This is a genomic window from Streptomyces sp. NPDC047042 (assembly GCF_040644035.1).
In the GTDB taxonomy this organism is placed as follows: domain Bacteria; phylum Actinomycetota; class Actinomycetes; order Streptomycetales; family Streptomycetaceae; genus Streptomyces.
The window spans coordinates 1-56,394 of the sequence record NZ_JBEYVP010000041.1 but is presented as its reverse complement, the minus strand read 5'-3'; the positions used below and the strand labels follow the sequence as shown (position 1 = coordinate 56,394).

Below are 56,394 nucleotides of genomic sequence, written 5' to 3'. Positions count from 1 at the left end.
CTGGCCGCCGCACTGGTCGTACCGCCGTTCCTCTGGTTCCTCACCCACAGCCTGTGGACAGTGCTCGCGACCGGCGTCCCACTGCTCGGCGCGGCGGGCGCGAGCAGCGTGGGGCGGTTCATCAGCGAGTACGACTGGACGGTCGGGGAGTCCCCGGACGGACTGCGCATCGACCACGGCCTCCTCGACCGCACGCACGAGACGGTGCCGCCGGGGCGCGTGCAGACCGTACGGATCGTGGAGCCGCTGCTGTGGCGGCGGCGCGGCTGGGTCCGGGTGGAGCTGGACGTGGCGGGCTCGTCCAACTCGGTGCTGGTGCCGGTCGCCCCGCGCGAGATCGCGGAGGCGGTCATAGGGCGGGTGCTGCCCGGCGTGACCGTGCCCGCCGCTCTGTCGCGTCCGCCGCGCCGGGCCGGCTGGTGCCTGCCGTTCTGGTGGCGCGGCTACGGCATCGCCGTCACCGACGGCGTCTTCGTCTCCCGGCACGGGCTGCTGCGCCGCAGCCTCGCCCTGGTCCCGCACGCCAAGGTCCAGAGCGTACGGCTGCGGCAGGGGCCCTGGGCGCGCTTCAAGGGCCTCGCGGACGTCCATGTGGACACGGGGGCCAACAAGACCGTCACAGCCGGTCTACGGGACGCACAGGAGGCCGCGGAGCTGCTCCGGGGCCAGGCGGAGCGCTCCCGGACGGGACGGCGGGACGCGCTGCCCGACCGGTGGATGGCGGAACAGGCGTGACGGGCGTGACGGGTACGGCGGCGAGCAGGGTCTGACCAGCCGTCAGGAAACCCTGCTCCGCAGCCCCTGCAGGTCGATCTGCTCGGTCTCGTCATGTGCCGTCAGGTCGATCACCTGGCCGATTCCGACGCCGCGCGACTCCTCGTCCGCCGGCTTGAACTGCGCCTCGGACTCCGCCTTGTGCAGCGCGAGCGCCTCCTGACCGACGACATCGGCGAGGTCCTCGTTCTGCACGGCGTCCAGCGCGGCCGACGCCGTCTCCTTCTGCGTACCGAAGAAGTCGAACCCGCCCTCGGCGGCGGGCCTGCGAACGGGCGCGGTCGCCGGTACGACGGCCACCGCGGTCGGCACGGTGTAGTGCCCTTCCCCGCGCGCGGGCTTGGCGGGCTTCGCCTCGGCGGGGGTGGAGGCGGCTCGCGTGTGCCCACGGGCCGCCTCGGGCTTCCCCTTCGCCTCGTCCTCCGGCGCGGCCTCCGCCTTGCCGACGGCGGGGCCGTCGAGGGCCTTGGGGGCCGCCGGGACGGCCGCGGCCATCTCCGCGGCCATCTCCGGGGCCTCACCGTCGAACCTGGCGAGCGCCGCCCGGGCCCGCAGGAAGAGCGAGGAACCCTCCGGGGAGAAGATCGCCGGTGTCACCGGGGTCTCCTCCGAGTCCACGGACGACGCGGCCCGCGCACCGTCCGAAACCTTGCCCTCGCCCGAAACCTTCGCGCCGTCCGATGACTTCGCGCCGACCGCGCCCAGCGCCGCCGAGACGCCTGCCGCCGCCGCGTCCAGTGCCGCCGCGTCGGAGTCGGCCTCGTCGGCCTCGTCCGCTGCTGCTGCCTCGTCCGCCGCCGCGCCGGTCCCGGCGGGAAGCGCACGCGCCGAGCCCTTGGCGGCAGCCGCCTTCACGCCGGCATCGGCGTCGGCACCCGCGCCCGCACCCGCACCCGCACCCGCGTCCTGAACCGGTTCCGATTCTGTTTCCGTCTCCGGTTCCAGAACCTCCAGTTCCAGCAGTCGCCGGCCCTCCAGCGCGCTGGCCCGCTCGGTCTCCGCCGTGGCGTACCGCCGCAGCAGCGCCGCGTGCTCGTTGCGCAGGCCCTGGAGCTCGGTCCGCTTCGCGCGCAGCTTCTGCTCCAGCTTGACGCGCAGTTCGCGGGACTCCTCGAGGTCGGTCTCCAGTTCCGCGACGCGCTCCTCATGCCGCCAGTCGTCGCCCGCACGCGCGCGCGTGAGGTCGGCGACCTGCTTGCCCGCCTCGGCGTCCCAGCGACGCATCACGGCCGCGCCCACGACCGTGATCGCCGCGGCGAACGCGGCGAGCACCCGGAGGACGCCGGTATCCGTGAACACCCATGGCCCCAGGGAACAGACGAGCGAGACGCCCGCGATCGCTGCGGGAGGCAGCAACCTGTGCAGAGGGGGTGAATGGCGATGACGTCCACGTGGCATGGCCAGAAACTTACCGCGCGTAGGCGAATCTTGGTGCCCCGCCCGGTAAAAACACAGCCGCCCCAAACCCTTCACAGGGCTTGGGGCGTCTACGCCGACGTCCTCACGGGCGCCGCGTACGCCGACGATCCGTCAGCGATCCGTCAGTGATCTGTCAGCCGCTGACTCAGCCACTCAAGCGAGGCGGGGATCTCACGGCGCCAGGTGTTGAAGTTGTGGCCGCCGCTCTCCAGCACGATCGTCGAGATCCGGGTCGGCGCCCTCACCTTGACGAGGTCCACGAACCGCATCGTGGCCGCGTAGTTGGTCTCCCCGTGCCGGCTGGTGGTAACCAGCAGGGAGACGTCGGGTGCCGGCCTGTTCTCGGCGTACCACTCCAGGTCCGCCTCGCGCTCGAGCCTCTTGTCGCCCTGGAAGAGGTCCCCGGTCGTGGCGTCGACCGGCGCCTTGTAGTAGGGCGACAGGCCCACCGCGGCGGTGTACGCGCGCGGGTGGTGCATCGCGATCTTCAGCGCGCAGTAGCCGCCCGTGGAGTCGCCGATGATGCCCCAGCCGCCGGGCCCCGGGCCCACCCGGTAGTGCGATGCGAGGGCCGCGGGCAGGTCCCGGGCGAAGAACGTCTCCGTCTGCGGCCCGCCCGGCACGTCCACGCACTCGGTGTCCCGGGGCGGCGCCACGGTCGGCCGCATCATCACCAGGATCATCGGCTGCGCCCGGCCGTCCCTCGCCAACTTGTGCGCGGTGTCCGGGAAGTCGAGCTTGCTGACCAGGGCCTGGGCGGTGCCCGGGTAACCGGTGAGGACGACGACCACCGGGAAGGCGCGCTTCGCGTACTGCCGCTGGAAGTACTCCGGCGGCAGATAGACGTACGCGGGCGAGGTGATGCCCGTCTTCTTGCCGACGACGCCGATCTTCTGGATCTGGCCGCCGACCCTGGGCAGATGACCGCCCGGCACGTCCACCGACTGGGTGGACAGCACCTGGAAGCCGCGGTGGGCCCCCGTGCTCTGGTCGACGACCACGCCCTGGTCGGTCTCCTTGCCCAGGAGGTCGTCCCAGGACGCGTAGAAACCGAAACTCTGGTTGACGGCGAGCCCGACCGACGCGAACACCGCGACCTGGGTGGCCAGTAACAGTGCCGTACGGCCGCCGACGGCCCGCCAGTTGCGGCGGGCCAGCCGCGGCCAGAACACGATCGTGCCCAGGAACAGCAGGGTGGCCGCCAGGATCGCCAGCGCCAGCACCGTCTTGCTCGTAAGACCCATGACTGCGGTTGCCCACTCTCTCCGCCGGCGGCGGCCGCTCCTTCGGGTTCCTTCACTGCGGCTTGCCCCGGACTTTGGGTGTCCTTTGGTATGGCTTTCCGTGGGTGAGTGAACCTCGTCCCCCGAGACACCGTCCTAGAGGGCGCAATGTCACCGGAAGCCGGATCGGCTCCGGACTCCAGGTCTCTCGCAGAACCAGTGGGATGCGATGTCTGTCAGGATAGATGGGGAAATGTCGGGCCAGGTTCCGGAACGATCGCGTCGAGTGCCGCGCGTACTGCGTGGTCCGCGTCCCGAGGCCGTCCCCGCCTGGGTCGCCCGGGCCTGTGCGCTCGTGGGGCTGGTCGACATCGCGGCGGGCGTCTTCCCACGCTTCAGGCACAGCCGGATGCACGCGCTCGTGGAGGTGCTGCCCGGCGCGCTCGGCCCGTTCGCCGCCGCGCTCTCGCTCAGCACCGGTGTCCTCCTGCTGCTCCTGGCGCACGGTCTCAGGCGCCGCAAGCGCCGGGCCTGGCGCGCTGCCGTGGCCCTGCTGCCGGCCGGCGCCGTGGCCCAGTTCGCCTACCGGCACTCGTTCGTCGGGCTCCTCATCTCCGTACTCCTGCTGGTCATGCTGCTGCGTCACCGTACCGAGTTCGAGGCGCTGCCCGACCCGCGCAGCCGCTGGCGCGCGCTCACCAACTTCGTGCTGATGAGCGCCGGTTCACTCGCGCTCGGGCTGGTCATCGTGAGCGCCCACAGCGACCGCATGTACGGCGACCCGAGCCTCGCCGAGCGCATCACCCACGTCCTGTACGGCCTGTTCGGCTTCGAGGGCCCCGTCGACTACGACGGGCCGACCTCCTGGACCGTCGGCTACTCCCTCGGCGCCCTGGGCCTGCTGACCGCCATCACCACGATCTACTTCGCGTTCCGGCCCGAGCACCCGGCCGCCCGGCTGACCCCGGAGGACGAGGACCGGCTGCGCGTCCTGCTCGACAAGCACGGCCGCCGCGACTCCCTGGGCCACTTCGCGCTGCGCCGCGACAAGGCGGTGGTCTTTTCCCCCAGCGGCAAGGCCGCCGTCACCTACCGCGTCGTCTCCGGCGTCATGCTCGCCAGCGGCGACCCCATCGGGGACGTCGAGGCCTGGCCCGGCGCCATCGAACGCTTCATGGACGAGGCGAAGGCGCACTCCTGGACCCCCGCCGTCATGGGCTGCTCCGAGACCGGGGGCGAGGTCTGGACCCGCGAGACCGGCCTCGACGCCCTCGAACTCGGCGACGAGGCGGTGGTGGACGTCGCGGATTTCTCCCTGGCCGGACGCGCGATGCGCAACGTGCGCCAAATGGTCAAGCGCATCGAACGCGCAGGCTACGAAACCCGGGTACGGCGCATCCGTGACCTCGGCGACGGCGAACTCGAACGCATCCGTCTCGCCGCCGAGCACTGGCGCGGCACCGACACCGAGCGCGGCTTCTCGATGGCCCTGGGCCGCATCGGCGACCCCGGCGACGGCGACTGCCTGATCGCCACCGCCCACAAGGCCGACGACCAGCCCGGCCCGTACGGCGACCTCAAGGCCATCCTCCACTTCGTCCCCTGGGGCCCGGACGGCGTCTCCCTCGACCTGATGCGCCGCGACCGCGCGGCCGACCCCGGTATGAACGAACTCCTCATCGTGGCCGCCCTGGAGGCCGCCCCCCGCCTGGGCGTCACGCGCGTCTCCCTCAACTTCGCCATGTTCCGCTCGGCCCTGGCCCGCGGCGAGAAGATCGGCGCCGGCCCGGTACTGCGCGCCTGGCGCGGCCTGCTGGTGTTCCTCTCCCGCTGGTTCCAGATCGAGTCCCTGTACAAGTTCAACGCCAAGTTCCGCCCCCGCTGGGAACCCCGCTTCGTCGTCTACCGCACCTCCAGCGACCTCCCCCGCATCGGCCTGGCCGCCATGCAGGCGGAAGGCTTCGTCAACCTGGCCCTCCCCCGCTTCCTCCACCGCCGCACCACAACCCCGACCCCGTGCGCCCACGCGGTGGCGGACAGGGTGTTTGTCGACCGAACTGTTTGACGGAGCGAGACGGGTGGGCAGGCGGGAAACGCCCAAGCCACAACGAACCGGCACCAAAGAATCCGCCCAACCGCCGGGGGCCTACGCTGAACGCATGAACAACCACAGCGGACGCGGCCACGTCGCCGGCCTCCCGGCCTGGGACCGCTGCGCGGTCATGGGCGTCGTGAACGTGACCCCGGACTCGTTCTCCGACGGGGGCCGCTGGTTCGACACGACCACCGCCGTCAAGCACGGCCTCGACCTGGTCACCGAGGGCGCCGACCTGGTGGACGTCGGCGGCGAGTCCACCCGCCCCGGCGCCACCCGTGTCGATGAGGACGAGGAGCTCAGGCGCGTCGTCCCCGTGGTCCGCGGCCTCGCCGCCGAGGGCGTCGCCGTCTCCGTCGACACCATGCGCGCCTCGGTCGCCGAACAGGCACTGGCGGCGGGCGCGGTCCTCGTCAACGACGTCAGCGGCGGCCTCGCGGACCCCGCGATGATCCCGGTCGTCGCGGCCACGGGCGCCCCCTTCGTCGTCATGCACTGGCGGGGCTTCCTGGAGGGCGGCAACGTCAAGGGCGTGTACACCGACGTCGTCTCCGAGGTCCTCGACGAACTGCACGCGCGCGTGGACGCCGTACTGGCCGGCGGTGTCGCCCCCGACCGGATCGTCGTAGACCCGGGTCTCGGCTTCTCCAAGGGCGCCGATCACGACCTGGCCCTGCTGGCCCACCTCGACCGGCTGCACGGCCTGGGCCACCCCCTGCTGGTCGCCGCGTCCCGGAAACGGTTCCTGGGCCGCGTACTGGCCGGCCCCGAGGGCGCCCCGCCGCCCGCGCGGGAGCGGGACGCCGCCACCGCCGCCGTCTCCGCGCTCGCCGCCCACCAGGGCGCCTGGGCGGTCCGCGTCCACGAGGTCCGCGCCACCGCCGACGCCGTACGGGTCGCCCGCGCGGTCGAGGAGGCCCGTGGCCAGGAAGCGGTCCGCGGCGCCGAGGGAGCCCGGTGAGCGCGCCGCACATCGACGTCGAACAGGTCGAACTCGCCAACACCGCCTTCTACGAGGCGCTGGAGCAGGGCGACTTCGACGAGTTGTCCTCGCTCTGGCTCGCCCCGGCCGACCTGGGCGTCGACGAGGAGTACCACGACCCGGCGGAGACCGGTGTGGTCTCGTGCGTGCACCCGGGCTGGCCGGTACTGACCGGACGCGGCGAGGTGCTGCGCTCGTACGCGCTGATCATGGCTCATACCGAGTACATCCAGTTCTTCCTGACCGACGTGCATGTCTCCGTCACCGGCGACACCGCCCTGGTGACCTGCACCGAGAACATCCTCAGCGGGGGCGCGCCGCCCGAGGACGGCGCCGAGCTGGGGCCGCTGGTCGGCCAGCTGGTCGTCGCCACCAATCTGTTCCAGCGCACCCCCGACGGCTGGAAACTCTGGTCCCACCACGCCTCCCCGGTCCTCGCCGAGAACGACGAGGACGACGCCGAGCCCGACGACACCCCGTCCTGAGCCGAACGCGAGCCGAAAGCCGTCGAACACCGCCGAACGTGGTTGGAATCACGAACACGGGGTAAGTGCGGCTACCAGCCCGTGAGCAGCCCTGTTCCCACGGGGAAACACCCGATGAACCTTCCCTGGTCCTCTCGTGGACGGGCCCCGCGAGGGGAGGGCACTGTCAGTGCTCGCAGGTAGATTCGGAAATGGCTGCCCGGCCGACCGCACCCGGTCCGAAGCGGCCGCCAACGACGATTGCAGGAGTGATTCGCGTGGATCGTGTCGCGCTGCGCGGCCTGAGGGCCCGTGGACACCACGGTGTGTTCCCGCACGAGCGGGAGGAGGGCCAGACCTTCGTCGTGGACCTCTCCCTCGGCCTGGACACCCGCCCGGCCGCGGCCGACGACGACCTGGCGAAGACCGTGCACTACGGCATCGTGGCGGAGGAGGTCGTGGCCGTCGTCGAGGGCGAGCCCGTCGACCTCATCGAGACGCTCGCCGAACGCATCGCGCAGGTCTGTCTGAAGCACGAGGGGGTCCAGGAGGTCGAGGTGTGCGTCCACAAACCGGGCGCGCCGATCACGGTCCCCTTCGACGACGTGACCATCACCATCACCCGGAGCCGAGTATGACCGCCTCGTTCACCGAGAGTCACAGCGACCCGACCGTCCAGCCGGTGCCCGCCTCCGTCGTGCAGCAGGTGGACGCCGCCGACACCACCCTGCACAACCCGAAACGCGCCGTCATCTCCCTCGGCTCGAACCTCGGCAACCGCCTGGAGACCCTCCAGGGGGCCATCGACGCCCTGGAGGACACCCCGGGCGTCCGCATCAAGGCCGTCTCCCCCGTGTACGAGACGGAGCCCTGGGGCGTCCCGGCGGGCAGCCAGCCGTCGTACTTCAACGCGGTGGTCGTCCTGAAGACGACGCTGCCCCCGTCCTCGCTCCTGGAGCGCGCCCACGCGGTCGAGGAGGCCTTCCACCGCGTCCGCGAGGAGCGCTGGGGCGCACGCACGATCGACGTCGACATCGTGGCGTACGCCGACGAGGTGTCCGACGACCCTGTCCTCACCCTCCCCCACCCGCGCGCCCACGAACGGGCCTTCGTGCTCGTCCCCTGGCACGACGTGGACCCCGAGGCCCAGCTGCCCGGCCGCGGCCCGGTGGCGTCGCTCCTGGAGGGCGTCGCCCTGGAAGGTGTCGCGCCCCGCGCCGACCTGGAACTCCAGTTGCCGGAATAGCCGTTAAGGTCATGACGACCACAGCTCGGTGGTCCGGTCCAGGGAGCTGAAGGGGCACCGTGAGAGAGCTGCGCATCAAGTTGCTGGCCGGCGTGTTCGTCGTGGCCGGAGTGCTCTCCTGGGCGGGTGCCCGGCTGTGGAACTCGGTGGGGACCCTGCCCAGCGTCCCGCTGGCCGCCCCCGTCGTCCTCGCCCTGATCGCGGTGGTCCTGCTGGCCACGGCCCTCTCCCTGCGCGCCCGCCTCAAGGCCCAGCGCGACCGCCGCCCCGGCGCCAAGGGCGTCGACCCCCTGATGGCCGCCCGCGCGGTCGTCTTCGGCCAGGCCAGCGCCCTGGTCGCCGCCCTGGTCGCCGGTATGTACGGCGGCACGGGCGTCTTCCTGCTGGAGTCCCTGGACATCCCGGCCCGCCGCGACCAGGCCATCTACGCCGGCTTCTCGGTCCTGGCGGGCATCGCCGTCATAGCGGCGGCCTTCTTCCTGGAACGAGTCTGCAAACTCCCCGAGGACGACGACAACAACGCGGGCACGGCACCGGCCGCGTAAGCGCCCCAAAGGGGCGCGGGGAACTGCGCGACCAGCCACGACGCACCGCGGACAGAATTTCAGCGGGCCATGATCAAACTCATCGCCTCATTACGGGTGGCCGGATCCCGCAACTGCCCCCGCACAGCCGAAGTGATCGTCTTCGCGCCCGGCTTTCGAACCCCCCGCATAGACATGCACATGTGCTCGCACTCCACAACGACGATCACCCCCCGCGGCTCCAGAATCTCCATCAACGAGTCGGCGATCTGCGTGGTGAGTCGTTCCTGCACCTGCGGCCGGCGGGCATACACATCCACCAACCGAGCCAGCTTCGACAACCCGGTGATCTTCCCGTCGACCGACGGGATGTAGCCGACGTGCGCGACCCCGACGAACGGCACCAGATGATGCTCACAGGAGCTGAGCACCTCGATGTCCTTCACCAGCACCATCTCGTCGTGCCCGAGGTCGAACGTCGTCGTCAGCACGTCCTCCGGCTTCTGCCACAGCCCCGCGAATATCTCCCGGTAGGCCCGCGCCACCCGCGCCGGCGTCTCCCGTAGACCCTCGCGGTCGGGGTCCTCGCCGACCGCGATCAGGAGTTCCCGTACGGCGTGCTCCGCCCGCTTCTCGTCGAACTCGCCGATGGTGCCCTCGCCGTCCAGCGTCACGGGGTCGGTCATCTGGTGCCTCGTTCCTGTCCCTGTCACGCGTATGGGCCACGCGTCCACGTGCGGACATACCGAAATGCCGCGCCCCCCAGGCTAGAACCTGGGGGGCGCGGCATCCATTCCGGGCCCGCTGGGCGGGACGGGGCAGGAGAGGCGGGATCAGCTCTCGCCGCGTTCCTCCGGTACCGGCTCCGTCGAGGGGACGGACTCGGTGGCCCCGGCCTTGGCGGTGATCGCCGGCGCCGAACCGTTGGCCCCGTTCGTCAGCGACAGCTCCTTGGGGGAGAGCACCGGCGGGCGGGTGGACGGCGTACGCCGGGAGGAGCCGGTCCACGCGGGGCGGGCCGGGCGCTTCACGATGGGAGCGAAGATCTCGGCGATCTGCTCCTTGCTCAGCGTCTCCTTCTCCAGCAGCTGGAGCACCAGCGCGTCGAGGACGTCACGGTTCTCGACCAGGATCTCCCAGGCCTCGTTGTGCGCGTTCTCGATGAGCTTCTTGACCTCTTCGTCGACGAGCGCGGCGACCTCTTCCGAGTAGTCGCGCGGGTGCGACATCTCCCGGCCCAGGAAGGGCTCGGTGTTGTCGCCGCCGAACTTGATCGCGCCGAGGCGCTCGGTCATGCCGTACTGCGTGACCATCGCGCGGGCCGTCGCCGTGGCCTTCTCGATGTCGTTCGCGGCGCCCGTGGTCGGGTCGTGGAAGACCAGTTCCTCCGCCGCCCGGCCGCCCAGCATGTAGGCCAGCTGGTCGAGCATCTCGTTGCGAGTGGTGGAGTACTTGTCCTCGTCCGGGAGCACCATCGTGTAACCGAGGGCCCGGCCGCGGGACAGGATCGTGATCTTGTGGACCGGGTCGGAGTTCGGGGAGGCCGCCGCGACCAGGGCGTGGCCGCCCTCGTGGTACGCGGTGATCTTCTTTTCCTTGTCCGACATGATCCGGGTCCGCTTCTGCGGGCCCGCCACGACGCGGTCGATGGCCTCGTCGAGCGACGCGTTGTCGATCAGCTTCTTCTCGCTGCGGGCGGTGAGCAGCGCGGCCTCGTTGAGGACGTTGCTCAGGTCCGCGCCGGTGAAGCCCGGCGTACGACGGGCGACCGCCGACAGGTCGACGTCCGGAGCGACCGGCTTGCCCTTCTGGTGAACCTTGAGGATCTCCAGCCGGCCCAGCATGTCCGGGCGGTCGACCGCGATCTGGCGGTCGAAGCGGCCGGGGCGCAGCAGCGCCGGGTCGAGGATGTCGGGACGGTTCGTGGCAGCGATGAGAATCACACCGCCCTTGACGTCGAACCCGTCCATCTCGACGAGCAGCTGGTTGAGCGTCTGCTCGCGCTCGTCGTGACCGCCGCCGAGGCCGGCGCCGCGGTGGCGGCCGACCGCGTCGATCTCGTCGACGAAGACGATCGCCGGGGCGTTCGCCTTGGCTTGCTCGAAGAGGTCACGGACCCGGGAGGCACCGACACCGACGAACATCTCGACGAAGTCGGAACCCGAGATCGAGTAGAACGGAACGCCCGCCTCGCCCGCGACAGCGCGCGCGAGCAGCGTCTTGCCCGTACCGGGAGGCCCGTAGAGGAGCACACCCTTGGGGATCTTGGCGCCGACGGCCTGGAACTTGGCCGGCTCCTGGAGGAACTCCTTGATCTCGTGGAGCTCCTCGACGGCCTCGTCCGAGCCCGCGACGTCCGCGAACGTCGTCTTCGGGGTGTCCTTGGTGATGAGCTTGGCCTTGGACTTCCCGAAGTTCATGACCCGGGAGCCGCCGCCCTGCATCTGGTTCATCAGGAACAGGAACACGACGACGATGAGGACGAAGGGAAGCAGCGACAGCAGAATGCCGACGAAAGCGTTCTGCTTGGTCGGGGAGACCGTGTAGCCCTTCGGGATCTGCTTGTTCTGGAATTTGTCCTGGAGAGTGTTCGCCAGGTTGACGCCCTGATCGCCGATGTAGCTCGCCTGGATCTTCGAGCTGCCCTCGACCTTCTGGCCGTCCTTGAGCTGGACCTTGATGACCTGCTCGTCACCGGTGGTGATCTTGGCCTGCTCGACCTTGTTGTCGTTGATCGCCTGGACGACCTGGCCTGTGTCCACCGTCTTGTAGCCGCCGGACGAGCCGACGACCTGCATCAACACGACCACGGCAAGGACGGCCAGCACGATCCACATGACCGGCCCACGGAAGTATCGCTTCACGTCCATCCATACGGAGCGGTGCCGCCCCGTCCCTCCTGCCATAGTGAGTTTGACAAAGACTGTTCTAAGTACTGCTCTTCGGACGGTACCCCAGCATTGTCACCCGAAGGCGCACGGGCGAGTTTCCAACACCGTCCACGCATGCTCCAACGGCGAGAGGGCCGCCCGGGTTCCCGGGCGTCCCACAGGACTCGCCCATTGGCTCAGCGGCCTCGGGACTCAGCCGCCGTAGACGTGGGGCGCGAGCGTACCGACGAAGGGGAGGTTGCGGTACTTCTCCGCGTAGTCGAGGCCGTAGCCGATCACGAACTCGTTCGGGATGTCGAAGCCGACCCACTCCACGTCGATGGCGACCTTCGCGGCCTCCGGCTTGCGCAGCAGGGTGCAGATCTTCAGCGACTCGGGCTCGCGGGAGCCGAGGTTGGAGATCAGCCAGGACAAGGTCAGTCCGGAGTCGATGATGTCCTCGACGATGAGAACGTGCTTGCCCTTGATGTCGGTGTCGAGGTCCTTGAGGATCCGCACCACACCGGAGGACTGGGTGCCCGCGCCGTACGACGACACGGCCATCCAGTCCATGGTGAGGGGGGTGGACAGCGCCCGGGCCAGGTCGGCCATGACCATCACCGCGCCCTTGAGCACGCCGACGATCAGCAGGTCCTTGCCCGCGTACTCCGCGTCGATCTTCGCTGCCAGCTCAACGAGCTTCGCGTCGATCTCTTCCTTGGTGATGAGTACCGACTTGAGGTCGGCACCCATGTCTTTCGCGTCCACCCGCATCACTTTCGGTCGTCGCCACTTAGCTGGCTCGTTCGCCCGACCCCTCCCCGAAGGGGGTGAGATTCAGCCTTGCCGAATCACCAGTCTGCCACCCTGCCGCTGGGCGACGACCCGGCCGGGGAGATTGATGGCTTTCTGACCGCGCCAGCCGGTGATCAGCCGGTCGACTTCCTCGATGTGGCGGGCGAACAGCGAACCGGCCGGAGCGCCCGCCTCGATGGCGGCGCTGCGCAGGATGCGACGGCGTACGGCGGGCGGCAGGGCGTACAGCTTGGCGCACTCCAGGAGGCCCGCCGCGTCCCGTACGGAGGCCTCGGCCTGGCGGGCCCAGGTGTCGAGGGCGTCGGCGTCGTCACGGGAGAGCTGGGCCGTACGGGCGAGGGCCTCGACGACGCCCTTGCCGAGGGCCTTCTCCAGGGCGGGCAGGCCCTCGTGACGCAGCCGGGACCGGGTGTACGCCGGGTCGGCGTTGTGCGGGTCGTCCCAGACCGGGAGGGACTGGACCATGCACGCCTTGCGGGCGGTCTGCCGGTCGAGCTGGAGGAAGGGCCTGCGGTAGCGGCCGGGGGCCCCGGGTCCGCCGGAGACGGCGGCCATCCCGGACAGCGAGCGGATGCCGGAGCCGCGGGCGAGGCCCAGCAGCACGGTCTCGGCCTGGTCGTCGCGGGTGTGGCCGAGGAGGACCGCGCTGGCGCCGTGGCGCTCGGCGGCGTCGTCCAGGGCGCTGTACCGGGCGTCACGCGCGGCGGCCTCGGGTCCGCCGTCGCGGCCGACTGTGACGGAGATCGCCTCGACGGGGGCGAGGCCGAGCTCGGTCAGGCGCAGGACGACCTCGTCGGCGCGGAGGCCGGAGCCGGGCTGCAGACCGTGGTCGACGGTGACGCCGCCGGCGCGCAGCCCGAGTTTGGGCGCTTCGAACGCCAGGGCGGAGGCGAGCGCCATGGAGTCGGCGCCGCCGGAGCACGCCACGAGGACCAGCGGGGCGGACTCGCCGGGGGTGGTGGCGGCCGAGTCGGTTGAGGCGAGGGTGGTGGAGGCGGGGAGGAGGCTGTGGGGCGAGGGGTGGGCTGTGAGGATGTCGTGGAGTGCGCGGCGGACCGCCAGGCGTATCGCCGCGACCGCAGGATGGGGACCCATGTCCGGTTCCCTTCATGAAGTTTTCGAGGGGGGGTGAGCCGAGTCCGGTCACTCAGAGTGTGTAGATGGTGACAGAAACGAGGCGTTCCCCGAGCATTGCACGCCTACCCATGCCTCACGGTCCCTCGGACGGGTGATTGGAGTGGCGTTCACCTGCCGTCGGCCGGATTCTTCACCCCGTACGCCTCGTACCGAACAGGCTCACGATTCCGCCTTGCGGTGCACGCGCGCGACCCAGTCCGCCGGTTTGGCGATCTCGGCCTTCGTGGGGAGGGTGTTCGGGGAGGTCCACACGCGGTTGAAGCCGTCCATGCCGACCTGGTCGACGACGGCCCGCACGAACCGTTCGCCGTCCCGGTACTGCCTGAGTTTGGCGTCCAGACCGAGCAGCTTGCGCAGTGCGAGGTCGAGGCGGGAGGCGCCCTTGGCCCGGCGTTGCTGGAACTTCTCGCGGATCTCGGCCACGGAGGGCACCACCGCGGGGCCGACGCCGTCCATCACGAAGTCGGCGTGTCCCTCCAGGAGGGACATGACCGCGGTGAGCCGGCCGAGGATCTCCCGCTGGGCGGGCGTCTGCACCAGCTCCACGAGCGAACGGCCGCCGTCGTCCTCCTCGCCCTCCGGCCGGCCGCCCGCGAGGGACTGCGCGGCCTCCCTGATGCGCTCCAGGAAGGTCATGGGGTCGACGTCGGTCTCCCCCAGGAACGACTGGATCTCGCCCTCCAGGTGGTCGCGCAGCCAGGGCACGCCGGTGAACTGGGTGCGGTGCGTCTCCTCGTGCAGACACACCCAGAGCCTGAAGTCGTGGGGCTGTACGTCGAGTTCGCGCTCCACGTGGACGATGTTCGGGGCGACGAGGAGCAGTCGGCCGCCGCCGTTCGCGCCGGCCGGCAGGTCGCGGGTGGCCGGGGCGAAGGTCTCGTACTGGCCGAGGACCCGCGACGACAGGAACGACAGCAGCATGCCCAGTTCGACGCCGGTCACCTTGCCGCCGACCGCGCCGAGCACGGCCCCGCCCGGTGAACTCCCGCGCCGCTCCTGCATCTTGTCCAGCAGCGGCCTCAGCACCTCGCGGAACCCGGCCACGTTGGCCCGTACCCAGCCGGGGCGGTCCACGACGAGTACGGGGGTGTCGTGGGCGGCGTCCGTTCCCATCCGGGTGAAGCCCCGGACGTGTTCCTCCGAGGCCTTCGCGTGCCGACGCAGCTCGGCGACGATGGTCCGGGCCTCGTCACGGCTCACCTCGGGCCCCGGCCGTACCAGCCGGGTCGCGGTCGCCACCGCGAGATTCCAGTCGACCATCCCAGCAGATGCGGCACCACCGATGCTCGTCATGCGTCAACCGTACGGGAGCGACTCCGCTGGGGGCAGGTTGCGAGGGTGGCGGGGGCCGCGTATCCGGCGGAGCTACCCGCAGCCGCAGGACGCCAGGGCTGTCGCTGTGCGGTCCAGGGCTGTTTGGGCCTGGGTTGTGTTCGGGGTGTTCGCCGTCAGGAAGGCGAAGGCCAGGAGGTGGCCGTTGCGGTCGACGACCGTGCCCGCCAAGGCGTTCACGCCGGTCAGGGTGCCTGTCTTGGCGCGTACGAGGCCTGCCGCGCCGTTCGCGTAACGGGTGCTCAGTGTGCCCGTGAAGCCTGCCACCGGAAGGCCCGTGAGGGCCGCGCGGAGGTCGGGGTGGGACGGGTCGCCGGCCTTGGCCAGCAGGGCCGTGAGGAGGTTCGTGGTGAGGCGGTCGGCGCGGTTCAGGCCGCTGCCGTCCGCGAAACGGGCCCCGGACATGGGCAGCCCCAGCTTCGCCAGCTCGGTGCGGATGGCCCGGGCGCCGCCCGCGAAGTCGGGTCTGACGTGGGTGGCGAGCGCGGTCTGGCGGGCCAGGGCCTCCGCCAAGTCGTTGTCGCTGTTGGTCAGCATGCGCTCGACGAGGGCCGACAGCGGCGGCGAGGTGACCTTCGCGAGGGTGCTCGCGCGGCCCGTGGCCTTGGACGGGCCGGGGGCCGTGGTCTTGATGCGGTGCTTCTCCAGCAGGCCCGCGAACGCGCGGGCCGCGTCGGCCGCCGGGTCGGTGGAACGCACCGCGGTTCCGCTGGTCGAGTCGTTGGTGCGGGCCTCGTCGACCATGAGGGCGCTGACCGGGGCGAGGTTCTCGTTGACCCCGATCGGGTGGAGTTCGCGGCCGGCGTACAGCGTCGTGTCGTACGACAGCGTCACCTCGCGTACGCCGCGCTTCCTCAGGGCGGCGGCCGTCGAGTCGGCCAGGGTGCGCAGGCTCGCCCAGCCCTCCGGGTCCTCGCGGGCCGTCAGGGTCGGGTCGCCGCCGCCGACCAGGACGAGCTCGTTGGTGTCGGGCTCCAGGGCGGCCCGGGTGGTGAGGCGGTGGTCGGCGCCCATCGCGGAGAGCGCGGCGACGGCCGTGGCGATCTTCGTCGTCGAGGCGGGGACGAGCGCCTCCCCCGCCTCCATGCCGTACAGCCGCTTTCCGGTGGTCACGTCGACGACTGCGGCCGACCGGCGGGTGCCGAGCGCCGGATCGCCCAGAAGCGGCTTCAGAACGGCCGCGAGGGCCTTCCCGGTGGGTGCCGCCCGCAGGGTGCCGGGTGCGCTGTCGAGGCCGGCCAGCACGATGGGAGCGCTCGGCGCGGGCGCGGGCGCCCCGGCCGACGTACCGGAGATGGCGGACGTGTCCGACGTACCAGAATTACGACCGTGATCTGCGCCACCGGAACGTTCCTGGGCGGTGGCCCAGTCCCGCTCGGCCGTACGCTGGCCGGTGGAGTCCCAGGGACCGGCGGCGGTCACCACGCCCGCGGTCAACGCCAGTCCGGCGGTGGCGGCGCCCGCGGTGTACTGCCAGGTCCGCAGGGTCTTCGGCATCGACCCCGGCAGTGCCTTCAGCGTCCGCAGGGCGTTCGGCAGCGCGTTCGAGGTGCCGAGACCGGCCGGCTTCGAGGCCATCGACCGTGTGATCCGCGCGACCCGCGGTTTCACGCCGGCCGTGGCCTGCTTGGCTCGTTCGAGTCGCGGCCGCACCGTCGCCGTCGCTCGTTCGAGTGGCGGTTTCACAGCTGCCTTCGCTCGGCCGACCCCCCTTCCGAGCTGCGGTTTCACCGCTTTCGTGGCCTGAGTGAGACGAGGTCGTACGGTACGCGCGAGCCGCGCCACTTTCGGCCTCGCGGCCCGCCAAGGCCTCAGCTCTGGCACGACCACCAGCCCCTTTCGCGATCACACACCTGCGTGAGGGACACTTAACCACCAGAACTATGTGTTGATCATGGAGGAGCCACCGGTGGAGTTCGACGTCACGATCGAGATTCCGAAGGGTTCACGGAACAAGTACGAGGTGGACCACGAGACCGGTCGGATCCGCCTGGACCGTCGCCTCTTCACCTCGACCAGCTACCCGGCCGACTACGGCTTCGTCGAGAACACCCTCGGCGAGGACGGCGACCCGCTGGACGCGCTGGTCATCCTGGACGAGCCGACCTTCCCCGGCTGTCTCATCCAGTGCCGCGCGATCGGCATGTTCCGGATGACGGACGAGGCCGGCGGCGACGACAAGCTGCTGTGCGTGCCCGCGCACGACCCGCGCGTGGAGCACCTGCGCGACATCCACCACGTGTCGGAGTTCGACCGCCTGGAGATCCAGCACTTCTTCGAGGTCTACAAGGACCTGGAGCCCGGCAAGTCCGTCGAGGGCGCCAACTGGGTCGGCCGTGCCGACGCCGAGGCCGAGATCGAGCGGTCGTACAAGCGACTCAAGGAGCAGGGCGGCCACTGAGGCTCCCCGACCCAGCTGTGCCCAACGGGCCGCACGCACACGCGTGCGGCCCGTTCGTGCGCCTGTGCGCATACTGAGGCGTACCGGAGGGGCACGCGCAGGGAGCGATACGGAGTGACGGACGAGGCTCGCAAGCCGGCATCGGACGAGGCCAGGGGCGTCTACGCGATCCCCCTCGCCACAGGCGGAACTCCGGGCGGTGGGGACGGGGACTCGTCCACCACCTCCGAGTTCGCCCTGCCAGAGGGACTGACGCCGCCCAGATCGGTCACCGACGAGTCCGAGACGACCTCAGAGTTCGCCCTGCCGGACGGACTGGACGTTCCGCAGCCGCCCGGCGGCGACGTCGAGGGCTCGGCCTTCAGCACCCCGCTGACGTACCGCGCGCCCGCCTTCACGCCGCCCGCCGGCATCCCTGTGGTGAGTCTCACCAAGGACGTGCCCTGGCAGGACCGGATGCGCACGATGCTGCGGATGCCGGTGGCCGAGCGGCCCGCGCCGGAACGCCTGCACAAGGTGGCCGAGGAGGGCGGTCCCGCCGTCCCGCGCGTGCTCGACCTGACCCTGCGCATCGGCGAACTGCTGCTCGCGGGCGGCGAGGGCGCCGAGGACGTGGAGGCGGCCATGTTCGCCGTCTGCCGGTCCTACGCCCTCGACCGCTGCGAGCCGAACGTCACCTTCACCCTGCTGTCGATCTCGTACCAGCCCTCGCTCGTCGAGGACCCCGTGACGGCCTCACGGACGGTCCGGCGCCGGGGCACCGACTACACGCGCCTGGCGGCCGTCTACCGGCTTGTGGACGACCTGAGCGACGAGGACACCGCCACGTCCCTGGAAGAGGCCTACAGGCGCCTCGCTGAGATCCGGCGCAACCGGCACCCGTACCCCGGCTGGGGGCTCACCGTGTCCGCCGGGCTGCTCGCGGGTGCGGCCTCCGTGCTCGTCGGCGGTGACCTGGTGGTGTTCGTGGCGGCGGCGCTCGGCGCGATGCTCGGCGACCGGCTGGCGTGGCTGTGCGCGGGGCGCGGGCTGCCGGAGTTCTACCAGTTCACGGTGGCCGCGATGCCGCCGGCCGCGATCGGGGTCGCGCTGACGGTCGCGCATGTCGACGTGAAGGCGTCCGCCGTGATCACCGGCGGGCTGTTCGCGCTGCTGCCCGGGCGGGCGCTGGTGGCCGGGGTGCAGGACGGGCTGACCGGGTTCTACATCACCGCGTCCGCTCGTCTGCTCGAGGTCATGTACTTCTTCGTGGGCATCGTGGTCGGGGTGCTGCTGATCCTGTACTTCGGCGTGAAACTGGGCGCCGAGCTCAACCCCGACGCGGCGCTGGGGAGTGCGCAGCGGCCGTTGTGGCAGATCAGCGCGTCCATGCTGCTGTCGCTGACCTTCGCGGTCATGCTTCAGCAGGAACGTTCCACTGTGCTCATCGTGACGCTCAACGGGGGTGTCGCGTGGAGCGTGTACGGCGCGATGCACGACACCGGCGAGTTCTCGGCGGTGGCGTCGACCGCCGTCGCGGCGGGTCTTGTCGGGCTGTTCGGGCAGCTGCTGTCGCGCTACCGGTTCGCGTCTGCCCTGCCGTACACGACCGCGGCGATCGGGCCGCTGCTGCCGGGGTCCGCGACGTACTTCGGGCTGCTGTCGATCGCGCAGAACGACATGGACGCGGGGTTGGTGTATCTGGCCAAGGCGGCGGCGCTGGCGATGGCGATTGCCATCGGGGTGAATCTGGGGTCGGAGATTTCGCGGTTGTTCCTGCGTGTACCGAGCGGCTCCGCCGGGGAGCGGCGGGCCGCCAAGCGGACGCGAGGGTTTTAGTTCCGGGTCGGGTGCGGATTCGGGTGCGGGTGCGTTGTGGCTTGTCGCGCCCACGCGGCGGAGCCGCAAATGTCACAGCCCCGCGCCCCCAGGGGGTTGCCCTCGCGTCGGTTCTCAGTTCTGGGGGTAGCCGTTGTTCTGGTTGTTGTACGGGTATTGCTGCTGGTAGCCGTAGTCCTGGTTGTACGGGTGCTGCTGTTGGGCGTACTGCTGGCCGTAGCCCTGGTCGTAGTTCTGGTTTTCGGGCTGGTGGGTCGGAGGGATTCGGCGGAGCTGGGTCGTCGCGTCGTCCATCGGGGGCTGGTACTGCTGCTGCTGGGGCGGGGTCTTCTTGGCCTTGCTGCGGGCTCGGGCGAACTCGATGATGATCGGGACGACCGAGATGAGGACGATCAGCAGCAGGATCGGTTCGATGTTCTTCTTGACGAAGTCGATGTTGCCGAGCCAGGAGCCGAGCAGGGTGACGCCCGCGCCCCACAGGACGCCGCCGATGACGTTGAAGGTCAGGAACGAGCGGTACTTCATGCCGCTGACGCCGGCGATGATCGGCGTGAACGTGCGCACGATGGGCACGAAGCGGGCCAGGACCAGGGACTTCGGGCCGTACTTCTCGAAGAACTCGTGGGCCTTGGTGACGTTCTCCTGCTTGAAGAGGCGGGAGTCCGGTCGGTTGAAGAGCGACGGGCCGACCTTCTTGCCGAACATGTAGCCCGCCTGGTCGCCGAGGATCGCGGCGAGGCAGATGAGGACGACCGCCGCCCACAGCGGGAAGTCCAGCGTGCCCGCGGTGATCAGCAGCCCCGCCGTGAACAGCAGCGAGTCGCCCGGCAGGAAGAAGCCGATGAGCAGGCCGGACTCGGCGAACACGATCAGCAGCAGGCCCCAGATGCCGAACTGGTCCAACAGGTAGTCCGGATCCAGCCAGCTCGGTCCGAGGGCAAGCGTCGTCACTGTTCCGGGCTCCTGAGGCAGAAGAGGCAGAAGAAAAAGAGAAGAGAAGAGAAGAGTGGGGCCAAAGCTATCAACGCCTCGCGGCCCCTCCGGGTTCCACCAGCTTCCGTGCGCCACCACGGGGTGCGCTGTGCGGGAACTCGGGCCACCCTGTGAGGTTATGGGCATCGAAGAGTACGGCGGCGGCCAGGGACCTCAGTCCGACGTCCTGGTCGTGACGACGAACGACGTACCCGGCCACCGGGTCGAGCAGGTCATCGGTGAGGTCTTCGGGCTGACCGTGCGCTCACGGCATCTCGGCAGCCAGATCGGGGCCGGGCTGAAGTCGATGATCGGCGGTGAGCTGAAGGGCCTGACGAAGACCCTCGTGGAGACCCGCAACCAGGCCATGGAACGGCTGATCGAGCAGGCACGCGCGCGTGGGGCCAACGGAGTGCTGGCCTTCCGCTTCGACGTGACCGAGGCGGCGGACGTGGGCACGGAGGTGTGCGCGTACGGGACCGCGGTGGTCCTGGCCCGGGAGTAGCCCCGGACCAGGCCATGTCTACGAGGTGTGCCGGGCCGCGTTCGCCGTGATCGCCTCCCTGAGGTGTTCGGCGAGGCCCGGTCGCATGGAGTCGTAGAACTCCTTGAAGCGCTCGTCGGAGACGTACATCTCGGCGAGGCCCTGGTGGATTTCGTACGTGCATTCGTAGAACCACTTGGTGATGTGCAGCCGGTGTTCCTCGGCCATGGCCGTCGCGGCCTCGCCCGCCGGGGACTCGCCGGCCGCCATCAGGGCGTCGTAACGCTCGCCCCAGGAGGCCACCTCGGCCTGCATGCGCTTCCAGTCGTCCTTCGTGTACGTGGCCGCCCGGCGCTGCGACTCCGCGTACGTGTCCGTGCCGCCCCAGCGGCGCTCGGCCTCCTCGGCGTGCGCCTCCGGATCCTTGTCGCCGAAGACCTCGAACTTCTCCTCGGGCGTGAGGTTGATGCCCATTCTGCGTGCCTCCATGGCGTGCTCCACGGCCGCCGCCATCTGCTGGAGCCGTTCGATCCGGGCGGTCAACAGCTCGTGCTGTCGGCGCAACTGCGCGCGCGGGTCCGCCTTCGGGTCGTCCAGCAGGGTGGCGACCTCTTCGAGGGGGAAGCCGAGCTCCCGGTAGAACAGGATCTGCTGCAGCCGGTCGAGGTCGGCGTCGTCGTAGCGCCGGTGGCCCGCACTGCTGCGTCCGCCGGGCACGAGGAGGCCGATCTCGTCGTAGTGGTGCAGGGTGCGCACCGTTACACCGGCGAAGCCGGCGACCTGTCCTACGGAGTAGCTCACTTCCGCTCCCTTCTCGGTACGCGCTCCACACTGCTTCCTCACCCGGCGTGAGGTGCAAGCCCCGCGGTCCGGGCCTACCGTCGAAGACATGCCACTGCACCGTGGGGACAGCGAAACACCTGACGACAAGGGCGCCGGGCGCAGGCTCGCCGTCAACCCCTTCTACGGGGCGGCCGATCCGGTCGGCGGCATGACCGAGGCCCCGCCCACCCATCGGCTGCCGGACGCTCCGCTGCCACCGGCGACGGCGTACCAGGTCGTGCACGACGAACTGATGCTCGACGGCAACTCACGGCTCAACCTGGCCACCTTCGTCACCACCTGGATGGAGCCGCAGGCCGCCGTCCTGATGGGCGAGTGCCGGGACAAGAACATGATCGACAAGGACGAGTACCCGCGCACCGCCGAGCTGGAGCGGCGCTGTGTGGCGATGCTCGCCGACCTGTGGAACGCGCCGGATCCGGACGCCGCCGTGGGCTGTTCGACCACGGGTTCGAGCGAGGCGTGCATGCTGGCCGGGATGGCGCTGAAGCGGCGGTGGGCGGCGCGCAACGCCGACCGGTATCCGGGGCGGGACGTCCGGCCGAACCTGGTCATGGGCGTCAACGTTCAGGTCTGCTGGGACAAGTTCTGCAACTTCTGGGAGGTGGAGGCGCGCCAGGTCCCCATGGAGGGCGACCGGTTCCATCTCGATCCACAGGCGGCGGCCGAGCTGTGCGACGAGAACACCATCGGGGTCGTCGGCATCCTCGGGTCGACCTTCGACGGGTCCTACGAGCCCGTGGCGGAGCTGTGCGCGGCCCTGGACGCCTTGCAGGAGCGCACCGGGCTCGACATCCCGGTGCATGTCGACGGGGCCTCAGGGGCCATGGTGGCGCCTTTCCTGGACGAGGACCTGGTCTGGGACTTCCGCCTGCCGCGCGTGGCCTCGATCAACACCTCGGGGCACAAGTACGGGCTGGTCTACCCGGGCGTAGGCTGGGCGCTGTGGCGGGACAGGGAGGCCCTGCCCGAGGAGCTGGTGTTCAGCGTCAACTACCTGGGCGGCGACATGCCGACGTTCGCGCTCAACTTCTCGCGTCCCGGGGCCCAGGTGGTCGCGCAGTACTACACGTTCCTGCGGCTGGGCCGCGAGGGCTACCGGGCGGTGCAGCAGTCTTCGCGGGACGTGGCGCGCTCCCTCGCCGGGCGGATCGAGGAGCTGGGCGACTTCCGCATGCTGACCCGGGGCGACGAGCTGCCGGTGTTCGCGTTCACGACGGGGGCGGACGTGTCCGCGTACGACGTGTTCGACGTCTCGCGGCGGCTGCGTGAGCGGGGCTGGCTGGTGCCCGCGTACACCTTCCCCGAGAACCGGCAGGACCTGTCCGTGCTGCGGGTGGTGTGCCGCAACGGGTTCTCGGCGGACCTCGCCGAGCTGTTCGTGGAGGACCTGCAGCGACTGCTGCCCGAACTGCGCCGGCAGCCGCACCCGTTGGATCGGGACAAGGACGCGGCCACCGGGTTCCATCACTGAGCCTGATCCGTGCGGAACGCGCCCCGAAAGGGGCGCGGGGAACTGCGCGACCAGCCCCCACCGGCCCGCAGGTACGTCACCACGCGTCCTGCGGAACGCTCAGCCGCTCAGCCGGCCGAACCTCCGTACCGCCAGCGGGAAGAAGACCGCCAGCAGGGCCAGGGGCCAGGCGACGGCCGCCCAGAGGTGGCCCGGTTCGCCGCCGGGGTTGCCGAACAGGTCGCGGACGGCGGTGGCCGTCTGGGACATCGGGTTCCACTGGACGGCCGTACCCAACCAGCCGGGCATGGAGTCGGGGATGGCGAAGGCGTTGGACAGGAAGCCGACCGGCCAGACCAGGATCTGGACCGCCTGCACCAGCTCCGGTCTGCCGGCCACCATGGCCAGTTGGATGCCGATCCAGAGCATGGCGAACCGGAACAGCAGGAGCAGGCCCACGGCCCCCAGGAGGGCCCCCACGCCCCCGTGGGCGCGCCAGCCGATGGCGTACCCCACCGCGAGCATCACGGTGAGCCCCAGCGCCGACTGGAGCATGTCGGCGGCCGAACGGCCCACCAGGACCGCGCCGTTGGCCATGGGCATGGACCGGAACCGGTCGATGACGCCCTTGTTGAGATCCTGGGTGACGGCGATCATCGTGCCCTCCAGGCCGAAGGCCATGGTGAGCACGAGCATGCCCGGAACCAGGAAGTCGACGTACTCGCCCTCGATGTCCCGGCCGCCGCCGACCAGATAACCGAACATCAGCAGCAGCATCACCGGGAAGACCAGCCCGACCAGCACCTGCACCGGCTGGCGTGCCCAGTGGGCGAGTTCGCGGCGGGTCATGGTCCAGCAGTCGGTCCACCAGTCCGCCAACGCGCGCGTGCCCGCTGTCCCGGGTGCCGGAACCCCACTCCTCATCCCGTACGTCGTCACGCGGCCTCCTTCGTCCGTTCGTCGTCGCCTGTGAGGTCCAGGAACACCTCGTCCAGCGTCGGGCGCCGCAGCACGATGTCCTCGGCCTCGATCCCGGCCGCCTCCAGGGCCCGTACGACCCCGGAGAGCGCCGCCATGCGGTCGGTGACCGGGGCGCTCAGCAGCCGCCGGTCCGGGTCCACCGAGACGCCCTCGGCGGGTACGGGCAACAGGGCGACGGCCGCGCCCAGTTGCCCGGCGTCGCGCAGGACGACGTCGATGCGGTCGCCACCGGTGGCGGCCTTCAGCTCGTCCGGGGTGCCGTCGGCGACGACCCGGCCCCGGTCGACGACCGAGACGCGGTCGGCGAGCTGGTCGGCCTCCTCCAGGTACTGCGTGGTCAGCAGGACCGTCGTACCGCCGCCGACGAGGGAGCGGACGGCGGTCCACACCTCGGTGCGGCCGCGCGGGTCGAGGCCGGTCGTGGGCTCGTCCAGGAACAGCACCTCCGGGTCGGTGATGAGGGAGGCGGCGAGGTCGAGACGGCGGCGCATTCCGCCGCTGTAGTGCCGGACCGCCTTGCGGCCGGTGTCCGCGAGCCCGAAGCGGTCGAGGAGCTCGTCGGCCCGCACGCGCGCGTGGCGGGCGCCCAGGTGGTAGAGACGGCCGAACATCTCCAGGTTCTGCCGGCCGCTCAGCTCCTCGTCGAGCGCCGCGTGCTGGCCGAGCAGCCCGATGCGGAAGCGGACCTCCCGGGCCCCGGTCACGACGTCGTGGCCGGCCACCTCGACCCGGCCCCGGTCGGGCCTGAGCAGCGTGGCCAGGACGCGGACCAGGGTCGTCTTGCCCGCGCCGTTCGGCCCGAGCACGCCGTGCACGGTGCCGCGGGCGACCTGGAGGTCGAGCCCGGACAGTGCCTCCTTGTCGCCGTACCTCTTGTGTGCGCCTTCGACGGTGATCGCCGCGTCGGCCACAGAACAACCCCCCTGACTAGTCAAAGTTGATTACTCGGTCGAGGGTAACTCGCCGAGAGTCATTGGTCAAACTTGATTAGTGACTACCCGCTATCGCCAGTCGCCGGGATGACGCTCCCCCGTCGCGTACGGGTTCTCCTCGCCCTCGGCCAGGATGCCGACGAACGGCTCGCCCTCGCCCGCGAACGTGTACGCCCCGCCCTCGATCCGGGCGATCAGACCGAGGGTCCACGCGGCCTCGGCGTCGGCCGTGTGGGTCCACAGGTTCATGATCTCGCCGATGTGCCCGAGTTGTTCGGGGCCGTCCTCGGGCACGTAGTGCTCGGTGACCGAGGCCCGCCACGCCTCGATCCCCCGGATCCGCTCCTTCAGGAGCGCCACGGCCTCGGCGCGCGGCAGTTCGACGATGAAGCCGATCGCCGCCGACTTGAGGTCCATCTTCTGGTCGTACGAGGTCAGCGCCTCGCGCACCAGCCGGAAGCACTCCTCGGTGCCGGCCTCGGTGATCTCGTACTCCGTGCGGGGCGGGCCGCCGGCCGTGGAGGGGGCGATCTCGTGCGCGATCAGCAGGCCCTGCTTGGCCATCTGCTTCAGGGCGTGGTAGATCGAGCCGGGCTTGGCGTTGGACCACTCGTGGGCGCCCCAATACTCCAGGTCGTTGCGCACCTGGTAGCCGTGGGCCCGCCCGTGCTGGCGGACCGCGCCGAGCACGAGGAGACGGATCGCTGACATGCGGTCCAGGTTAGGACCCGGGGCTCAGGCGGCCCGCTCCCGGGCCACCAGCTCGAAGGCGGTGGCGCCGTCGAGGGACTCGCGGATGATGTCGGCGTGGCCGGCGTGCCGGGCGGTCTCGCGGATCAGGTGCAACGCCACCCAGCGCATCGAGACCCGCCCCTCCGGCGGGAACCAGGGCTCCGCCGGCAGTGCGAACGTGTCGTCGAGGCTCGGTACGGAACGCAGGAACGCGTCGGTCTCGGCGGCGACCTTCTCCCAGTACGCGAGCTGCGAGGCGACGGTCTCGCCCTCGACGAGCACGAAACACTCGTGCCAGTTCGACTCGGTTCGCTTGACGGCCGGCGCCTCGCCCCTGGCCCGGGCGATCCAGCCCTGCTCGGTCTCGGCGACATGCTTGAGCAGTCCGGAGAGGGACAGCTCACTGGCGCTGGGCCTGCTCGCCGCCTGCTCGTCGGTCAGCCCGAGCAGGGCCCGCCGGATACCGCCGCGCTGCTCCTCGATGAACGCGAGCAGTGCTCCGCGCTCGTCGCCGGGGGCTTCGGAGGGGACGTGAGTGACCATGGTCGACTGCCTCTCATCGGGTCGTGCGGCTCGGTCCTGCGGGTGTTTCCGCCTGACACCGATGAAGTTACGGGGGCTTGCGGTCAGGTTCTGTCCGCAAGCCCCCGGGGTCGTCCAAGTGGTCCAGGAAATCCCTAGAACGGGAAGAGGCTCCGCCCCCGCTGCACCGAGATCCACTTGCGGGTCGTGAACGCCTCCACCGTCGCCTCGCCGTTCAGGCGGCCGATGCCCGAGGACTTCTCGCCGCCGAAGGCGACCAGGGGCTCGTCGTGGACCGTGCCGTCGTTGACGTGGAACATGCCCGTGTCGATCCGCTTGGCGAAGGCGATGCCGCGCTCCACGTCGGCCGTGTGGACGGCGCCGCTGAGGCCGTACGGGGTGTCGTTGACGAGGCGGACCGCCTCCTCCTCGCCGTCGAAGGGGACGACGAGGGCGACCGGGCCGAAGATCTCCTGGCGCAGGAGGGGCGAGTCGGCGGGCAGGTCGGTCAGGACCGAGGGCTCGACGAGGTTGTCCGTCGTCGAACCGTGGAGGAGTGCCGTCGCGCCCTCCGCCAGTGCCCGCCGTACGACGCCCGAGATCGCGTCCGCCTGCGACGAGTTGATCACCGGGCCGATGACCGTCCCCGGGTCGCTCGGGTCGCCCACCTTCAGGGACCTCACCTTGGCCACGAACTTCTCGGTGAACTCGTCGGCGACCGAACGGTCCACCAGGACCCGGTTCGCGGCCATGCAGACCTGGCCCTGATGGACGTACCGGCTGAACACCGCCGCGTCCACCGCGTAGTCGATGTCCGCGTCGTCCAGGACCACCAGGGCGCTGTTGCCGCCCAGTTCGAGGACCACGTTCTTGAACAGGGGCGCGCAGACTGCGGCGACGTGACGGCCGACCTTGTCGGAGCCGGTGAAGGAGATGACCTTCGGGATCGGGTGTTCGATGAACGCGTCACCGATCTCGGCGATGTCGGTGATGACGACGTTCAGCAGGCCGGGCGGCAGGCCCGCGTCCTCGAAGATCTTCGCGACCAGGGAACCGCCGACGACCGGGGTGTCCTGGTGCGGCTTGAGGACGACGCCGTTGCCGAGCGCGAGCGCCGGGGCGACCGACTTCAGGGAGAGCAGGAAGGGGAAGTTGAAGGGGCTGATCACCCCGACGACGCCCACCGGGACGCGGTAGACGCGGTTCTCCTTGCCGTCGACCGGCGAGGGGATGATCTGGCCCTCGGGGGTCAGCGCGAGGCGGATCGACTCGCGCAGGAACTCCTTGGCGAGGTGGAGTTCGAAGCCGGCCTTGAGGTGTGTGCCGCCGAGTTCGGCGATGATCGCGGCGGCGATCTCCTGCTCACGGTCCTCGATGATGCCGAGGGCCTTCTCGAAGACCGCGCGGCGGACGTACGGGCTGGTCGCGGCCCATTCCTTCTGGGCCTCGGCGGCGGCGCGGTACGCCTCGTCGACCTCGTCGACCGTGGCGATCGTGATCGAGGCGAGCTTCTCGCCGTCGTAGGGGTTGAAGTCGATGATGTCCCAGGAGCCGGTGCCCGGGCGCCACTCACCGCCGATGTACTGCTGCGCGAGGTCGGTGAAGTAGTACGCAGGTGATGGCATGTGATCCCTCAACCCCTCAATCCCGTATCACGGCCTGATCGCACGTCATCGTACGTGCGTTCAAAGCGAGTTGGGGGGTGAGTCGGTCGGGGGATCGTCAGTGACCCCCGTTACGACAGTTGCAGCAGGCCCCTCAGCAGGTCCCGGCTCTCGTCGGTGCCGGGGCAGTCCTGCTGCAGTTCCTTCATCGCCTTCTCGTACTGGTTGACGTCCTCCGCCTTGTCCAGGTACAGCGCGCTGGTGAGCTGCTCGAGGAAGATGACGTCGGACAGGTCCGACTCCGGGAAGCTCAGGATCGTGAACGCGCCGCTCTCGCCGGAGTGACCGCCGAAGCCGAACGGCATGATCTGCAGCCGTACGTTGGGCCGCTCGGAGATCTCGATCAGGTGCTGGAGCTGACCGCGCATCACCTCGCGGTCGCCGTACGGCCGACGCAGGGCCGCCTCGTCCAGGACCACGTGGAACTCGGGGGCGTTGGGGGCGAGCAGGTACTTCTGCCGCTCCAGGCGCAGGGCGACGCGGCGCTCGATGTCGGCGGGGCTCGCGCCCTTCATGCCGCGTCCGACGACGGCGCTCGCATAGGCCTCGGTCTGCAGCAGACCGTGCACGAACTGCACCTCGTAGGCGCGGATCAGCGAGGCGGCGCCCTCCAGGCCCACATAGGTGGGGAACCAGTTGGGCAGGACGTCGGAGTAACTGTGCCACCAGCCCGCGACGTTGGCCTCCCTGGCAAGGGAGAGGAGCGCGTTGCGCTCGGTCTCGTCGCTGACGCCGTACAGCGTCAGCAGGTCCTCGACGTCCCGTGTCTTGAAGCTCACCCGGCCCAGCTCCATACGACTGATCTTCGACTCGGACGCGCGGATCGAATAACCCGCTGCCTCTCGCGTGATGCCTCGCGCCTCACGCAGTCGCCTCAGGTGTGATCCGAGCAACATGCGCCGCACCACCGATCCCGGCTCTCCCGCGCTCACGTTCGTCACCCTCCCCAACCTCTCCAGGGGCCGCAGTCTGCCACTAAATCACTCCGAGCAGTACTCGTCCGGTTACTCAAATGGGAAGACGTCAGAGCGTACGCACAGGCCGGGGCAAGGGGAAGACCGGCCAGAGGTGAAAAGTTGGCGGAAAAAATGACCAAGAAGCGGTACGGGAGGGTCCAATTCAGGCACGTGCACGTGCATCTGCCCTTGCATCCGCCGGAAGCATCCGAAACCATGGTCTCGCGCCACCGCTGCATCGCAATGACTGCATCGCAACGACCGCGATCTCCCGGGAGTGCCTCGCATGGGGACGAATGGATCGACCATGCTCGAGCCTTTAAGGCAGGGGCTTCCACCACTGGATCCCTCGACCGTGTCCAACGCGGCGTCGTGCGCACTGCCCGCCCGCTACGAAGCGGTGCGCGAGGCCCGGCAGTTCAGCCGTAGAACGCTCGCCCAGTGGGACATCGGCGACCGCTTCGACGACATCTGCCTGGTCGTCTCCGAGCTGGTCACCAATGCACTGCGGCACGCGCTGCCCTCGGACCCCCCGCCCTCGTCGGCCCACGAGCCCCTCGTACGGCTGCACTTGATGCGCTGGACCGAGCGGCTGGTGTGCGCGGTGCGCGACCCGAGCCGGGAGAGCCCGGTGGCGTACGACGCCGAGGAGTTCTCGGAGGACTTCTCGGCCGAGTCGGGGCGCGGACTGTTCCTCGTCGACTCGTTCAGCGACAGCTGGGGCTGGCACCCGCTCTCGGGCGCGCTGGGCGGCAAGGTCGTCTGGGCGCTGTTCGGACTGCACTCCGCCGAGTGAGACACCGCGGCGCTTCCGCGCGCCGCGGTTCTACGCGCGTCACTTTGGGTGGTGCGACGACTACGCCCCGTTTCGTCCGGCCCTGGGACCGGGATGTTCGCGGGGCGGTCAGCTCGCTGTCAGATGGTCGAACTCGCCGTCCTTGATGCCCAGGAGCATCGCCTCGATCTCGGCGCGCGTGTAGACGAGCGCCGGACCGTCGGGGAAGCGTGAGTTGCGCACCGCCACCTCGCCGCCGGGCAGCCGCGCGAACTCCACGCAGGAACCCTGCGAGTTGCTGTGCCGGCTCTTCTGCCAGGCGGCGACCCCGTCCAGCCGCGCGGCGGCCATGCCGTTGTACACGCCGGACTCATCGGCTGTGCCAACGCGGTACACGTCGTGGTCCACAGGTTGCTCCCTGGTGGTGCACTGGGCTGTTGAGGCCATTGGTGCGGTGGTCAACTGTGCCGGGATCATAGCTCTGTTCACGTGCAGACGCATGGACGAATGGGGGAGCATATGCATGCGCATCTGCACGAGCAGATGCACGTGCACGCGTGGTGTTCACGCCGCTACACACCTTGACGCACGCGGGGCCCCTTACGTTCCCTCGCCCGTCCGCACGCAGGCCCGCACCCCCGCCTCCTGGGACGTGCGGAGACGGGGGTGCGGGTGGGGTGGGGCGGGAGGATCAGCGAAAAGGGGGGCAGGCCCCTACCGGGACACGTACGGCAGCAGGGCCATCTCCCGGGCGTTCTTGATCGCGCGGGCGAGCAGCCGCTGCTGCTGGGCCGAGACCCGGGTGACCCGGCGGCTGCGGATCTTGCCTCGGTCGGAGATGAACTTCCGCAGCAGATCCGTGTCCTTGTAGTCGATGTACGTGATCTTGGCCGCGTCCAGCGGGTTGGGGCGGGCCTTGAGGGGCTTGCGTTCGAGCTTGCGGGCCATGGGGGGTCAGACCTCCAGGAGGGTGTCGAAGGCGGGCGGCAGGCGTTTCCAGGCGGTGCGTCCGCCGGCGTACTCGGCGTCGGTGAGCAGGCAGGACTCCAGGAGCTGTTCGAGTCCGTCGCGGTCGAGGCCGGGCGAGGTGAACACCAGGTGCTGGCAGCAGTCCCCGTGCTCGGGGTGCCAGTCGAGGGCGGCGGCGGCCCGGCGCACGGGCTCGACCATGTCCCAGGCCGCGTCCGGGAGCGAGGCGAGCCAGGGGCCCGCGCTCTCCACGCACAGCGCGCCGCCCGCCGCGTCCCAGTGGAGCAGCGTGTCGGGGTGGTCGGCGAGCCAGAACCGGCCACGGCTGCGCGCGGCGGCACAGGTCAGGTCCTCCAGCGCCTCGTACAGCCGCTCCGGGTGGAAGGGGCGGCGCCGGTGCCACACGAAGGTCGACACGCCGTGCGCGTCGGCCTCGGCCGGCAGCAGTGCGCACGCCGGGTGCTGGGCAGCGGCGGCGGCCTCGACGTCGAATCCGGCGAAGGCGGCGGAGGCGAGGGGCGAGAGCGGCGCCGGCTGCTCTCCGGACCCGTCGGCCGCGCCCGCCAAGTCCCCCGGGTGGCCGCCCGTGACGGGGACTTGGCGGGCTGTCGGGTGGAGCTGCGCAAGCAGCTCGCGGTCCTCGTCGTCGGCGTCCGGGGAGTCGACGAGGGCGAGGACGGTGGCGTACTCCAGCTGGCGGGCGAAGGTGTCCGCGACCGTGCGCTGGTCGGTGGCCGCGGCGGCGAGGCCGCGTTCGGCCAGGTCGTCGCCGTTGCCGAGGTAGGGCAGCAGCAGCGCGGGGTCCACGGCGGTGATGACGCCGGTGACCGTGAGGCCGCCGGCCGTCACCACCTCGGCCATCGCCTTGGGCTCGACGGAGTCCCACAGCTCGACGATCGCCAGCGGGGTCCGCCCGGCGTCCGCCAGTCGCTTCAGCTCGGGGACGAGGTCCTCGCGCAGGGCACAGCACGCGCAGTCGTTGACCAGGGGCGCCTCGCCCGCGGAGAGGATGCCGGTGGTGTCGCTGACCGTCCGCACGACCGTGCCGGCCGCGGCTGTGGCGAGGTCGTGGTGGAGTACGACGCTGCCGGGCACGTCGGCGAGCAGCCGCGCGACGGCCGCCTTGCGGGCGTCGGCGTGCAGTCCGCCGACGATCGCCACGGAGAGCTCATGCTCATGCACCTGCACGTGTGTTTCCTCAGTCCCTGCTAGTCGTCTTGCCGTACCGGCGCTCGAAGCGCTCCACGCGGCCGGCCGTGTCCAGGACGCGGGCCGTGCCGGTGTAGAAGGGGTGGCTGATGTTCGAGATCTCGACGTCGACGACGGGGTAGGTGTTGCCGTCCTCCCAGTCGATCGTCTTCTCGCTGGTCATCGTGGACTTGGTGAGGAAGGCGTGGTTCGCGGCCCGGTCGCGGAAGACGACGGGCCCGTACGCCGGGTGGATTCCTTCACGCATGGCGGCTGATCAGCGCTCCTCTCGGAAGTCGACGTGACGGCCCACGACCGGGTCGTACTTGCGCAGGGTCATACGGTCCGGGTCGTTGCGGCGGTTCTTGCGGGTGACGTAGGTGAAGCCGGTCCCGGCCGTGGACCGGAGCTTGATGACCGGCCGGAGTTCGTTGCGAGCCATGCTGGTATCTTACTGAAAACGACTTCCATTTGCATAGCTTGACCGAGAGAGGTGCGTCACCTTGTCCGCCCACTGCATGCTGACCGGCGCCCAGCCGGGCTTCGGCAACAACATCAGTCACTCCCATCGGCGTACGTCACGTCGCTTCAACCCGAACATCCAGTCGAAGCGCTACTGGCTGCCGACCGAGGGCCGGTATGTGCGGCTGCGGCTGAGCACGAAGGGGATCAAGACCGTCGACACGATCGGGGTCGAGGCGGCGGTGGCCCGGATCCGGGCCCGTGGGGTCAAGGTCTGAGGAGGAGCGAACGCCATGGCAAAGAAGAGCAAGATCGCCAAGAACGAGAAGCGGCAGGAGATCGTCGCGCGGTACGCGCAGCGACGGGCCGAGCTGAAGGAGGTCATCCGGCAGCCCGCCTCGACGGAGGCGGAACGGGCGGCGGCCCGGCGGGAGCTGGAACGGCAGCCGCGCGACGCGAGCGCCACGCGCGTGCGCAACCGCGACCAGGTGGACGGACGTCCCCGCGGATACTTCCGGGCGTTCGGCCTGTCCCGGGTGAGCCTGCGGGAGCAGGCGCACGCGGGGTTCCTTCCGGGGGTGCGCAAGTCCTCCTGGTAGCTTGCTGCGGTCGTGTCGTGCGGTCGTAACGACTACTGCTTGGGAGCTTCCGGTGACTTCGGTGACGTACGCGCGTGTGCTGGCGCGCAGGGCTGGTGCGGTCTCGGCGGCCGGAGTGGCCGCCGTGGTGCTGCTCGCCGGGTGCAGTGGTGACGGGGGCTCCGACGAGGGGGCGAAAACTCCCGGCTCGGACACCTCGTCGCCCTCCTCCGGAGCGACCGCGGACACCGGGGGCGGCAGCGGTACGACCACCGCGGACAACTCGTTGGCGGGCAGCTGGCTGACCACCAGCAAGGGTCATGCCGTGGCGCTGGTGATCACCGGGACCAAGGCCGGGGTGTTCGCCACCGGGGGGACCGTGTGCAGCGGTACGGCGGGCCAGGAGGCGGGGATGCAGATGATCCATCTGACCTGCTCGGACAAGTCCAAGGACCGGGCCGAGGGGATGGTCGACTCCCTCGACAAGACGTCGATGAAGATCACCTGGGAGAGCGCCCTCGGTACGGAGACGTACACGAAGGCGGAGGGTGGGCAGCTACCGTCGGGGTTGCCGACGGCGGGGCTGGGGTCCTGAGGCCCCGAGGTCCTGAAGCTCCGAGGTCCTGGAGCCCCGAGGTCCTGAGGCTCTGATTTCGTGGGGCAGGCCGTGCGCGTCAGGCGTCCGGGAGGCGGGGGCGGGCGTGCAGGGCCGCCCGGTCGGCCGCCGCTGTGCCCTCCGTCCAGCCCGCCTCGTCCGTGACGCCCCGCAGGCGGGTCGTGGTGGTCGTGGGGAACATCTGGTCGAGATGGGCGGTGACCGCCAGGTCCCGGGTGGCCAGGACCGGGAGCAGGGCGGTCGTGGTCCGTGTCGCCGCCGCCTCCGCCGTTTCCGCTGCCGCCGCCGCGGCCAGGCGGGCGCCCGTCTTGTGCGCGTAGGCGGCCAGGAAGGACTGACGGAAGGTCTTCGTCCGCTTGCGGCCCTTGGCCCGCTGGGCCGCCTCCGCCCTGGTCATCGCCGTCGTGGCCTGGACGAGCAGGGACGTGTAGAGGAGTTCCACCGTCTCCAGGTCGGGCTCGAAGCCCACCACCGTGGAGAAGCCGAGAGCCTCGTTCCACACCGCTCGGCAGCGGTTCGCCTCGGCCACCGCGTGCAGCAGGACCGCCTTCGCCTCCTCGTACGGGGCGTCCACGCCCAGGCGGCACGCGCGTGGGGCGTCGGGTGCCGGGGCGTCGGCCGCGAGCAGGGCCTCGTCGATGCTGTGCCGGGCCATCAGCTCCTGCGCCTTCGCGCTCAGCGCCTCCGCCTCCTCGGGAAACCCGGTCGCCTCCGCCTTCGCCAGCAGCGCGCGGATACGCGGCAGCATGCGGGACTCCGGGCGGACCGCCTGCCGGGAACCCTCCCCCGGCCCGGCCGGCTGCTCGTCCAGGGACTCCAGCGTCGGCAGGGTCAGCAGCAGGCGGTACAGCTCGAGAACCGTCGTCGCGTGCGTGAAGCGGTCCGTGCGCGGTGGGGCGGGGGTGGCGGCGAGGTCCGTCAGCTGGTCCGTCCAGCGCGGGCCCCGGGGCCGGTCGTTCGGCGCCTGGGCGGTGATCAGCGCGGAGACGAGGCGCACGTGTACGTCGTCCAGCTCGCGTCGTACGAGGCGTACGACGTCGGCCGGCTGCCAGCCCCTTCGCCAGGCCGAGGCGACGAACTCCTCGCCACGCCGGGCGAGTTCGGCGTCGGCGGCCGGGTCGGCGGCGAGCAGGGACGCGCCCGTGTCGAGGGTGGTGTCCGTGTCGGCGTACAGGGCGGCCTTGAAGGCCTGTTCGACGGCGGTGCTGGGCGGGCTGCTGGTCACGTGTCGATCGTGCCATGCCCGCCGACTCCACTGTCAACTTCGGGTTGACACTCCAAGGACTGCCAACCTAGGGTTGACACATGACGAGCGATCAGCCCGTAAGGGCCTCCGTACGCCTCGACGACCTCATCGAGGCCATCAAGAAAGTCCACACCGACGCTCTCGAGCAACTGCAGGACGCGGTGCTCGCCGCTGATCACCTCGGGGAGGTGGCGGATCATCTGATCGGCCACTTCGTGGACCAGGCACGGCGATCCGGTGCCTCCTGGACCGACATCGGCAGGAGCATGGGCGTCACCCGGCAGGCCGCGCAGAAGCGGTTCGTGCCGAAGGGCGAGTCGGACCTCGACCCCAGCCAGGGCTTCAACCGCTTCACGCCACGGGCCAGGCAGGTGGTGGTGAGCTCCCAGGAGGAGGCCAAGTCCGCGGGCAACGACCAGATCCGCGTCGAGCACCTGGTCCTGGGTCTCGTCGCCGAGGCGGAGGGGATCGGGGCGAAGGCGATCACCGCGCAGGGCGTCTCGCTGGACGCCGTGCGGGAGGCCGCGACCGCCGGGCTCCCGTCGCCCGCCGAGAGCGTTCCCGCCCTCATCCCCTTCGACAGCGACGCGAAGAAAACCCTCGAACTCACCTTCCGCGAGGCCCTGCGCCTGGGCCACAACTACGTCGGCACCGAGCATGTCCTGCTCGCCCTGCTGGAGTTCGAGAACGGCGGGGGGCTCCTGTCCGGCCTCGGCCTCAGCAAGCCGGCCGCCGAGGAATACATCAGCGCGGCCCTCGCCAAGATCGAGGTGACCTCCGAGGAGGGCTGAGAAAACGCTGAAAGCGCTGGTCAGGGTCGTTGTCAGACCCTCCTGCCACACTCGTGGAATGGCAGGCGTGGCGGAGACGGCAGAGCGGTGGGCGCTCGCTCCGGCCGAGGACGGCGGCGTGGAGATCGCCCCCCTCGGTCCGGACGGGCTGCCCGCCGGGCCGGTGCGCCGGGAGGGGGATCTCGGGGCGGCGGTCCGGGGCCGGCCCGAGGTCACGCGGTGGGTGTGGCGGTCCACCCCCGAGGTCTATCCGCGACTGCTCGCCACGGGGGTGCGAGTCGAGCGGTGCTACGACATCGAGGACGCCGAGACGCTGCTGCTCGGGCACGAGGGGCGGCTCGGCGAGCCCCGGTCCGCGGCGGCGGCCCTCGCCCGGCTGCGCGGTGGTCCCGTACCGCCGGATCCGCCGCAGCGGTCCGCCGAACCGGGCGCGCAGTCGCCGCTCTTCGAGCCGGGTCCGGTGCACGTGCCCCTGGCCGACCTGCTGGCGGTGTACGCCGACCAGCAGCGTCGGCACGACGCGACCGCGCACCCGGACCGGATGCGGCTGCTGACGGCAGCCGAGTCGGCGGGGATGCTGGTGGCCGCCGAGATGAACGCGGCGGGGCTGCCGTGGCGCGCGGACGTCCATCGTGAGGTGCTCCACGAACTGCTGGGCGAGCGGTACGCGGGCGGTGGTGAACCCCGGCGGCTCGCCGAACTGGCGGACGAGGTGTCGGCGGCGTTCGGGCGCCGGGTGCGGCCCGATCTGCCCGCCGATGTCGTCAAGGCCTTCGCGCAGGCCGGGATCAAGGTGCGGTCTACGCGGAGATGGGAGATCGAGAGCATCGACCATCCGGCGGTGAAGCCTCTGGTCGAGTACAAGAAGCTGTACCGGATCTGGGTCGCGCACGGCTGGTCCTGGCTCCAGGACTGGGTGCGGGACGGGCGGTTCAGGCCGGAGTTCCTCGCGGGCGGGACGGTCACCGGGCGCTGGGTCACCAACGGCGGGGGCGGGCTGCAGATCCCCAAGGTGATCCGGCGGGCCGTGGTCGCCGACCCCGGGTGGCGGCTCGTCGTCGCCGACGCCGACCAGATGGAGCCGAGGGTCCTCGCCGCCATCTCGCGCGACCCCGGGCTGATGGAGGTCGCGGGGCGGGAGAGCGACCTCTACCAGTCGGTCTCCGACCGCGCGTTCTCCGGCGACCGGGACCAGGCCAAGATCGCCGTGCTGGGCGCGGTGTACGGACAGACCTCCGGCGACGGCCTCAAGAACCTTGCCGCGCTCAGACGCCGGTTCCCGAAGGCGGTGTCGTACGTGGACGAGGCCGCGCGCGCGGGAGAGGAGGGGCGGCTTGTGCGGACGTGGCTGGGGCGTACGTGTCCCCCTGCGGTGCGGGCCGGCGACGATTCGGCGGAGGAGGCCGGGATCCCGCTGTCGGAGGACGAAGGGGGCGTCGATCCGGGCGGGGCATCGGGAGGCGCGGGAGCGCAGGAGTGGGTGCCGGGGTACGCCTCCTCCAACTCCCGCGCCCGGGGCCGCTTCGCGCGCAACTTCGTGGTCCAGGGCAGCGCCGCCGACTGGACCCTGCTGCTGCTCGCCGCGCTGCGCCGGTCCTGTGCGGGGATGGCGGCCGAGCTGGTCTTCTTCCAGCACGACGAGGTGATCGTGCACTGTCCCGAGGAGGAGGCGGAGACGGTCGTGGCGGCGATCCGGGAGGCGGCGGAACTGGCGGGCCGCCTGACGTTCGGCGAGACACCGGTGCGGTTTCCGTTCAGCACGGCGGTGGTGGAGTGCTATGCCGATGCGAAGTGAGGGGTGTTGGGGGGCGGGGGAGGTGACGTGACGGGGCTTGCGGGCGGACCGGGGGTGGCGAGGGGCGGGTGCCGTAGGAAGGTCTCCGTACGTGGGTCCCCAACCAGGGGACGTCGTACGGAGGTCCGGGCGCGGATGCGGTGCGGGCAGCGCGGGATGGCGCCGGGACCGGCCCTGCGGGCGGCCGCCGAGGCTCGCGGGTAGGCCGGGGTCGGAGTGGGCGACTCGGGGTTGCTGTGGCTGACGTGGCCGACGCCTGGTGCGCGCGACCGGCGCATGTTCGCGCGACCGGCGCCTGGCGCGCATGGTCGGCGCCTGGTGCGCGCGCCGACGCCCGGTTCGCGCGGCCGGCGCCCGGTTCGTGCGGTCGACGCCCGGTTCGTGCGGTCGGCGCCCGGTTCGTGGGGTCGGCGCCTGGTGTGGACGGCCTGCGCCCGGGTTCGTGCGGCCGGCGCATGGTTGCCGCGACCGGCGCCCGGTTCGTGGGGTCGGCGTCTGGTTCGTGTGGTCGGCGTCTGGTGCGCGCGCCGACGCCCGGTTCGCGCGGCCGGCGCATGGTTGCCGGGACCGGCGCCCGGTTCGTGTGGTCGGCGCCTGGTGTGGGCGGCCTGCGCCCGGGTTCGTGCGGCCGGGTTGGAGCGGCGGGACAGGGTGGGGGCCGGTTCAGAGGATGGGTGGGCGGCCCAGGCGGGTCAGGTTCCATACCGTGCGCCAGCTCATCGGGCGGCGTTCGCCCGCCGGTTCTCGTAGGCCCTCTGCGAAGCCTGCGAACCAGGCCCGTAGTGCTCCTGCGGAGCGGGCGCGCAACACGGTGATCGCGATCCATACGGCCAGGTGCACCGGGATCAGCGGCAGGGGCAGTCTGCGGCGGACCAGCCAGACCCGGTTGCGGGCGGTGACCCGGTGGTAGATGGCGTGCCGCGCGGGCGAGGTGCTGGGGTGGCGCAGCAGGAGACGCGGTTCGTAGAGGATCTTCCAGCCGGCGTCGACGGCCCGCCAGGCGAGGTCGGTCTCCTCGTGGGCGAAGAAGAAGGCGGCGGGCCAGTCGCCGGTCTCGTCGAGCATCGCCATGCGCAGGGCGTGGCCGCCGCCGAGGAACTGGGTGACGTATCCGCCGAGCATCGGGTCGCCCGCGCCGGGCCGGGGAACATGCCGCCGCTGGGTCACGCCGTTCTCGTCGGCGATGCGGAAGCCGACGATGCCGAGCCGGGGGTCGGCGGCGTACAAGTCCCGTACGCGGGTGAGTACATCGGGGTCGATGAGCAGGCCGTCGTCGTCGAGGTCGACCACCACGTCGATGTCGCCGAACTCCCGCAGCCGGGCCAGGGCCACATTGCGGCCGCCCGGACAGCCGAGGTTCTCGTCGACCTCGATGGTGGTGACCTCGCCGGAGAGACCGGGGAGTTCGGGCAGCGGACAGCCGTTGCCGACGAGCACGATGCGGTCGGGGGCGAGGTCCTGCTTGGCGATCGACTCCAGCAGCGCGTTCAGCGCGACGGGCCGGTTTCCCATGGTCACCACGGCCACCGCGATGCGCGGCTCCACCGCCATGCCACCCACCAGCCCACCTCGTTCCGGCCGCCGACGTCAACCATCGCGGTCGGATGCTATCTGTTTACAGTAAGGATGTATTAAGTACGCATTAAGTACGTCTCTTCTGCATAACACCCTACGGCTTGCGGTCGGAGCCCGACTCCAGCCACGTCCGCAGCGCCCACCACCAGTGCACGCTACCCAGCGGCCCGGAACTCATGCCAGTGAGTCGGGCTTGCCGAACATCTGTCCGCGCAGGGCCCGTTCAGGCCGCCGGGTCGCGCAGTACCAGGTCAGCGGCGAAGACGCGTTCGCCCTGTTGGGTCGCGAGGACGTGGACGCGCAGGTCCTGGGCCGGGCCCGCGCCGTAGGAGTCGGGGCGGGCGACCCTGGCCTCGATCCAGCAGGGGGCGTCGAGTTCGGCGTACCGGGCGAAGCTGCTGTCGAGGCCGAGGAGGAGCGCGTCGGGGCGGCCGGTCGCCGCGCGGGCCGCCTGCCGTGCCGCCTCGATGAGGAGCATGCCGGGGATGTGGTCCACCGGGTGGTCGAAGAGGATGGGGTGACCGGTGTCGACCCGGAGTTCCCATCTGTTCGCCCAGCGGTTCCCCGCGCCGCGCTCCCCGGCCCTGGCGGGGGCGGCGAGCAGCACGTTGCCCGGGTCCGTGTGCCCGACCTCGGCCGGGTCGACCGGCGACGGCAGGGCGCGGTCCACCGTGGTGGGCCGGCCCGCGCGCAACCGGCGGTGTACGGCGGGGCTGGTGACGCCGAAGCTCGCACCGCCGGTGGCCACCGGCACTCCGTCGCGCCGGACGGAGACGTCGTAGCGCATGCCCGAGATGGTGCGGCCCCGGCGGACGATGTCGTGGCACGTTGTGTGCAGTTCGACGTCGGTCGGGGTGACTCCCGTGGTGAGGGCGGCCGGGGTCGCAGCGAAGGACAGGCTCCACATCAGGAACTGGTGGCCGAACGGGACCCCGTACTCCGCGTGCGACAGCAGGGTGCCGGCCTGCCGGATCGACTCCAGCAGGAGCAGCGGGTCCTGGTGGCCGTGGGCGGGCGCGAAGAGGGCGTGGCCGCGCGGCCACTGGGCGCTGACGACGAAGGAGTCGGAGGCCACGGGGCCGGGTTCCGCGGGGTCCGACGCGGAGGGGGCGGCCGGTGCGGTCGGGGCGGCCTCCCAGCCGGTGAGGAACACCTCCGCCACGGCGGCACGGTGGACATAGCCGCGGGGAACCGTGGTGGTGAGCAGTGAACCGGTCGGCGTGGTGCTGTCGGTCGAGGCGGTGTCGGTCCCGGGCACTCGGGTCGGACTCGGCATCCTCGGCACTCCTGTCTGTTTGTGGACAGGGGAGATGCCGGACCGCGCGTCAGGACCCCCCGTCCCTGATGAACGCGTACAGCCATCAAGATACAGACAGGGCGGTCGGTTTCAACAGTAAAAGCTTGCTAAAGACATGCGGACGTGCTTGGTTTACGCGCGCGTTACGTTCACTTCTCATACTCACCGCCGCACGGAAGTCGAGGCTGCGCGAGGAAGGAAGGGGGGATTTGCTGGGAATTAAACCTTTTCGTGAGCCTTAGGGAAGGGCTCGCGTCTCGAGGGCGACGAATGTAGGGGCCATCCATAACGCGTTGACAAACAGACCGACTTGCCTGTTACCGTCCTTGGCGGTACCCGCTCACCAGTTCGCCGTGGCGTGCCTCAGGAGGGCAACGATGAATCAGCAGGTCGTGGATTCGGACAGGCCGCGCCAGGAGCAGCAGGAGCGGCAGGACGCGTTGAGGGTGCTCGTCGTGGAGAGCGAGACGCAGGCCGCGGACACACTGGTCCAGGAACTGCGCCGGCACGGCCATCTCGCCCGGAGCGTGCCCACCGCGGCCCTCGCGCTCCAGGCCCACCACAGTGTCGACCTGGTCCTGCTCGACCTGGACCTGCCCGACCTGGACGGTCTGGAGGTGTGCCGGCGGATCCGGGCGGTGGGCGACGTACCGATCATCACCGTGACCACGCGCGGAGCCGAACTGGACCGCGTACTCGGACTCCAGGCCGGCTCGGACGACTACGTCGTGAAGCCGTACGGGTTCCGGGAGTTGCTGGCCCGGATGGAGGCGGTGATGCGCCGGGCCCGGCCGCGCCCGGCGTCGACGCGCCAGCAGGTCATCACGTACGGGCCGCTGCGCATCGACACCCGTATCCGCGAACTCCTGCTGGAGGGAAGACGGGTGGACCTGACGCCCAAGGAGTTCGACCTGCTTCATCTGCTGGCCTCACAGCCCGACACCACCCTGTCCCGGCGGCAGTTGATGAGTCAGGTCTGGGACGACGACTGGTCGCACCGGGGACGCACGATCGACACCCACGTCAGCAGCCTTCGCGGCAAACTGGGCTCCAGCAACTGGATCGTCACGGTGCGCGGGGTCGGGTTCCGCCTCGGACATCCCTGAGCTCGCCTTATGGACTTCCGCAGGGACATCCCCATGGCCATCCGACGCCGTCGTGACCATGACTTGAAACGGAGTCCCGCATTCCCCACTGCAATCGGGCCGCATACAATGCAGACCTGTCTGTATTTTTTCCGATCTTGGGATGCGAGGACCGGGGATGGCCCAGCAGGAGCGAGGCATCAGGTCGAAACGCTCGATCCTGGAGGCCGCGGCGGGCGTGTTCGGAGAGCGCGGGTACGACGCGGCGAGCACGAACGAGATCCTCGCGCGAGCGGGCCTCACCCGGGGCGCCCTCTATCACCACTTCCCCTCCAAGGAAGCGATCGCCACCGCGCTGCTGGAGGCGCAGGGCGAGGCCCTGGTGGTGCCGGACCAGCCGATGAAGCTCCAGTGCGTCATCGATCTGACCCTGGGGTTCGCCCAGCGGCTCCAGTACGACACCGTGCTGCGGGCGAGCGTACGGCTGGCGGTGGAGCAGTCGTCCTTCGCGCCGCCCGCCCAGACCCCGTACAACCAGGCCATCACGGTGATCGAGGATCTGCTCCAGCAGGCCGACAAGCAGGGCGAGTTGCTGCCGGGCACGGACATTCCGGAGGTCGCGTCGACGGTCGTCGGCGCGTTCACCGGACTCCAGGTGATGTCCCAGGCGTACAGCAACCGGCAGGACCTGCCCAGCCGGATATCAGCGCTGTGGCGTCTGGTCCTGTCCGGGCTGGCGGCACCGGGGATACTCCCCCGACTGCGCACGACAGTGCCGCCGGAGACGGTCGGAGAGGCGGCCGAGCAGCTCCGGGACCCGGTCTAGGAGACGGTTTCCAGGAGGTCCAGGCCCTCCGCGTTGCCGACGCCGCCGCGCAGTTCCTCGACGAGCCAGGCGATGCGCTCCTCGTCGCGCCGGTAGTGCGTCCACTTGCCGACGCGGGTGGAGCGGACCAGTCCGGCGCGCTCGAGCGTGGCCATGTAGGCGGAGACGGTGGACTGGGCGAGCCCGGTCTTGGCCTGGATGTGGCTGACGCAGACACCGACCCGGCGCGGGTCGGTGATCTCCGGCTGGACCGGGAAGTGGTCCTCCGGGTCGCGCAGCCACTGCAGCACCTGCAGGCGCACGGGGTTGGCGAGCGCCTTGAGGGGCTCCATCAGCGGGGCGAGATCGCCCGTCGTGGGCATGTCGTGAGTCGTCATGAGCCTTCCGAGACGGGCGTAGGACCGGTGCGGGACAAGCGATTATTCATCGATGATAAGCGATACGTCACCCGATCGCCGGGTGGGCTCTGACCTGCGACGGGGCTCCCCCGGCGCCGGTGACACGCCTCCCACCAGCAACGGAGGCTCCCAGGGGCGGGGTTGACAGTTCATATCGAGGTTCTGCGATACTTCGATGCGTTCGAGCTTCGCTTCATCGCAACGGAGGGTTTTTCTCATGCCTGTCGGGCTTATCGCCCTGGCTCTGGGGGGCTTCGGTATCGGCCTCACGGAGTTCGGGATCGTAGGACTGCTGCCCGAGGTGGCAGACGACTTCGACGTCTCCGAGTCCGCGGCCGGGTACCTGGTCTCCGGCTACGCGCTGAGCGTCGCGATCGGCGCCCTCGGGCTCACCGCCGCGATCGCCCGCTTCGACCGCAAGAAGGTCCTCGTCGGCCTGATGACCCTGTTCATCGTCGGCAACCTGATCTCCGCCGTCGCCCCGACCTACTCGCTGCTCATGGTCGGCCGGGTCGTCGCCGCCCTCTGCCACGGCGCCTTCTTCAGCGTCGGCGCCGTCGTCGCCTCCGACATGGTCGCCGAGAACAAGAAGGGCAGCGCCATCGCCCTCATGTTCGGCGGACTGACGGCCGCCAATGTGCTCGGCGTGCCGCTCGGCACCTTCCTGGGCCAGCAGCTCGGCTGGCGCTCCACCTTCTGGGCGATCACGATCCTCGGCTTCGTCACCCTGGCCGGCATCCAGGCCCTGGTTCCGCAGAGCAGCGCGTCCGCGCCGACCGACCTGCGTACCGAGCTCGCCGTGTTCCGGCGCGGTCAGGTGTGGGTCTCCATCGCGCTGAGCATCCTCGCCTTCGGCGGTGTCATCGGCGGCTACACCTACATCGCGTTCACGCTCACCGAGGTCAGCGGGTTCTCCGACAGTGCGGTGCCGTGGCTGCTCGTCCTGTTCGGCGCGGGCACGTTCATCGGCAACTTCTTCGGCGGCAAGGCGGCCGACAAGTCCCTGAACAAGGCCCTGATCGGCGCCATGGCCGGACTCGCCGTCGTCATGGCCCTGTTCGCCCTCACCGCCGAGAACAAGATCGCCACGATCGTCGCCCTGCTGCTGATGGGCGCCATCGGCCTCTCCGCGGCGCCCGGTCTCCAGGCGCGCGCCATGAAGTACGCCTCGGACGCGCCCACCATGGCCTCCGGCGCCAACATCGCCGCCTTCAACGTCGGCAACGCGCTCGGCGCCTGGATCGGCGGCCTCACCCTCGCCGCCGGGTACGGCTTCGTCTCCCCGCTGTGGGTCGGCGCGGCGCTCGCCGTCGCCGGGCTCGGGGTCGCGGTGGCGGGCTCGCTGGGCGGTGCGCCCTCGGTCTCGCGGGCGACCGCTCCGGGTGTCGCGCGCCGGGCGGAGAACGTGGAAGCCGGCGTTCAGTAGAAGAATTCTTTCGGAAACATCCTCGAATCGGAAACATTCTCGAATTCGAATTCGCATTTGAATGAGGCGGGGCCGGGATCCGTTATGGTTCCCAGCCCTGCCTCATTTTTCTTTCCGAGACACAGAGCCCTGACCAGCAGACATGACACTTCTCTGACGTTCCTCTGACATCACTTGAAAAGACCTGTAGAAGCTTGAACCGGCAAGCGTTGTAGGCGGTCCTGCAGGGGGGTCAGAATTTATTGGCAAGCCGAAATTCCCCTCACTTTTCGCGCCCAAAGGCGAGCGCGTGACGCCCGAAAAGAGAAGGCGAGATCCGTGTCCCGGTCCATGACCCGTACCGCCCCGAACCCGGCCATCACCGCGACCGCCCCCGTAGAAGACGTCCGCACCAGGGACCGTGTCCGCGTCGCCGGTTTCTTCCCCGGCCTCGGCAGCCGCGCCGCCTACCAGAACCTCGGCCGGAGCCTGCTCGACGCCGGCGTCCCCGAGATCACCGCTCTCTACGAGGAGGCCGCCCGCGCCCTGGGCGTGCCCGGCCGGCCCGAACGGCTGCTGCTGACCGCCGAGAACCTGCCCGTCGGCACACTCGAACGACAGGGGTTCATCGGCGCGGCCCTGCTGGTGCACAGCCTGGCGCTGGACGCCTTCCTGCGGGACCGGATCGACGAGCGCGGCACGCCCGTAGGGCTCGTCGCCTACACCGGCGAGAGCTTCGGCATCCTGGCGGCGGCCGTGGCGAGCGGCTCCCTGTCGGTGTTCGACGGGGTCAAGATCGCGCAGGCGTTCACACCGCTGATGCTGCTGGCGGCCGGCGCCGCCCCCGCCGACCCGGCCGCCCCGGCCAGTCCTGCGAACCCCGGGGACCCGACCGGCGGCGCGGACACCTCGTACGGCGGCGGGCCCTTCGCCCGGGCCATCGCCTGGTACCTCCCGGAGTCCGTGCGCCGTACGCCCCTCGTCCCCGAGCCGTCCCATGTGCTGGCGGTGCGTGCCGGGACCCCCGACGCGCTCGCCGCCGTGCTCGACGAGATCCGGGGGTCGTACCCGGCCCGGGACGTCGAGCTGCACAAGGCGTACTCGCCGACGCAGGCCAATCTGTACGTCCGTACCGGCGTCAAGGCGGGCTTCGACCGGTTCATGGCCGCGTATCCGCACATCGCCACCGAGGAGCTGAAGGACCCGACCGTCTTTCTGGCCCACTCCTCCCGGATGCGGCCCGCCCGGCACGCGCTGGAACGTTTCCTCGACGTCAACCACATCCGTTTCGAGGAACCCCGCGTCCCCGTCGTCTCGAACCACGACGCGTCCCTCCTCACCACCGCGGCCGGCGTCCGGCGCGGGGTGCTCGCCATGACCGACCAGGTCATGGCGTCCCGGGACACCTGCGAGATCCTCGGCGGCCTCGACACGGACGTGGTCCTGGAACTGGGCCCGGGCGACAAGTCCGTACAGCTGCTGAAGGACAACGGCTTCGCCGCCCCGGTGATGGCGTACACGGGCAGCGAGGAGGACACCGAAACGTTCCTCCGGGCCGTGACCGTCGTGGACTCGCTCATGGCGGCGCTCGAGCGGCTCTACTCGGCGGACGAGCGGGCGAACGGCCAGGGGGCCGCCGAGTCGTACAAGCGGTCGCACGAGCCGTCGTACGAGCGGCGGGAGCATCGGGCGTCGTCGTACGACGTTCTGCGTGAGCTGTTCCGGCTCGCCGAGCGGAGTGAGTTCTGCGACGACTACTTCTCGCGCACCCTCGGCCGGGTCATCACCGCGGAGATGCTGCGCCCCGCCCGGGAGGGGTCGGCGGCGTTCTACACGCTCCTGGAAACCTTCCAGCACACGCGAAGTCACCGGGAGCACATCGCCGTCGGCCGGGGCGAACTCGTCGTCAAGGCTCGGCTGAAGAAGCGGATCACCCGGGCGGCGCACGAGGATCCCGCGCTGCTGGGCCGGGCCGCCGTCGAGCTGAAGGTGCTCGACCAGGACGGGCGGGCCAGTACGCGGACGGTCGACACCGACCGGCCCGAGGTGCTCGTCTTCCACTTCGACGGGCTGGCGGGCGTCGACGCCGACACCATGGCCCGCCGCACCCGGCTGCTCCTCGACACCCAGCCGACGGCACTCCAGACGTACAACCAGCTGCTCGAAGGGCTGCGTCGCGCCCGGAACCGTGACCGGATCGGCGGGCTCGACGCCGACACCGTCCCCCGGATCGGGCACCGGGTCGTCTACCAGTACCTGCTGTTCGACGCGTTGGTGCAGCACAGGCCCGGTCTGTTCGCCCAGAGCGACCACTATCTCGAGGGCGGCGACCCGCTCGGCTGGCTGACCGCGCTGGCCGTCGCCGGTTCGCTGACGCCCGCCGACGCGGTCGTCCTGTACGAGCTGTACGAGGCGCGTGCGCAGGGCGAGGAGATCGAGCGGGTGCTGGATCGGCTCACCGAGGCCGAGATCCCGCTCGTCTCGCCGGAGGGCGTGCCCGCGCAGTCCCGCAGGGACCTTCAGGACGCGACCCGGGCGGTGCTCGTGGCCGGCGCGCTGGACGGTGCCGTACGGCGGATCCACCTCAACGGCAACTGCCAGTTGCTGGCGCTCGGTTCGGACCTGGAGCCCGGTCTCGCGGGCGTGGACGCCGGACGGTTCGACGCCCATCTCGTCCGGATCACCGAGCCCGCCGAGTCGTGGCGCAAGCGGCTCAACCCGGCCCTGGACGACCTCGAGTCGGCCTGCGTCCTCGCGCTCACCGAGGAGAACGAGCGCGTCCTGCACAACGCCCGCAGCCGCCGCCTCCTGTCCAGCACCGTCTACGCCTACACCCACATCGACGAGGCGATCGTCAACTTCGGCAAGGGTGGCAGCGAGTCCATGACGATCTTCGTGAGGAAGGCGGGCGAGGAGCGGATCACGGTCCGCAAGATCCTCAGCGAGGCCCTGACGACCGCCCACTGGCACCCGGACGGCGACGGTGTGATGCTCCCGCCGTTCGCGAAGGCCGCCAAGCAGGCCGAGTTCCTCCAGTCCCTGCCCGCCCCGGTGAGCGACTACTTCCCCGAGGTGTACGACGTCCTCGAACGCGAGGTCCCCGTCGGTGACTCGGTCGGGCGTGAGGTCATCTACGAGATGAGCTATGTGGCCGGGGACGAGGTCAGCCGGTTCATCGAGAAGCACACTCCGCCGCCGGCCGTGGTCGCCCGTCTCTACGAGCAGATCATCCGGGTGCTGCACGAGGACGTGCACAGCGTCGGACGAGTCGCCGCGCCCGGCGAGACACTCGACATCTCGTACTTCCGGAAGATCGAGGACCGGCTCGCCCTGTGCCGCCGCACGGCACCGCGCACCTTCAACCCCGCGCTGCTGGACACCGAGCGGATCGTCGTCAACGGCGTCTCTTATCTCAACTCCGGTGCCCTGCTGGAGCGTTTCCGGTCGGCGCCCGAGTTCCTGGAGGTTCTCGAGCCCGCCTTCCACTCGCTCGTCATGGGCGACACGAACACCGAGAACATCAAGATCACCAACAGTGAACCCCTGCTGCACGCCCAGCGGTTGATCGAGTCCGGGGCGGGCGAGGGGCAGGTACGGGCGGCTCTCGACGCGATCACCGCCGAGGCGCTGGGCGTCAAGTTCCTCGACCCGCGCGCGATCGGCTTCAAGGGCGAGGGCCGGGACACGCGCGACGACGCGATGTACGACAACAAGCCCTGGCACAACTCCATCGGCCACTACGACGAGATCCACTTCGAGCAGTTCACGATGAACGTGGCGGTCGAAGAGGGCACGACTCCGCGCGTCGACATCGCCTTCCTGGACGGGAACCCCTACCAACTCGCCTACCGGGTACGGGATGTGGTCGCGGGCGGCGGCACGGTCGACCCCGACTCACCCGAGGGCATGGAGGACTGGTTCGCGCCCGTGATGACGGCGGCCCTCGGCCTCGACGACCCCGACTCGCCGTTCCTGCGGGACGACCCGTACTGGCTGATCCGGTTCGTCTTCATGATGGGCCAGCACTTCACGGCGATGCCGCCCTTCCACTTCCAGCAGGAGCTGGACGGCACCCTCCTGGACACCTACCGGACCCAGCGCCGCCCGGTCGCCATCTACTGCGAGGGCGTCAAGTGGCTGAACTGGGCGCTGGAAATGCTGGAAGGGACACGGACCGAGTTCCTGGGACTCCGGGTGCCGCCGCTGCCGTACCGCCCGGCACATCACTGATCACCGAACGGAGGACACCTCTTTCATGACCTCAACTTCCCTTCCCCTCTTCCCCGTTCCCGTGGACGGCCTGCGTCATCTGTCGAACGAGACCCGGGTGATGGCCACGCCGTGGTCGCGGATGGTGCGCGGGATCGGGCTCGGCCAGTACCCGATCCCGTACGACGCCCAGGGCGCCGCCCGGATCCGGCAGGCGTTCGCTCTGCTGGCCGCCAAGGGCGTCGAGCGCGGCGCGTACACCCGGTTCTCCCGGCTGCTCTCGGACTTCGTCCTCGACGTCGTCGATCCGGGCCGCCCGTTGCGCAGTGCCGACCTGGAGCGGCGGCTCGGGCCGGTCCTCGACGCCGTCCGGGCGGAGGAGAACCCCTACTTCCGGATCATGGCCGGGTGCGTTCTGATGGACGCGGTCGCCAAACTGGGCCTGGACAAGGGCCTGTTGGTGAACTCGGCGACCGGCATCGACTTCCCCGCCGAGATGCTGGCCGTCGTCGACACGATCGAGCCGGACCGGATCAAGGACGAGAACGCGGGCCGGCACGGCCACTACGAGAAGCTGTCCGCGTCCACCGCCGTGTTCCTCGCGATCGGCCAACTCGGGCTCGGGGACCGGCTGGTGATCGGGCGGCGCAACCACGTCCGGGAGGCCCTGGAGCTGCTGGAGAAGATCCCGGCGCCCTTCTTCCGGGGGCGCGGCGGGGCGATGCTGCTGTCGGTGGTGGCACTGCTCGGGCACGGACGCGCGATCCACGGCGAGGGCCGGGACCACATCAAGGAGGTCCTCGACTACCTCGACCGGGCTGACGAGTTGAACCTGCCGCCCGCCTTTCCGCAGCCCATGTCGGAGAGCTTCACGGAGATCTATCCGCTCCTGACGATGCTCAACGCCATCGCCCTGAGCGGCCGGCCCGAGGAGTACCTGACCTACGGCCGGGACCGGCTGGCGCAGGCCAGAGAGCTGCTGGCCCGGATCACCCCGGTCGAGCGCACCCACATGGGCCTCTACTACATCGTGGCCCTGCACAACCTCGGCCGGCTCGACGAGCAGGTCCCGGATCTGGACGCGCTGGTCGAGGACATCGTGGGCCAGTGGCGGCACATCGATCCCGGGGCGAACTACTTCCTCAACGGCATCTCGTACGCGTACATCATCCAGACGGCGATGCTCACCGGCCGCATGGACCTGATCGGGGCGGACACCCTGGACCGGCTGGTGGACGGCTTCCCCGACCTCGACCGCACGGACGACGACCGGATCAACCGCCCGTACCCGTTCGCGTACACACTGAACGTGCTGGGGGAGATCGGCGCCTCGCACCTCCTGTTCGAACCCCGGGAGGCGTACGGCGGTGCGGCTCCCCTGGCCTGGGTCGTCGACCGGCTGTCGGAGGGCGGCCAGGAGGAGCACCGGCTGTACATGCTGAACCACGCCCTGGTGAGCTACGCACTGCGGATGCGCGGCACGGCCCGGGGTGAAACCCCGTTGTTCCAGGGCGCGTTCAGGTTGTTCGGAGGTAACAGCTAGGGACAGACCCTAGGCCCGCAGGGGGTTCGTGCGGGTCGCCGCCAGCAGGTACCAGGCGGTCGCGCCCGTGTGGCGGTACGGGTAGTAGCCGAAGCCGAAGCCCGTGTCGAGGGGGCTGCTCGCCGAGACGACCCCGGCGCGTTCGGGCAGGGTCCGGGTGCCGACGGTCTGGCCGGTGGCGAGGAGTTCCTGGGCCCGCTCGATGGAGGCGACCAGCCGGTGGGCGCGTGCCTCGTCGCCGTGTCCGGCGCGGTCCCGGAGGGCGAGGGCGAGGTGCGCGGTCCCCTCGAACCAGACGCCGTTGCGGTCCGGCCTGGGCTGGAACTCGGCGATGGGCGCGTCCTCGTTCGCCAGCAGGCTCGCGGAGCTGAAGGTGACTCCCTCGTACGACTGGCCTGCGGGGACTGTGCTGTTGGTGCGGTCGGACCGGTCGAGGACGGCCAGTTGGGTGGCTGCCCAGTCCAATGAGCCGTTGTATCGGCGGGAGTTGAGGGCGAGGTGGGTCCAGGTCTGGGTGTCCTCGGGGATGGGGAACTTGTTGACGGTCACGCCGTCGTTGGTGCCCGTGTAGAAGAAGCCGGCGGTGGGCTCCCACATCTTCTCGACGAACGCCCGCGCCTTCGCCCGCCGCCCGCGCCACACCGGGTCCCCGGTGAGCTGGGCGAGCTGTCCGAAGAGGGCGACCAGGTCGGTGTTGTGCTCGGTCGAGCTGAACGGCAGTTTCGTGTCGGCGCCGTCGACGCCGAACTTGTAGCCGCCCAGGGGCTGGTCCGTGCCGCCGTTCACCTCGATCCAGTTGCCGATCCGTACGGCGCCGTCGAGGAAGCGGCGCTTGCCGGTCCGGCGGGCCAGGGTGGCGAGCGCGATACCGGCCCAGGCCATGTCGCCCACGGCGGTGCCGGTGAACCCGAACTGGGTGCCGACGTTGGCGGTCCCGTCGGCCCGTACGAACCCGTCGGGCTGCGCGACGCCGTCGAAGAAGACGTACGGCCCGACGTTGTAGGCCTGCCTGAGCCTGCCGTCGTCGTACACCGGGTCGTGGTTCTGCGCGTACAGCAGGGCGTCCCCGAGGGCGACGGCCCGGCGGCGGCCGTCCTCGGTGCGGGCGGTGAGGTGGGCGAGGATCGCCAGGGCGTTGTCGTAGGTGAACGCCGTGCTGAACAGGTTCGCCTGGTCGGTGTAGCTCTGGGTGAGACGGAGGTCGCCGTGGTCGGGGTAGCCGTCCATGGCGGCGGCGAGGAAGGCGTGGGCGCGGCGCTGGGCGGAGCGGCTGGAGCCGGCCCCGGTGCGGGTGCCGGAGCCGGCGGCGGCCGCTGTGCCCGAGGCCGCCGCCGTGAGGGCCGCCGCGCCGAGGCCGGCGGCGCCGAGGAGCGTACGGCGGCTGAGCGCGGGGCCCAGCGGGCTGCGGCTGTCGAACCCGTCGGTCCTGTCGGGCCCGTCCGTCCTGTCCGGCCTGTCGAACTTGCCGGGCCCGCCGAGCCTTCCGGAGCTGCCGTTCATGGGTCTCCTCTGCCAGGTTTGAGAGCGCTCTCACGAACGCGCGCTCATTCTGCTGCCGCACCCGGTGCGGGTCAACGCCCCTGAGATGTACGCGGGTTGGACTGTACGGGGAACGAGGAAACCCCGGGCCAGGAGGGTGACCCAGGGTTTCGACTCAGGAGGCGTTCGGCCGGTCAGGGTGTGGACGAGGCGTTGCGCAGGCGCGCGAACGACGTGTCCAGCCCTCGCTTCATCAGCCGCGCCAGGGGCGCTTCCACGTACTTGTGCACCAGCCAGCTCAGCACCAGGAAGCCGGCGATCACGGACAGGACCAGGAGCCGGGCGTCCATGGTGTCGCGGAGCCGGTTGATGATCGTCGTACCGACGAAGTAGTGCATCAGATAGAACGGGTAGGTCATCGCACCCGCCGTGACCAGCCACTTCCAGCGGATGCGGTCGGTGTAGCCGAGGGCGACGCCGACCATGAACAGCAGGAAGACGGTGAAGATCAGCACGCTTCCGCGCCAGCTGGAGACGTGCTCGATGTGGTCGATGCGATGCCCGATCTCCAGTTGGCCCATCATCCACGACAGGCCGAGGATGCCCCACAGCAGCAGGTCCTGGCCGAAGCGGTGCATGAGGTAGAGGGCGAGGCCCGCGATGAAGTACCAGGAGCCCTCGGGGTTGATGATCAGCGTCGCCGGCGCGAACCCGGCGGCCGGGGCGAGCATCGAGGCGGCGCCCCAGACGCAGCAGAACACCACGACCTTGCGGTACGTCAGCCCGGTGACGACGAGGACCATGAAGAGGAGGTAGAAGCGCATCTCGGACCAGAGGGTCCAGTACACGCCGTCGACGTTTCCGACGCGGGAGCCGGACTGGAGCATCGTGAAGTTGAGCAGCACCTCGCGCGCGCGGCCACGCTCCCACACACCGGGCATGGCTATCAGGGCGGCGGAGGTGAAGACTATGCCGAACCAGTACGCCGGGTAGAGGCGGATCACGCGGGAGGTGAAGAACTGGCGCGGGGTGCGGCCCCAGCAGGACATGCAGATCACGAAGCCGCTGATCACGAAGAAGATCTCGACGCCGATCCAGCCGTACGCGGAGAACCGGAACCAGTTCGGCATGATCTCGGAGACGGACCGGCCCCAGATCGCGTTGTCCGGCGCGTTGACCCGCGCGGTGCCGGCGTAGTGGTGGAAGGCCACGAAGAGGGCGGCGAGCAGACGGAGCCCGTCGATGGCGTACAGCCGGCTGTTGCCGCGCCCCGGGATGGCCGCGTGCTTCGCGGAGGCCCGGGTGGGCTTCTGCGTCGTCCCGGCGGGCCCGGGTGACTGCTCGGTCGTCGCGGCGGGGAGAGGCTGCCGCGGGGAGGGGATCACCTTCTGCATCCCGCCCACGAGCCGCCCGCCGGTAGGCGGCCCACTGTCCGCGCCCTGCATCGACACCTGATTCCTCCATCGGAAAGCCCGCACACGTCCCCCCGCCCATGCCCCCGAAAACGTCTGTGCAGCCGGTGGTGGAACGGCGGACGCTTGCCCAGCGGCGGCCACGGCAAACCCGCGAACACCGTAGAACCTCATGACCCACACTCAGGGACTACTGACTCACATCAAGGGTTGTAACCCGGAACTGTCAAATTTTGACATGTTGGGGAAGATCCGAGTCCGCTTGATGTTGGTTCGCGGTCGTGACAAGCCCCACGTTCGAACGTCCGGGCATGAGCGCGGGGGATTTAGCCGTTTTCGTCCCCCGTCACCTCGACACCGTGTTCCTGGAACAGGGACACGACCTGGTCGACGAACCCGTCCCCCAGCCCCGCACGGGAGGACGAGGAATTTCGCCATACGAGGCGAAATGCGGAATTGTTCTCCCGCTGCGTGTTGCGGAGACAGTCGTCAAGGGCGTCGAGGTTGGATCCGAAATATCCCCCGGGGCCGTTGACGGCTTCCCCCAAGGCGCAGTAGAAAGCGTATCTGGTGGTGATTCCGGCGCCGTCGAGAACCGCCGTACCGGAATTCCCGTACCGGGTCGCCCTCTTTCCCGAGTCGAACCAGGCCGTCTGCACGACATGCAGCCAGCTCTCGTGCCATTCGGACGGTTTCCGGTACCACTCTCCCGGCTCCGCGGGTCCGCCCGCGGCCCATGTCCTCCAGATCTCCCCCGCCTCGGGGAACTCCCATGCGTATCCGAAGAAGGAGTAGCCGAGATCGGGGTGGTCGTCGGCACTCACGGTCGGCGTCCCGCGGAAGGCGGCGGCCACCCTCCCGAGGTAGTACCTCCCGATCGTCTCCCCCTGCCGGTCCACGACCTGCAGTTCTGCCGCCTCGGTCTTGCGTCCGGCCGAGCCGATCAGGTGAACTCGGACGAACGTGACCGTGTCCGGCGGCTCCTGGTCGGGGCCCACGAAGAAGTCCCGGAGATCCTCGGCGGCCAGCAGGATTTCTCCGGACTCGGTGTCGACGAGCCGGTAGAGAATGGCACTCATGAAAAGCCGTTTCGTTCAGGACAGGCCGAAGCCGCGCGGCAGGTTCGTCAGATCTCGACGATACGCCGCGCGGCTTCGACCGGTCACCATCTATGTACCGACCGCTTCAATTTCTACTTCTACTTCTTCGTCCAGCCCCAGTCGGGGAAATGCGGAGCGGTGAAGCGCTGAATCTTCTTGTAGTGCGTGGTGGTCCACCCGATTATCTCGGTACCGTTCGGAAGGGTCTTGACCAGGATTCTCTCGTTGTCCCCGGCGCCCGGTACCGCGTACTCGAGAGCGTCCTCCCACTTCGGCCACTCCCGGCCCCTGTAGACATCGTGCGACACGAGCTGGCCCTGCTTGTAGAGGTCGTACGCGTTCGCGACCTCGTTGGTCATCCCCTTGGGCAGCTTGTCGGAGAGACGGCCGTTGGGGCAGCGGTCGTTGTGGACCAGTACCGGGGTGGCACCGGCCAGCACGTAGTACGTGTGCAGCTCGGCGACGGTCAGGTTGTGGACGCGCTGGTCCTTCACCGCCCAGGACTTCACCCCGGTGACCGGCACCTCCGTGCCCGTCGGCGTCCTCAGCCGCGTACCGGGACGGAGTTCCGCCGCGTCACGCCAGTCGTCGGTGGTGCCGTCGGCCCAGAACTGGTGCTTGTCGGTGGCGGTCACCGCTGCGGTCGAGCCGGAACCGTTCTCCGGGACCGTGACCCGCACGAGCTGCTTGTCGCCGCGGCTGGTGATGGTCGCCGTGACCGGCTCGACCAGGGTGCGCCCGGTCTCCGGGTCGGTGGCCAGTACCCGGTCGCCGGCGCGGACGTCCTCGATCGCCTTGGTGCGGCCGTCGCCCAGCAGTACTCGGGTGCCCGGGACGAAGCTGCTCTTCTTCCCGCACGGCATCTTCTTGAGGAACTTGAGCTTGAGCGCGGCCAGCGCCAGGTCGTCGAGGCATCTGACCGACTTGCCCGTGAGGCACTTCTCGATCTCCTCCGCTCCCACGTACCAGATGATCAGGCGGTCGAGATAGGTGCTCGTGATGCAGCCCATGCCGCCGGCGCCGTCGGCTCCGCAGACCAGATACGTCTCGCCCGGCTTCAGCGGCTCGTTCTCCCAGGGGTTCCCGCGGAAGTCGATCAGCCGCTTCTCCAGAGCCCTGCGCAGCTCGTCGTCGGACAACGGCTTGCTGGTCTGCTGGGCCTCCTCCTTGATCTGCGCCTTCAGTTCCGCCACGAGCTTGTCGGCGGCGACCTTCATGGCCTCCGTCGCCGCCTTCGACGCCGCGATCGAGTCCTTGCCCGCGGCCTCGGCGGAGACCTGGGCCTGGTACGCGGCGACGTCGGCCTGATAGGCGTAGTCACCGGCGACGGCGGCGGAATGCTGGGCGCGTTCCGCCGAACGGGCCGCCGACCGCGCGTCCTGCTGGGCTGCCGCCGCCGCGTTCCTGGCTGTTTTCGCGGACTCGGCCGCCTGTGCCGCGGACGTCGCGGCCTGGTCCGCGGACTTGTCGGCCTGCTCGGCGTACGCGTTGGCCTCGTCCAGGGACTTCTTCGCCTTGTTGGCCCACTCGGTGGCCTCAGCGGCGTTCTTACGAGCGTCCGCGGCGGCCTTCTGCGCCAGGGACGCGTCCCGCTGAGCGAGCGTCGCCGACCTGTAGGCCGCCTGCAGCAGGGTGCTGACCTCGGCGATGTGCGCGGCGGAGTTGGCATCCCGCTGACGCGCCTTGTGGACGCCGACCTCGAGGAAGGGCCGCAGAGCGGACGGCGGTCCCGACAGCGCGGCCTGCGCGGCGGCCTGGACCTCCGGGCCTCCGGTGGCGAGGGCCTGGGTGACGGCTACGCGGTCGTCGTCCTCCTGCGCCTTGTACTGACCGGAGTCCAGGAACGCCGCCAGGTCGGCCGCGGTACCGCTCAGCGCCTTGCTCGCGGCGGCCTTCACCCCAGGACCGCCCGCAGCCGAGATCTTGGCCACGGCGACCCGGTCGTCGTCCGCCTTGCCCGGGTAGGCGCGGGTGCGCAGCCACTCCCGCACCTGGGCGATCGGCTTGTCCAGCACGTCCAGGGCGGCCTGCTGCTGCGCGGGGATCGTGGTGGTCGACGCGATGTGGCCGACACTGGCCCGGTCGTCCTGTTCCAGGGCGAGCGTGAGGGTGTTTCGCACGAACTCGGCCACGTCGGCGTCGGTGCCCGACAGCGCGTTCTCGGCCGCGTCCCGTACCCAAGTCCCGCCGGTGGTCAGCAGGTTCACCGCGGCCTGCCGTCCCTTGGCGGCCGTGACCGCCGGGTCGGTCGCCGCCGCGGCCTCGCTGATCAGCTGCTGCGTCTGGGAGTTGATCTGCTGAAGCCGGCCGATCTCCCACTCGGAGGCGGCCACGGAGGCATCGTGCGCCCGGCTGGCCTCCTCGGCCGCGAGAACTGCCTCGTCCTGCTGCTGGGCCAGCCGTTCGGCGTCCGCCTTACGAGCCAACTCCACCACGGTCGAAGCCTGTTGAGCGGCCTTCAGCGCGTTGTTGGCGGATGCCGTGGCCTCGTTCGCCGCCTCGGTGGCCGCCTTGGCGGCGTCGACCGCCTTGCCCGCCTCGTCCGCGGCCTTGTTCGCCGCGATCGCCGCGGCTTCCGCGTGTGCGGCGGCGTCGTTGGCCGCGTCGCGCGACTGCCGGGCGGCCGTGCCGGCCTGCTTGGCGTTGGACTCCGCGACGCCCGCCGCACGCGTGGCCTGGTCGGCCTGCCGCTTGGCCCGGGCGGCAGCGGCCGCCGCCTCGTTGCTGTTGGCGCCGGCCTGGCCCGCCCAGCGGCCGGCGTCCGCCGCGGCGGCTGCCGCCGCGGCCGCGTTCAGGCCCGCGCTGGCTGCGGCTCCCGCCGCCTTCGCCGCGTTGTCGGCGGCGATACCGGCCTGGTCCGCGGCGTCGGCCGCCTTTCGGGCCCCCTTGGCCGCCGCGTTCGCCTTCTGAGCGGCCGCGCGACTCGGGGACACGGCCCATGCCCTCGCCCGCGCCGAAGACGGCATCCTCCTGTCCCGCAATCACGCCGCATGTACGGCCCACCG

At 70.3% G+C, this 56,394-nt stretch carries 51 protein-coding genes (1 of these 51 only partly in view); 22 read left to right on the top strand and 29 right to left on the bottom strand.

Annotated elements, in window-relative coordinates:
• Positions 1–735, top strand: partial view of a PH domain-containing protein gene (locus tag ABZ855_RS37680; protein WP_360814787.1) — the 3' portion only. 612 nt of this gene lie to the left of the window's left edge; only the last 735 of its 1,347 coding nucleotides appear in the window; its start codon lies beyond the left edge, outside the window; the stop codon is at positions 733–735.
• Positions 736–777: 42 nt separating this feature from the next.
• Here ABZ855_RS37680 and ABZ855_RS37675 read toward each other — a convergent pair whose 3' ends face one another.
• Entirely contained in the window at positions 778–2,172 is a 1,395-nt protein-coding gene (locus ABZ855_RS37675) for a hypothetical protein (protein ID WP_360814784.1), read from the bottom strand.
• A 143-nt stretch (positions 2,173–2,315) separates the two neighbouring features.
• A complete protein-coding gene (locus ABZ855_RS37670; RefSeq protein ID WP_360814781.1) occupies positions 2,316–3,437 on the bottom strand; it encodes an alpha/beta hydrolase-fold protein in 1,122 nt (373 codons plus the stop codon).
• A 232-nt stretch (positions 3,438–3,669) separates the two neighbouring features.
• On the opposite strand from ABZ855_RS37670, the gene ABZ855_RS37665 reads away from it, so the two are divergent.
• The 6 genes from ABZ855_RS37665 (at position 3,670) to ABZ855_RS37640 (ending at position 8,748) form a co-directional block, all read left to right on the top strand.
• Positions 3,670–5,481, top strand: a complete 1,812-nt coding sequence (locus ABZ855_RS37665) for a phosphatidylglycerol lysyltransferase domain-containing protein (protein ID WP_360814778.1) — start codon at positions 3,670–3,672, stop codon at positions 5,479–5,481.
• 94 nt (positions 5,482–5,575) lie between these two features.
• Complete coding sequence (folP, locus tag ABZ855_RS37660) at positions 5,576–6,472, top strand: dihydropteroate synthase (protein WP_360814775.1); 897 nt, start codon at positions 5,576–5,578, stop codon at positions 6,470–6,472.
• The gene (locus ABZ855_RS37655; protein ID WP_360814772.1) at positions 6,469–6,978 is read left to right on the top strand and encodes a nuclear transport factor 2 family protein; all 510 of its coding nucleotides are present in this window, start codon (positions 6,469–6,471) and stop codon (positions 6,976–6,978) included. Before folP ends, ABZ855_RS37655 begins: the two co-directional genes overlap by 4 nt.
• A 257-nt stretch (positions 6,979–7,235) precedes the next feature.
• Positions 7,236–7,595, top strand: coding sequence for a dihydroneopterin aldolase (gene folB, locus ABZ855_RS37650; RefSeq protein ID WP_360814769.1), 360 nt, complete (start codon positions 7,236–7,238; stop codon positions 7,593–7,595).
• Complete coding sequence (folK, locus tag ABZ855_RS37645) at positions 7,592–8,203, top strand: 2-amino-4-hydroxy-6-hydroxymethyldihydropteridine diphosphokinase (protein ID WP_360814765.1); 612 nt, start codon at positions 7,592–7,594, stop codon at positions 8,201–8,203. The genes folB and folK overlap by 4 nt, the downstream gene beginning before the upstream one ends.
• A 59-nt stretch (positions 8,204–8,262) precedes the next feature.
• On the top strand, positions 8,263–8,748 hold the full coding sequence (locus ABZ855_RS37640; protein WP_360814762.1) for a DUF3180 domain-containing protein: 486 nt from the start codon (positions 8,263–8,265) through the stop codon (positions 8,746–8,748).
• A 59-nt stretch (positions 8,749–8,807) separates the two neighbouring features.
• On the opposite strand, the gene folE is transcribed toward ABZ855_RS37640, so the two are convergent.
• The 6 genes from folE to dacB all read right to left on the bottom strand — a co-directional run bounded on the left by folE (position 8,808) and on the right by dacB (position 16,460).
• Positions 8,808–9,413, bottom strand: coding sequence for a GTP cyclohydrolase I FolE (folE, locus tag ABZ855_RS37635; RefSeq protein ID WP_360814759.1), 606 nt, complete (start codon positions 9,411–9,413; stop codon positions 8,808–8,810).
• 147 nt (positions 9,414–9,560) lie between these two features.
• Entirely contained in the window at positions 9,561–11,597 is a 2,037-nt protein-coding gene (gene ftsH / locus ABZ855_RS37630) for an ATP-dependent zinc metalloprotease FtsH (protein ID WP_360814756.1), read from the bottom strand.
• Positions 11,598–11,810: 213 nt separating this feature from the next.
• Positions 11,811–12,371, bottom strand: coding sequence for a hypoxanthine phosphoribosyltransferase (hpt, locus tag ABZ855_RS37625; protein WP_044471976.1), 561 nt, complete (start codon positions 12,369–12,371; stop codon positions 11,811–11,813).
• Between the two features lie 63 nt (positions 12,372–12,434).
• Positions 12,435–13,508, bottom strand: coding sequence for a tRNA lysidine(34) synthetase TilS (gene tilS / locus ABZ855_RS37620; protein ID WP_360814752.1), 1,074 nt, complete (start codon positions 13,506–13,508; stop codon positions 12,435–12,437).
• A gap of 201 nt (positions 13,509–13,709) precedes the next feature.
• A complete protein-coding gene (locus ABZ855_RS37615; RefSeq protein ID WP_360814749.1) occupies positions 13,710–14,843 on the bottom strand; it encodes a zinc-dependent metalloprotease in 1,134 nt (377 codons plus the stop codon).
• 72 nt (positions 14,844–14,915) lie between these two features.
• Complete coding sequence (dacB, locus tag ABZ855_RS37610) at positions 14,916–16,460, bottom strand: D-alanyl-D-alanine carboxypeptidase/D-alanyl-D-alanine-endopeptidase (RefSeq protein WP_360814746.1); 1,545 nt, start codon at positions 16,458–16,460, stop codon at positions 14,916–14,918.
• 331 nt (positions 16,461–16,791) lie between these two features.
• Here dacB and ABZ855_RS37605 point away from each other — a divergent pair, with 331 nt between their 5' ends.
• On the top strand, positions 16,792–17,283 hold the full coding sequence (locus ABZ855_RS37605; protein WP_053746895.1) for an inorganic diphosphatase: 492 nt from the start codon (positions 16,792–16,794) through the stop codon (positions 17,281–17,283).
• Positions 17,284–17,397: 114 nt separating this feature from the next.
• Positions 17,398–19,101, top strand: coding sequence for a threonine/serine exporter family protein (locus tag ABZ855_RS37600; RefSeq protein WP_360814743.1), 1,704 nt, complete (start codon positions 17,398–17,400; stop codon positions 19,099–19,101).
• A gap of 114 nt (positions 19,102–19,215) precedes the next feature.
• On the opposite strand, the gene ABZ855_RS37595 is transcribed toward ABZ855_RS37600, so the two are convergent.
• On the bottom strand, positions 19,216–20,052 hold the full coding sequence (locus ABZ855_RS37595) for a VTT domain-containing protein (protein WP_360814740.1): 837 nt from the start codon (positions 20,050–20,052) through the stop codon (positions 19,216–19,218).
• Positions 20,053–20,212: 160 nt separating this feature from the next.
• Here ABZ855_RS37595 and ABZ855_RS37590 point away from each other — a divergent pair, with 160 nt between their 5' ends.
• Positions 20,213–20,578 (top strand): YbjQ family protein, encoded by a 366-nt coding sequence (locus ABZ855_RS37590; RefSeq protein WP_360814737.1) that lies wholly within the window; start codon positions 20,213–20,215, stop codon positions 20,576–20,578.
• Between the two features lie 18 nt (positions 20,579–20,596).
• On the opposite strand, the gene ABZ855_RS37585 is transcribed toward ABZ855_RS37590, so the two are convergent.
• Positions 20,597–21,358: a MerR family transcriptional regulator gene (locus ABZ855_RS37585; RefSeq protein ID WP_360814734.1), complete on the bottom strand. Its 762-nt coding sequence runs from the start codon at positions 21,356–21,358 to the stop codon at positions 20,597–20,599.
• Positions 21,359–21,446: 88 nt separating this feature from the next.
• Between ABZ855_RS37585 and ABZ855_RS37580 the strand changes: the two genes are divergently transcribed.
• A complete protein-coding gene (locus ABZ855_RS37580; protein WP_360814731.1) occupies positions 21,447–22,874 on the top strand; it encodes a glutamate decarboxylase in 1,428 nt (475 codons plus the stop codon).
• Between the two features lie 99 nt (positions 22,875–22,973).
• On the opposite strand, the gene ABZ855_RS37575 is transcribed toward ABZ855_RS37580, so the two are convergent.
• From ABZ855_RS37575 to ABZ855_RS37550, 6 genes are all read right to left on the bottom strand, one after another.
• Positions 22,974–23,777: an ABC transporter permease gene (locus ABZ855_RS37575; RefSeq protein ID WP_360814903.1), complete on the bottom strand. Its 804-nt coding sequence runs from the start codon at positions 23,775–23,777 to the stop codon at positions 22,974–22,976.
• Positions 23,778–23,788: 11 nt separating this feature from the next.
• On the bottom strand, positions 23,789–24,745 hold the full coding sequence (locus ABZ855_RS37570) for an ATP-binding cassette domain-containing protein (protein ID WP_360814728.1): 957 nt from the start codon (positions 24,743–24,745) through the stop codon (positions 23,789–23,791).
• Between the two features lie 90 nt (positions 24,746–24,835).
• Positions 24,836–25,477 carry a PadR family transcriptional regulator gene (locus ABZ855_RS37565; protein WP_360814725.1) on the bottom strand — a complete coding sequence of 214 codons (642 nt, stop codon included), beginning with the start codon at positions 25,475–25,477 and terminating at the stop codon, positions 24,836–24,838.
• A 24-nt stretch (positions 25,478–25,501) separates the two neighbouring features.
• Positions 25,502–26,041, bottom strand: a complete 540-nt coding sequence (locus ABZ855_RS37560; protein WP_360814722.1) for a DinB family protein — start codon at positions 26,039–26,041, stop codon at positions 25,502–25,504.
• 134 nt (positions 26,042–26,175) lie between these two features.
• Positions 26,176–27,645 (bottom strand): aldehyde dehydrogenase family protein, encoded by a 1,470-nt coding sequence (locus ABZ855_RS37555; protein ID WP_360814719.1) that lies wholly within the window; start codon positions 27,643–27,645, stop codon positions 26,176–26,178.
• Between the two features lie 110 nt (positions 27,646–27,755).
• Positions 27,756–28,580: a helix-turn-helix transcriptional regulator gene (locus ABZ855_RS37550; protein ID WP_319210222.1), complete on the bottom strand. Its 825-nt coding sequence runs from the start codon at positions 28,578–28,580 to the stop codon at positions 27,756–27,758.
• A gap of 346 nt (positions 28,581–28,926) precedes the next feature.
• Here ABZ855_RS37550 and ABZ855_RS37545 point away from each other — a divergent pair, with 346 nt between their 5' ends.
• A complete protein-coding gene (locus ABZ855_RS37545; protein ID WP_360814716.1) occupies positions 28,927–29,436 on the top strand; it encodes an ATP-binding protein in 510 nt (169 codons plus the stop codon).
• Positions 29,437–29,544: 108 nt separating this feature from the next.
• Here ABZ855_RS37545 and ABZ855_RS37540 read toward each other — a convergent pair whose 3' ends face one another.
• The 5 genes from ABZ855_RS37540 to rpmG form a co-directional block, all read right to left on the bottom strand.
• Complete coding sequence (locus ABZ855_RS37540) at positions 29,545–29,823, bottom strand: DUF397 domain-containing protein (protein WP_360814713.1); 279 nt, start codon at positions 29,821–29,823, stop codon at positions 29,545–29,547.
• Between the two features lie 306 nt (positions 29,824–30,129).
• Positions 30,130–30,363, bottom strand: coding sequence for a 30S ribosomal protein S18 (gene rpsR, locus ABZ855_RS37535; protein WP_319210218.1), 234 nt, complete (start codon positions 30,361–30,363; stop codon positions 30,130–30,132).
• A 6-nt stretch (positions 30,364–30,369) separates the two neighbouring features.
• Positions 30,370–31,572 carry a GTP-binding protein gene (locus ABZ855_RS37530; RefSeq protein WP_360814710.1) on the bottom strand — a complete coding sequence of 401 codons (1,203 nt, stop codon included), beginning with the start codon at positions 31,570–31,572 and terminating at the stop codon, positions 30,370–30,372.
• A gap of 10 nt (positions 31,573–31,582) precedes the next feature.
• Complete coding sequence (locus ABZ855_RS37525) at positions 31,583–31,840, bottom strand: type B 50S ribosomal protein L31 (protein ID WP_319210216.1); 258 nt, start codon at positions 31,838–31,840, stop codon at positions 31,583–31,585.
• A gap of 9 nt (positions 31,841–31,849) precedes the next feature.
• Positions 31,850–32,014 carry a 50S ribosomal protein L33 gene (gene rpmG / locus ABZ855_RS37520; protein WP_019753828.1) on the bottom strand — a complete coding sequence of 55 codons (165 nt, stop codon included), beginning with the start codon at positions 32,012–32,014 and terminating at the stop codon, positions 31,850–31,852.
• Between the two features lie 61 nt (positions 32,015–32,075).
• On the opposite strand from rpmG, the gene rpmB reads away from it, so the two are divergent.
• The 3 genes from rpmB to ABZ855_RS37505 are packed head-to-tail and all read left to right on the top strand — an operon-like array spanning position 32,076 to position 33,207.
• The gene (gene rpmB / locus ABZ855_RS37515; protein WP_360814705.1) at positions 32,076–32,312 is read left to right on the top strand and encodes a 50S ribosomal protein L28; all 237 of its coding nucleotides are present in this window, start codon (positions 32,076–32,078) and stop codon (positions 32,310–32,312) included.
• A gap of 15 nt (positions 32,313–32,327) precedes the next feature.
• Positions 32,328–32,633: a 30S ribosomal protein S14 gene (gene rpsN / locus ABZ855_RS37510; protein ID WP_360814702.1), complete on the top strand. Its 306-nt coding sequence runs from the start codon at positions 32,328–32,330 to the stop codon at positions 32,631–32,633.
• 52 nt (positions 32,634–32,685) lie between these two features.
• Positions 32,686–33,207: a hypothetical protein gene (locus tag ABZ855_RS37505; RefSeq protein ID WP_360814699.1), complete on the top strand. Its 522-nt coding sequence runs from the start codon at positions 32,686–32,688 to the stop codon at positions 33,205–33,207.
• A gap of 79 nt (positions 33,208–33,286) precedes the next feature.
• Here ABZ855_RS37505 and ABZ855_RS37500 read toward each other — a convergent pair whose 3' ends face one another.
• Positions 33,287–34,453, bottom strand: a complete 1,167-nt coding sequence (locus tag ABZ855_RS37500; RefSeq protein ID WP_360814696.1) for a DUF2786 domain-containing protein — start codon at positions 34,451–34,453, stop codon at positions 33,287–33,289.
• 80 nt (positions 34,454–34,533) lie between these two features.
• Between ABZ855_RS37500 and ABZ855_RS37495 the strand changes: the two genes are divergently transcribed.
• Together ABZ855_RS37495 and ABZ855_RS37490 are read left to right on the top strand one after the other, a co-directional pair.
• The gene (locus ABZ855_RS37495; protein ID WP_360814693.1) at positions 34,534–35,265 is read left to right on the top strand and encodes a Clp protease N-terminal domain-containing protein; all 732 of its coding nucleotides are present in this window, start codon (positions 34,534–34,536) and stop codon (positions 35,263–35,265) included.
• 58 nt (positions 35,266–35,323) lie between these two features.
• Positions 35,324–37,060, top strand: coding sequence for a bifunctional 3'-5' exonuclease/DNA polymerase (locus tag ABZ855_RS37490; RefSeq protein WP_360814691.1), 1,737 nt, complete (start codon positions 35,324–35,326; stop codon positions 37,058–37,060).
• Between the two features lie 663 nt (positions 37,061–37,723).
• On the opposite strand, the gene ABZ855_RS37485 is transcribed toward ABZ855_RS37490, so the two are convergent.
• Entirely contained in the window at positions 37,724–38,611 is an 888-nt protein-coding gene (locus ABZ855_RS37485; protein WP_360814688.1) for a glycosyltransferase, read from the bottom strand.
• Positions 38,612–38,858: 247 nt separating this feature from the next.
• Positions 38,859–39,911, bottom strand: coding sequence for a ScbA/BarX family gamma-butyrolactone biosynthesis protein (locus ABZ855_RS37480; protein ID WP_360814685.1), 1,053 nt, complete (start codon positions 39,909–39,911; stop codon positions 38,859–38,861).
• Between the two features lie 398 nt (positions 39,912–40,309).
• On the opposite strand from ABZ855_RS37480, the gene ABZ855_RS37475 reads away from it, so the two are divergent.
• Positions 40,310–41,038: a response regulator transcription factor gene (locus tag ABZ855_RS37475; protein WP_360814682.1), complete on the top strand. Its 729-nt coding sequence runs from the start codon at positions 40,310–40,312 to the stop codon at positions 41,036–41,038.
• Positions 41,039–41,195: 157 nt separating this feature from the next.
• Entirely contained in the window at positions 41,196–41,843 is a 648-nt protein-coding gene (locus tag ABZ855_RS37470) for a ScbR family autoregulator-binding transcription factor (protein ID WP_360814679.1), read from the top strand.
• Here the strand turns inward: ABZ855_RS37470 and ABZ855_RS37465 are convergent.
• Complete coding sequence (locus ABZ855_RS37465) at positions 41,840–42,220, bottom strand: metalloregulator ArsR/SmtB family transcription factor (protein WP_360814676.1); 381 nt, start codon at positions 42,218–42,220, stop codon at positions 41,840–41,842. The genes ABZ855_RS37470 and ABZ855_RS37465 overlap by 4 nt on opposite strands.
• Positions 42,221–42,458: 238 nt before the next feature.
• Here ABZ855_RS37465 and ABZ855_RS37460 point away from each other — a divergent pair, with 238 nt between their 5' ends.
• From ABZ855_RS37460 to ABZ855_RS37450, 3 genes are all read left to right on the top strand, one after another.
• A complete protein-coding gene (locus ABZ855_RS37460) occupies positions 42,459–43,667 on the top strand; it encodes an MFS transporter (RefSeq protein ID WP_360814673.1) in 1,209 nt (402 codons plus the stop codon).
• A 318-nt stretch (positions 43,668–43,985) separates the two neighbouring features.
• On the top strand, positions 43,986–47,876 hold the full coding sequence (locus tag ABZ855_RS37455; protein ID WP_360814670.1) for an ACP S-malonyltransferase: 3,891 nt from the start codon (positions 43,986–43,988) through the stop codon (positions 47,874–47,876).
• A gap of 25 nt (positions 47,877–47,901) precedes the next feature.
• Entirely contained in the window at positions 47,902–49,398 is a 1,497-nt protein-coding gene (locus ABZ855_RS37450) for a hypothetical protein (protein WP_360814667.1), read from the top strand.
• Between the two features lie 9 nt (positions 49,399–49,407).
• On the opposite strand, the gene ABZ855_RS37445 is transcribed toward ABZ855_RS37450, so the two are convergent.
• The 4 genes from ABZ855_RS37445 to ABZ855_RS37430 all read right to left on the bottom strand — a co-directional run bounded on the left by ABZ855_RS37445 (position 49,408) and on the right by ABZ855_RS37430 (position 56,322).
• Positions 49,408–50,898: a Tat pathway signal sequence domain protein gene (locus ABZ855_RS37445; protein ID WP_360814664.1), complete on the bottom strand. Its 1,491-nt coding sequence runs from the start codon at positions 50,896–50,898 to the stop codon at positions 49,408–49,410.
• A 173-nt stretch (positions 50,899–51,071) separates the two neighbouring features.
• Positions 51,072–52,328 carry an acyltransferase gene (locus tag ABZ855_RS37440; protein WP_360814662.1) on the bottom strand — a complete coding sequence of 419 codons (1,257 nt, stop codon included), beginning with the start codon at positions 52,326–52,328 and terminating at the stop codon, positions 51,072–51,074.
• Between the two features lie 287 nt (positions 52,329–52,615).
• Positions 52,616–53,368 (bottom strand): barstar family protein, encoded by a 753-nt coding sequence (locus ABZ855_RS37435; RefSeq protein ID WP_360814660.1) that lies wholly within the window; start codon positions 53,366–53,368, stop codon positions 52,616–52,618.
• A gap of 119 nt (positions 53,369–53,487) precedes the next feature.
• The gene (locus ABZ855_RS37430; protein WP_360814658.1) at positions 53,488–56,322 is read right to left on the bottom strand and encodes a polymorphic toxin-type HINT domain-containing protein; all 2,835 of its coding nucleotides are present in this window, start codon (positions 56,320–56,322) and stop codon (positions 53,488–53,490) included.
• Positions 56,323–56,394: the final 72 nt, after the last annotated feature.

Coding starts and splice junctions, on each gene's coding strand:
- ABZ855_RS37435 (WP_360814660.1), bottom strand. CDS start 53,368: ATGAGTGCCATTCTCTACCGGCTCGTCGACACCGAGTCCGGAGAAATC.
- ABZ855_RS37670 (WP_360814781.1), bottom strand. CDS start 3,437: ATGGGTCTTACGAGCAAGACGGTGCTGGCGCTGGCGATCCTGGCGGCC.
- ABZ855_RS37550 (WP_319210222.1), bottom strand. CDS start 28,580: ATGTTGCTCGGATCACACCTGAGGCGACTGCGTGAGGCGCGAGGCATC.
- ABZ855_RS37460 (WP_360814673.1), top strand. CDS start 42,459: ATGCCTGTCGGGCTTATCGCCCTGGCTCTGGGGGGCTTCGGTATCGGC.
- ABZ855_RS37525 (WP_319210216.1), bottom strand. CDS start 31,840: ATGCGTGAAGGAATCCACCCGGCGTACGGGCCCGTCGTCTTCCGCGAC.
- ABZ855_RS37590 (WP_360814737.1), top strand. CDS start 20,213: ATGGGCATCGAAGAGTACGGCGGCGGCCAGGGACCTCAGTCCGACGTC.
- ABZ855_RS37490 (WP_360814691.1), top strand. CDS start 35,324: ATGGCAGGCGTGGCGGAGACGGCAGAGCGGTGGGCGCTCGCTCCGGCC.
- ABZ855_RS37545 (WP_360814716.1), top strand. CDS start 28,927: ATGGGGACGAATGGATCGACCATGCTCGAGCCTTTAAGGCAGGGGCTT.
- ABZ855_RS37495 (WP_360814693.1), top strand. CDS start 34,534: ATGACGAGCGATCAGCCCGTAAGGGCCTCCGTACGCCTCGACGACCTC.
- ABZ855_RS37615 (WP_360814749.1), bottom strand. CDS start 14,843: ATGACGAGCATCGGTGGTGCCGCATCTGCTGGGATGGTCGACTGGAAT.
- dacB (WP_360814746.1), bottom strand. CDS start 16,460: ATGGCCTCGAAGCCGGCCGGTCTCGGCACCTCGAACGCGCTGCCGAAC.
- ABZ855_RS37565 (WP_360814725.1), bottom strand. CDS start 25,477: ATGTCAGCGATCCGTCTCCTCGTGCTCGGCGCGGTCCGCCAGCACGGG.
- ABZ855_RS37470 (WP_360814679.1), top strand. CDS start 41,196: ATGGCCCAGCAGGAGCGAGGCATCAGGTCGAAACGCTCGATCCTGGAG.
- ABZ855_RS37475 (WP_360814682.1), top strand. CDS start 40,310: ATGAATCAGCAGGTCGTGGATTCGGACAGGCCGCGCCAGGAGCAGCAG.
- hpt (WP_044471976.1), bottom strand. CDS start 12,371: ATGCGGGTGGACGCGAAAGACATGGGTGCCGACCTCAAGTCGGTACTC.
- ABZ855_RS37445 (WP_360814664.1), bottom strand. CDS start 50,898: ATGAACGGCAGCTCCGGAAGGCTCGGCGGGCCCGGCAAGTTCGACAGG.
- ABZ855_RS37575 (WP_360814903.1), bottom strand. CDS start 23,777: ATGAGGAGTGGGGTTCCGGCACCCGGGACAGCGGGCACGCGCGCGTTG.
- rpsN (WP_360814702.1), top strand. CDS start 32,328: ATGGCAAAGAAGAGCAAGATCGCCAAGAACGAGAAGCGGCAGGAGATC.
- folE (WP_360814759.1), bottom strand. CDS start 9,413: ATGACCGACCCCGTGACGCTGGACGGCGAGGGCACCATCGGCGAGTTC.
- ABZ855_RS37465 (WP_360814676.1), bottom strand. CDS start 42,220: ATGACGACTCACGACATGCCCACGACGGGCGATCTCGCCCCGCTGATG.
- ABZ855_RS37560 (WP_360814722.1), bottom strand. CDS start 26,041: ATGGTCACTCACGTCCCCTCCGAAGCCCCCGGCGACGAGCGCGGAGCA.
- ABZ855_RS37480 (WP_360814685.1), bottom strand. CDS start 39,911: ATGCCGAGTCCGACCCGAGTGCCCGGGACCGACACCGCCTCGACCGAC.
- folP (WP_360814775.1), top strand. CDS start 5,576: ATGAACAACCACAGCGGACGCGGCCACGTCGCCGGCCTCCCGGCCTGG.
- rpmG (WP_019753828.1), bottom strand. CDS start 32,014: ATGGCTCGCAACGAACTCCGGCCGGTCATCAAGCTCCGGTCCACGGCC.
- rpsR (WP_319210218.1), bottom strand. CDS start 30,363: ATGGCCCGCAAGCTCGAACGCAAGCCCCTCAAGGCCCGCCCCAACCCG.
- tilS (WP_360814752.1), bottom strand. CDS start 13,508: ATGGGTCCCCATCCTGCGGTCGCGGCGATACGCCTGGCGGTCCGCCGC.
- folK (WP_360814765.1), top strand. CDS start 7,592: ATGACCGCCTCGTTCACCGAGAGTCACAGCGACCCGACCGTCCAGCCG.
- ABZ855_RS37485 (WP_360814688.1), bottom strand. CDS start 38,611: ATGGCGGTGGAGCCGCGCATCGCGGTGGCCGTGGTGACCATGGGAAAC.
- ftsH (WP_360814756.1), bottom strand. CDS start 11,597: ATGGACGTGAAGCGATACTTCCGTGGGCCGGTCATGTGGATCGTGCTG.
- ABZ855_RS37675 (WP_360814784.1), bottom strand. CDS start 2,172: ATGCCACGTGGACGTCATCGCCATTCACCCCCTCTGCACAGGTTGCTG.
- ABZ855_RS37665 (WP_360814778.1), top strand. CDS start 3,670: ATGTCGGGCCAGGTTCCGGAACGATCGCGTCGAGTGCCGCGCGTACTG.
- ABZ855_RS37580 (WP_360814731.1), top strand. CDS start 21,447: ATGCCACTGCACCGTGGGGACAGCGAAACACCTGACGACAAGGGCGCC.
- ABZ855_RS37450 (WP_360814667.1), top strand. CDS start 47,902: ATGACCTCAACTTCCCTTCCCCTCTTCCCCGTTCCCGTGGACGGCCTG.
- ABZ855_RS37555 (WP_360814719.1), bottom strand. CDS start 27,645: ATGCCATCACCTGCGTACTACTTCACCGACCTCGCGCAGCAGTACATC.